Raw genomic sequence first — 56266 nt, forward strand, 5'->3', positions numbered from 1 at the left:
TCTGGCGTTGACTTTTGGCACGCTGTTGAGTTCTCAAGGAACGGACACTTCCTTCAGGCCGCCTTCCAGCGGGCCCTCCGGGCGCTTCGTTCTTTTGTGTCTCCAGCCTATCAGATGTTTTCCGCTCCGTTTACCGAAGCTTTTTCCATCCGAAATCTGGTGTTAACCGCCGTCTCGCGGCGACCTGCCCAACCATAGCGGGTCGGCGGTCGGAGCGCGAATCGGGGCGCGCCGGGGGGTCGCCCGGACGGCGGCATGATTTGTTGCTCTCGCGAGCATATACAGCAATGGCCCTGATTCGCCAAGATGCCTGTAGAGTGCGGCGCATCGACCAAGAGGACTAGACCAGTCGCAGGCCAGTGAGACGCCGACCGGCAGGCGGGCGGGGGCGTGGTTCTTCGCCCGAGAATGTCAGCAGATGTCCGAAGTTGGCATGATTTAGGCTTTAGTTGATCGTGTGCCGCACCTTGCGGCAGCTCGCTTTATTGCGCACTTGGGAGGCACAAACATGACCATTGTGACGTCGCCGCTGACCGGCAAGGTCGTCGGGCTCGCCGGCGTGCCGGACCCGGTGTTCTCGGGTGCCATGGTCGGCCCGGGCACCGCGATCGACCCGGTCCGCCAGCCCACCGAGGCGTTCGCTCCGGTCGACGGCGTCGTCGTCTCCATGCACCCGCACGCCTTCGTCGTCGTGGACGCGGACGGGCACGGTGTGCTGACCCACCTGGGGATCGACACCGTGCAGCTGAACGGCGAGGGCTTCGAACTGCTCGTCAACAAGGGCGACATGGTGACCCGCGGCCAGGCCGTCATCCGGTGGGACCCGGCCGCCGTCGAGGCTGCGGGCAAGTCGCCGATCTCTCCGATCGTGGCGCTGGAGGCCGCTCCCGACTCGCTGGGTGACGTACGCGAGAGCGGCGAGGCCGAGGCGGGCGAGCAGCTGTTCAGCTGGAGCTAGCCAAAGGCGGCGCCGGGCCCGCAACCTGTGAGGCCGTCGGCGGACCGCGATGCCGCGGGCTGAGCCCACCGGCGCTACCTGTCTTGGCTCCCGGTGGAGAACCGGTAGGTGACTCCTCCCCCAACACGGGGGCTTCTCGCTTGGCTTGGTCATGCCTCATGACGGCCAAGCCCTGACCGCTGCCCGAGGACAGGGTCTCAGCGTATGGTGCGGCTCACAGTCGCGGGCCCAGATATCGAACTCCCCGCCGGTCAGCGTCCGGTGGTCCACTCGGAAGAAGGTCTGATGGAGAAGACACTGCGCGGCGTGGGTGTCAGCCACGGGGTCGCGATCGGCCAGGTGCGGCACATGGGCACGGCGGTCCTGGAGCCCCCGGCCACCCAGATCCCGACCAAGGACGCCCCGCGCGAGCAGGCGCGCGCCCAGGCCGCCGTCGAGGCGGTCGCTGCGGACCTGATCGCCCGCGGCAACCTGGCGGGCGGCGAGGCGCAGGCCGTGTTGGAGGCCCAGGCGCTGATGGCGCAGGACCCGGAGCTGATGGCCGACGTGTCCCGCCGGATCGCCGTCGGCAGCAGCGCCGAGCGCGGCGTCTACGACGCCTTCGCCGCCTACCGCGCGCTGCTCGCCTCCGCCGGGGAGTACCTGGCCGGTCGGGTCGCCGACCTGGACGACGTGCGCAACCGCATCGTGGCCCGGCTGCTGGGCGTGCCGATGCCGGGTGTGCCGGACAGCGACGAGCCGTACGTGCTGTTCGCGCGGGACCTGGCGCCGGCCGACACCGCACTGCTGGACCCGACCCTCGTGCTGGGCTTCGTGACCGAGGAGGGCGGGCCGACCAGCCACAGCGCCATCCTGGCGCGGGCGATGGGCGTGCCGGCCGTGGTCGCAATGCCGGGGGCGACGGACGTCGCCGAGGGCACCGTGGTCGCGGTGGACGGCAGCTCGGGCGACGTGCTGCTCGACCCCTCTCAGGAGAAGCAGGACGAGCTGCGGGCGGTCGCCGCCCAGCGCAAGGCCGCGCTGGCCGCCTCCTCCGGCCCGGGCCAGACCTCGGACGGGCACCGGGTGCCGCTGCTGGCCAACGTGGGTGGCCCGGCGGACGTGCCGGCCGCGCTGGAGAACGGCGCCGAGGGCGTCGGCCTGTTCCGTACCGAGTTCCTTTTCCTGGACGACTCGGCGAAGGCTCCCAGCGAGGGGAAGCAGGTCGAGGCGTACCGCAAGGTGCTGGAGGCCTTCCCGGAGGGGCGCGTCGTGGTCCGCGTGCTCGACGCGGGCGCGGACAAGCCGCTGGACTTCCTGACTCCGGCCGACGAGCCGAACCCGGCGCTCGGCGTACGCGGTCTGCGTACGCTCCTTGAGCACCCGGAGGTGCTGAGCACCCAGCTGCGGGCGCTCGCCAAGGCGGCCGAGGGCCTGCCGGTGCACCTTGAGGTGATGGCCCCGATGGTGGCCGACCGCAAGGACGCCAAGGACTTCGCGGCCGCTTGTCGGGAGGCCGGGCTGGACGCCAAGTTCGGTGCGATGGTGGAGATCCCGTCGGCCGCGCTGCGGGCCCGGGCGATCCTGCAGGAGGTCGAGTTCCTGTCGCTGGGCACCAACGACCTCGCCCAGTACGCCTTCGCCGCGGACCGCCAGGTCGGTGCGCTGGCCCGGCTGCAGGACCCGTGGCAGCCGGCGCTGCTGGACCTGATCGCCGCGGCCGCCGACGCGGCGCAGGCGGCGGGCAAGAGCTGCGGCGTCTGCGGTGAGGCGGCCTCGGACCCGCTGCTCGCCGTGGTGCTGACCGGTCTGGGTGTCACCAGTCTCTCCATGGGCGCGGCCTCGATCCCGTACGTGCGGACCACGCTGGCCAAGTACGCCCTGGCGCAGTGCCGTCGCGCCGCCGCGGCGGCCCGGGCTGCGGACAGCGCGGAGGAGGCGCGGGCCGCGGCGCAGCAGGTGCTGTCCGGCGAGTAAGCGGACATGTAGGAGAAGGGGCGCTCCCCACCACGGCGGTGGGGAGCGCCCCTTCGGCGTTTCTCAGGGCCGGTCAGGCCTGGCGGTCGGCCCTGACCTGCTCGAAGAAGCGCAGGTGGTCGATGTTGTCGACGGAGCCGGGGTTGACGGCCTTCTCCAGCGGGGTGCCGGAGAGGATCCGCTTGACCGGGACCTCGATGCGCTTGCCGGTGAGGGTGTGCGGGAGGCCGCGGACGGCGATGACCTCGTCGGGGACGTGGCGCGGGGAGAGTTCGGTGCGCAGCGAGGTGCGGATGCGGCCGATCAGCGCGTCGTCCAGTTCGGCGCCGGGCGCGAGGACGACGAACAGCGGCATCCAGTAGCCGCCGTCGGGCTCCTCCAGGCCGATGACCAGGGATTCGGCGATCTCGGGGAGGCGCTCGACGACCTCGTAGATGTCCGAGGATCCCATCCGGACGCCCTGGCGGTTGAGGGTGGAGTCGGAGCGGCCGTGGATGACGACGGTGCCGCGGGAGGTGACGGTGATCCAGTCGCCGTGGCGCCAGACGCCGGGGTACACGTCAAAGTAGCTGTCGTGGTACCGGGTGCCCTCGGGGTCGTTCCAGAAGCCGGTGGGCATGGACGGGATGGGCTTGGTGACCACGAGTTCGCCGACGGCGTCGGTGAGCGGGTGGCCCTGGACGTCCCAGGACTCGACGGCCGCGCCGAGGCAGGGGGCCTGGATCTCGCCGAGGTACACCGGGAGGGTTGGGACGCCGCCGACGAAGCAGGAGCAGACGTCGGTGCCGCCGCTGACGGAGGCGAGCCAGACGTCCTGCTTGACCTCGTCGTAGATCCAGCGGAAGCCGTCGGGCGGGAGCGGGGAGCCGGTGGTGCCGATGCAGCGGACGGAGGAGAGGTCCAGGTCACGGCCGGGGTGGAGGTCGGCCTTGCGGCTGGCGATCACGTAGGCGGCGGAGGTGCCGAGGACGGTGGCGCCCGTGCGGGCGGCGACGGACCAGAGGGCACCGGTGTCGGGGTGGCCGGGGCTGCCGTCGTAGGTGACGATCGTGGCCCCGACCAGGAGGCCGGCCAGCAGGAAGTTCCACATCATCCAGCCGGTGGAGGTGTACCAGAGGAAGCGGTCCTGGGGGCCGAGGTCGAGGTGGAGTCCGGCCTGCTTGAGGTGTTCGAGCAGGATTCCGCCCTGGCTCTGGACTATGGCCTTGGGCAGGCCGGTGGTGCCGGAGGAATAGAGCACCCAGAGCGGGTGGTCGAAGGGGACGGGTTCGAAGACCGGCTCGACGTCGTCGGCGACCAGGTCGTCCCAGTGCAGGGCGCCCTCGGGGGCGGGGGCGCCGAGCAGCGGGACGTGCACGACGGTGCGCAGGCTGGGCAGTTCGCGACGCAGCTCGGCGACGACGTCGGTGCGGTCGTGGTCCTTGCCGCCGTAGTGGTATCCGTCGATGGAGAAGAGGACGGCGGGTTCGATCTGCTGGAGGCGGTCGAGGACGCTGCGGGCGCCGAAGTCGGGGGCGCAGCTGGTCCAGATCGCGCCGACGGCTGCGGTGGCCAGGAGGGCGACGGCGGCCTGCGGGATGTTGGGCAGGTAGGCGCTGACCCGGTCGCCGGGGCCGATGCCGCGGGCGCGCAGGGCGGCGGCCAGGGAGCCGACCTGGCGGCGGAGCTCGGACCAGGTGAGCTCGACGGGCTGATCGGTGGTCTCGTCGAGGTGGAGGATCGCCGGGCGGTCGGCGTTGGCGGGGTCCTCGGCGGCGCGAAGGGCGTGTTCGGCGTAGTTGAGGCGGGCTCCGGGGAACCAACGGGCGCCGGGCATGGCCGGGTCGGCGAGGACGGCCTCGGGGGCCTGGGTGAAGCGGACGTCGAACCACTGGGTGACCGCGGTCCAGAAGCGGTCGAGGTCGGCGGTGGACCAGGCGTGCAGGTCGGCGTAGCGCTCAGCTGCCTGCTGGTCGTCCTCGGCCGGGGCGAGCGCGTCGGCCGGGGCGCCGTGGTGTTCGGCGGCCCAGGCCTGGAAGGCCACCAGGCTGGTGGCGGCGGCGCGAGCCGGGTTCGGGCGCCAGAGCGGCTGGTCCTGCGGTGGGGTGCTCACGATGGTGGTCTCCCGGCCGGTGGTGGGGACGGGGGAGCTCGTGGCCAACCCGTCCGGTTGGGCTGTCGGTGCAGACCATGCCATGCGATCGCCCGCTGCGCCAGGGTTGGCCGGTGGTGGCCCGGGTGCCTAGCGGTGGGTGAACTCGCCACCGAACCAGCGGCGGAGGATGCCGTTGTGGAAGTCCCAGACGAGCGGGGTATCGGCGGTGGCGAGCTGCCAGCCGTCGGTCTCGTCGGTGGGGCGGGAGTGCGGGAGCTCGCTGAGCGGGCGGGCGGGGAGCAGTCCGCAGAGCATGACGAAGCGGCCGTTGGGGTCGGAGGCCATGTGGATCAGGGTGACGTCGGCGGCGTCGGCCGAGATGCCGGTCTCCTCGCGCAGTTCGCGCACGCAGGCCTGCTGCCAGCTCTCGCCGTAGTCCATGTAGCCGCCGGGGAAGGCGAGTTGGCCGTAGCCGGGCTCGATGGTGCGGCGGATGACGACAAGGGCGGGGTCGGCGTCGGGGCGGGTGACAGGGAGGACGGCGACGGCCACGGGCAGCGGGTTGCGGTAGCTGATCTCGGTGCAGCCGGGGCAGGTGCGGGGCCAGCTGTCGGTGCCGGGCGGGTAGGCGGTGCCGCAGAAGTGGCAGTGGGAGAAGGCCCGGTGGACGGTCTGCGTCGCTTCGTCAGTGGTCATGGCCGGATCGTAGCCCTGTTCGTCAACGGCGTTCCTCGGGTTCCGGGCGGTCAGTGGGCCCGGCCGCCGCGCGGTGCGGTGTCGCCCGGCGCGGCGTCGCCGGGCGGCTCTTCGCGGGTGGGGCGGAGCAGGGCGGGGTGGAGCTGGCGGGCATCGCCAGCGTGGTAGGTACGGGCGCGGGGGCCGCCGCGGGCGCCGCCGCGTTCGGTGGTGGAGCCGGTGCTCTCGACGAAGCCGGGGACGGAGAGGACCTTGCGGTGGAAGTTTCCGGGGTGGAGCTTCTCGTCCCAGACGGCCTCGTAGACGGCGCGCAGCTCGGGGATGGTGAAGTCGTACGGCAGGAAGGCGGTGGCGAGCGGGCTGTACTCCAGCTTGGCGCGCACCCGGTCGAGGCCGTCGGCGAGGATGCGGGCGTGGTCGAAGGCGAGGGTGATCGGGCGGGGGCCGGTGTGCCCGTCGACGCCACCCCCGTGGGTGTCGGCGGGCACACCGGCGGCTCGGGCGGAACCGCAGGACCGCGGGCCCAGGTCAAGGTCGGCGACCGGGTGCCAGGCGGCGGCCGCGGCGTCCGTCCCGGCCTGGGGGTCGGGCAGGTCGGGGGCGAAGGCGAGGTAGGCGACGGAGACGACGTGCATGCGCGGATCGCGCTCGGGGGCGCCGTAGGTGCCGAGCTGTTCCAGGTGCAGGCGGCAGAGCGTGGCCTCGGCCTCGGAGGCGCCCTGGAGGCCGGTCTCCTCGGCGAGCTCGCGGGCCGCGGCTTCGTCCAGGCCCTCCTCCCCCGCGCGCAGGAAGCCGCCGGGCAGCGCCCAGCAGCCCTGGTAGGGCGGGGCGCCGCGTTCGACCAGCAGCACGTGGAGGTTGCCGCGGCGCAGCGTCAGGGCGACCACGTCGACGGTGACAGCGATGGGGGCGTAGGCGCGCGGGTCGTACGCGGCGAGCCACTCCTGCTCGGCCGCGGGCCCGGTGCTGGGCTGGCGGGACGGTTCGTCCGCTGCCATCGCGGGCTCCTCTCCACTCTCCGCGCTCTCCGCGCTCACCGGGGTGTCCGGTGCTGTCGTTCTCGGTCTGAGCACAACGTAACGACTGCCTTCCCCAGCGGCAAATGGCTTTCCCGGTCGGTGAGGGCGTCCAGCTTCTAGGCTGTGACCAGGAACGACCGTGCCCGAGGAGACCGAGATGCCGATTTCTCCCCCGTCGGACTTCGCCGCGGCGCTGGCGGCCGGTCCCCTGGTCCTGGACGGCGGGATGTCGAACCAGCTGGCGGCGGCCGGGCACGACCTGACGGACGAGCTGTGGTCTGCGCGGCTGCTCGCGGACGACCCGGAGGCGGTGGTGGCGGCGCACCGGGCGTACTTCGAGGCCGGGGCCGAGGTCGCCATCACGGCAAGCTACCAGGCGAGTTTCGAGGGCTTCGCCCGGCGCGGGGTGGGTCATACGGAGGCGGCCCGGCTGCTGGCGAGCAGTGTGGAGCTGGCCCGCGAGGCCGCGCGGGCCGAGCCGGGCGGGCGGCGGCGCTGGGTGGCGGCCTCGGTGGGCCCGTACGGGGCGGTGCTGGCGGACGGTTCGGAGTACCGGGGCCGGTACGGGCTGAGCACGGCGGAGCTGGTGGCCTTCCACCGGCCGCGGCTGGAGGTGCTGGCCGCGGCCCGGCCGGACGTGCTCGCGCTGGAGACGGTGCCGGACGCGGACGAGGCGCGAGCGCTGCTGGAGCTGGTGCGCGGGCTGGGGGTGCCGGCCTGGCTGTCGTACAGCGTGGCGGGCGACCGGACCAGGGCCGGGCAGCCCCTGGCGGAGGCGTTCGCGTTGGCCGCGGAGGTGGACGAGGTGCTGGCGGTGGGCGTCAACTGCTGCACTCCGCAGGACGCGGACCGGGCGGTAGCGCTGGCCGCCGGGGTGGCCGGCAAGCCGGTGGTGGTGTACCCGAACAGCGGGGAGGAGTGGGACGCCGACCACCGGAGCTGGCGCGGCGAGCCGACGTTCCGCTCGGCCCGGGTGGTCGGCTGGCTGGCGGACGGGGCGCGGCTGGTCGGCGGCTGCTGCCGGGTCGGGCCGGACGGGATCGCCGCGCTGGCGGCCGAGGTGACGGTACGGCGCGGGGTCGTGAGCGAGCGAACCAGTCGGAGGTGCGTGGGGGCGAATGCCCCTGCCGAGCGGAGCGAGGCGGGCGCATGAGCGAGCGCGGCGAGCGAATCATCAAGAGGTGCGTGTGGGCGAATGCCCCTGCCGAGCGGAGCGAGGCGGGCGCATCAGTGGCGTGGAGGGTTAGGAGTCGAGCCAGGCGCGCGGGAGGTTAACACCCGGCCGAGTGCGGGTTACCGAGGGGGAAGGTGCACGGACGGACGGCGGCCTGGCAGACTCGTCCCGTCACCACTGTGGTCGACATTGTCGACCGCCTGTCAGCGCGGAGGTATCCATGCCCGGCCCGATCCAGTCGCTCTCCCGGGCCGCCGCGATCATGCGCCTGCTGGCCGGCGGCGAGCGCCGCCTGGGGCTTTCCGAGGTCGCGACGGCGCTGGACCTGGCCAAGGGCACCGCGCACGGCATCCTGCGCACCCTCCAGTTGGAGGGGTTCGTCGAGCAGGACCCGGAGAGCGGCAAGTACCAGCTGGGCGCCGAGTTGCTGCGGCTCGGCCAGAGCTATCTGGACGTGCACGAGCTGCGGGCGCGGGCGCTGGTGTGGGCGGACGACCTGGCCCGGGCGGCCGGCGAGACCGTGTACCTGGGGGTGCTGCACCAGCAGGGCGTGCTGATCGTGCACCACGTGTTCCGCCCCGACGACACCCGGCAGGTGCTGGAGGTCGGTTCGATGCAGCCGCTGCACAGCACCGCGCTCGGCAAGGTGCTGGTGGCGTACGACCCGGTCGCGCGTGGGGAGTTGGGCGACGGCCCCTATGAGCCGTACACCCTGCGGACGTTGACCCGGGCGAGCGACCTGGACGAAGAGTGCGCGCTGATCCGGGAGCGCGGCTGGGCGGACTCCATCGAGGAGACCTGGGAGGGCGTGGCCTCGATCGGCGCGCTGATCCAGGACCGGCGGCGCAACCCGGTGGGTGCGGTGTGCATCAGCGGGCCGGTCGAACGGGTCTGCGAGGACGGCTTCGTGAGGCCCTCGCTGGTGGCTTCGGTGCGCAGCGCGGCGCGGGCGATCTCGCGCGACCTGGGCGCCGGAAGGTTCTGAGCACAGCAGTCGAATCGTCACGCTGAGGCGCGGACGGGCGGGAGGCCTGTCCGCGCCTTGGTGTTTTGTCCTGATTCCGGGCGCTCCGCTGGGTAACTTCGGGGAACGGCCCGAAGGAAGGGTCACAGCTGCGTAACCCTGCCTTGACGCGGGGGTGACCCGGGTAGGAAGCTTCCGCATGACGGTCGACATTGTCGAACGACGGCCGGGAAGATCACTCCCACAGTGCGCCCACCCGCACAGCGATCGACCGGCCCACCCCCCCCCCACCCGCACCTCCGGGCCATATGGACAAGGGAGTCTTTGTGTCCGCGTTCTCCAACGGCGACGTCTTCGTCGGCGAAACCCTCGGCACCGCCGCCCTGATACTCCTCGGCGGGGGCGTGTGCGCCGCCGTGACCCTCAAGAAGTCGAAGGCCGTCAACGCCGGCTGGCTGGCGATCACCTTCGGCTGGGGCTTCGCGGTCCTCATCGCCGCCTACATGACCGGTCCCAAGTCCGGCGCCCACCTCAACCCGGCCGTCACCATCGCGCTCGCGGTCAAGAGCGGCGACTGGAGCCAGGTGCCGCTCTACATCGGCTCCCAGATGCTCGGCGCGATGATCGGCGCCACGCTCGTCTGGCTCACCTACCTCGGCCAGTTCCAGGCCAACAAGGAACCCACCCTCGGCGTCTTCGCGACCGGGCCCGAGATCCGGAACCCGATCCAGAACGTGATCACCGAGGTCATCGGCACCTTCGTGCTCTGCATGGCGATCCTCACCCTCGGCGCCAACGACCTCAAGGGCATGGGCACCCTGATCGTCGCGCTCACCGTCGTCGGCATCGGCCTCTCTCTCGGTGGCCCGACCGGCTACGCGATCAACCCGGCCCGTGACCTCGGCCCGCGCATCATGCACGCCATCCTGCCGATCCCGGGCAAGGGCGACTCCGACTGGTCGTACGCCTGGGTTCCGGTGGTCGGCCCGATCCTTGGCGGCCTGGCGGCCGGCGGCGTCTACAACGCCCTCTTCTAAAGGCCCCGTTCCAAGGACAGAGTCGAACCCGCCGAACACGGGGACTGACCGAGCACGTGTCAGGCCCACCCACCCCGTAATCCCCCGAACTTGAGCCGAGGACCCTCCACATGACCTCCACTGGCAACTACATCGCCGCGATCGACCAGGGCACCACCTCCAGCCGCTGCATCATCTTCGGCGCCGACGGCCGGATCGTCGCCGTCGACCAGCAGGAGCACCGGCAGATCTTCCCGCAGCCCGGCTACGTCGAGCACGACGCCGCCGAGATCTGGACCCGGGTGCAGTCGGTCGTCCGCGGTGCGCTGGAGAAGGCCGGCCTGACCAAGGACGACATCCGCGCCATCGGCATCACCAACCAGCGCGAAACCACCGTCCTGTGGGACAAGCACACCGGTGAGCCGGTGCACAACGCGCTGGTGTGGCAGGACACCCGCACCGAGGCGCTCTGCCGCGAGCTGGGCCGCAACGTCGGCCAGGACCGCTTCCGCCGCGAGACCGGCCTCCCGCTGGCCAGCTACTTCGCCGGCCCGAAGATCCGCTGGCTGCTGGACAACGTCGAGGGCCTGCGCGAGCGCGCCGAGGCCGGCGACATCCTGTTCGGCACCATGGACACCTGGGTGATCTGGAACCTCACCGGCGGTGTCGACGGCGGCAAGCACGTCACCGACGTCACCAACGCCAGCCGCACCATGCTGATGAACCTGAAGACGCTGGCCTGGGACGAGAGCATCGCCGAGTCGATGGGCGTGCCGCTGGCCGTCCTGCCGGAGATCCGCTCCTCCGCCGAGGTCTACGGCGAGGCCGTCGGCGACCTGGCCGGCGTCCCGGTCGCCTCCGCGCTCGGCGACCAGCAGGCCGCGCTCTTCGGCCAGACCTGCTTCGACGAGGGCGAGGCCAAGTCCACCTACGGCACCGGCACCTTCCTGCTGCTGAACACCGGCGAGAAGATCGTCAACTCGTACCACGGCCTGCTGACCACCGTCGGCTACCGGATCGGCGACCAGGCCCCGGTGTACGCCCTGGAGGGCTCGATCGCCGTCACCGGCTCGCTCGTCCAGTGGCTGCGCGACCAGCTCGGCATCATCTCCACCGCCGCCGAGATCGAGACCCTCGCCAACACGGTCGAGGACAACGGCGGCGCCTACTTCGTCCCGGCCTTCTCCGGCCTGTTCGCCCCGTACTGGCGCTCCGACGCCCGCGGTGTGATCGCCGGTCTGACCCGGTACGTCACCAAGGGCCACCTGGCCCGGGCCGTCCTGGAGGCCACCGCCTGGCAGACCCGCGAGGTCGTCGACGCCATGCAGAAGGACTCCGGGGTCGAGCTCACCGCCCTCAAGGTCGACGGCGGCATGACCAGCAACAACCTGCTCATGCAGAACATCGCCGACGTCCTGGACGCCCCGGTCGAGCGCCCGTACGTGGCCGAGACCACCGCCCTCGGCGCCGCCTACGCGGCGGGTCTTGCCGTCGGCTTCTGGAACGACCTCGACACCCTGCGGGCCAACTGGCACCGCGCCGCCGAGTGGACCCCGCGCATGGACGAGGCCACCCGGGAGCGTGAGTACAAGAAGTGGCTCAAGGCCGTGGAGCGCACCATGGGCTGGGTGGAGGAGGACGAGAACAACTGACCGATGAGCCGGTCGGGGCCCCACGCCCCGGCCGGCCGCCCGCTGTTCAAGCAACGGGTGTCACCGCGTTTCGCCGGCCCGCCGCACCGGGCCGACCGGCCTCTCCCGCAGGGGCCGCACCGCACACGAGAGGAGTAACGGCGCAGCCCGACCAGCGCGCCGTACACAACCACCATGGCAACCATCCCGACCCTGGGCGCCGAGCGCACCGCCGGCCGCACCGCCTCCCGCGCCGAGACCCGCGAGCTGCTCGGCAAGGCCACCTACGACCTGCTGGTGATCGGGGGCGGCATCCTCGGCACGGCCGTCGCCTGGACCGCGTCCCAGGCCGGCCTGAAGGTCGCCATGGTCGACTCCGGCGACTTCGCCGGCGCCACCTCCAGCGCCTCGTCCAAGCTCGTCCACGGCGGCCTGCGCTACCTGCAGACCGGCGCGGTCAAGCTGGTGGCGGAGAACCACAAGGAGCGCCGCGCGCTCTCCACCGACGTGGCCCCGCACCTGGTCAACCCGCTGACCTTCTTCGTGCCGGTCTACAAGGGCGGCCCGCACGGCGCCGCCAAGCTCGGCGCCGGCGTGTTCCTGTACTCGGCGCTGTCCGCCTTCCGCGACGGCATGGGCCGGGTCTCCACCGCCGCGCACGCCGCCCAGCAGGTGCCCGCGCTGCGCACCGAGGGCCTGCGCTCGGTGGCCGTCTACGGCGACCACCAGATGAACGACTCGCGCGTCGCGGTGATGACCGTGCGCGCCGCGGTCGACGCCGGCGCCGTGGTGCTCAACCACGCCGAGGTCACCGGCCTGCGCTTCACCGGCGGCCGGGTCACCGGCGCCGAGGTGCGCGACCGCCTGGACGGCGCCGAGTTCGGCGTCAACGCCCGCCTGGTGCTCAACGCCACCGGCCCGTGGGTGGACCACCTGCGCAAGATGGAGGACGCCGGCGCCGCGCCGTCGATCCGCCTGTCCAAGGGCGCGCACGTCGTGGTCAAGCGCCGTGCCCCGTGGCGCGCCGCGCTGACCATCCCGATCGACAAGTACCGCGTCTCCTTCGCCATCCCGTGGGAGGACCACGTCCTGCTCGGCACCACCGACGAGGAGTACACCGGCGACCCGAAGGACGTCCGGGCCACCGACGCGGACATCGACCAGATCATGGGCGAGGCCGCGCACGCGATCCGCGACGAGCACCTCGACCGCGACCTGATCACCTACGCCTTCGCCGGCCTGCGCGTGCTGCCCGGCGGCCCGGGCGACACCGCCGCCGCCAAGCGCGAGACGGTCGTCACCGAGGGCCGCGGCGGCATGTTGTCGGTCTCCGGCGGCAAGTGGACCACCTACCGTCACATCGGCCGCACCGTGCTGGAGAAGCTGGCCCACGTACCCGGCACCAGCCTCGGCGAGGACATGTCCCCGATCGCCCCGACCGTGCCGCTGCCGGGCGTCGGCGCGCCGAACGCGGTGGCGCACCGTCTGCTGATCGACCGTGAGCCGGGCTCGCGGATGGAGCCGCTGGTGGCCAAGCACCTGGCCAGCCACTACGGCACCCTCTCCTTCGAGATCGCCCGCCTGATCGACGAGAACCCGGAGCTCGGCCGGCCGATCCACGAGGACGGTCCGGACGTCTGGGCGCAGGTCGCGTACGCGGCGGACAGCGAGTGGGCGTACACGGCGGACGACGTGCTGCGTCGCCGTACCACCATGACGGTGCGCGGGTTGGACACGCCGGAGATCCGGGCCGAGGTCGAGGCCTTTCTCGCGGAGCGTGGAACCAAGTAAGCACAGCCTCGCGGAGCGTGGAACCAAGTAAGCACAGCCTCGCGGAGCACGCTGGTAAGTAACTGCCGCACGGCGGGCGGGCGTTCGGGACTTCCCCGGGCGCCCGCCCGCTGTTTTGCGTCAGATCGGCAGGCCCGCCTTGACCACGTGCTTGAGGTGCCGGTCCGGGCGGGTGAGCACGGTGAGGTCGGCCAGCGGGTCACCGTCGACGACCAGCAGGTCGGCGTGGGCGCCCGGGGCGAGGGTGCCGATCTCCCCCGCCATGCCGAGCAGCCGGGCCGCCGTGGTGGTCGCCGAGCGGAGTACGTCGACGGTCGGCTGGACGGTGGCGCGCAGGGTGAACTCCTCCAGTTGGGCCGGGTGCAGCGGGCCGAGCAGGTCGCTGCCGTAGACCAGGTTGACGCCCGCGCGGTGGGCTCGCTCCAGGGCTGCCAGGCCCTGGTCCCGGACCTCGGCGAGCTTGCCGATGGAGGCCGGCGGCAGGCCCGAGGCGGCGCCGAGCTTGGCGGTCTGCTCGTAGGCGACCAGGGTGGGGACGAGGAAGGCGTCCTTCTCCAGCAGCAGCGCGATCGTCGAGTCGTCCAGCAGGTTGCCGTGCTCGACGCAGCGCACGCCGGCCCGCAGGGCGCGGTCGATCGCGCGCGGGTGGTAGGCGTGCACGGTCACGTAGCGGTTGTGGTTCTCAGCCTCCTCGACGGCCGCCCGGATCTCCTCCTCGCTGTACTGGACGGCGGCGATCTCGTCGTGCGGGGAGGCGACACCGCCGGAGAGCAGCACCTTGAGGTGCCGGGCGCCCTTGCGGAACTCGTCCCGGGCGGCGGCGCGCACGGCGTCCACGCCGTCGGCGATCCGGCCGAAGTTGGGGCGGGCCTCGCAGCACGGCATCGAGTCGGTGCCGAGCGGGCGCAGGTCGCCGTGGCCGCCGGTCTGGGAGAGCGCCTTGCCACCGTGCAGCAGGCGGGGGCCGAGCGCCAGGCCCTCGGCGAGGGCGCGGGTCATGCCGTAGTCAGCGCCGCCGACGTCACGGACGGTGGTGAAGCCGCGGCGCAGCATCCGCTCGGCCTCGCCGAGGGCGCGGACGGTCGCGTAGCCCGGGGTCCAGTTGGCGACGTCGGGCAGGTCGAGCGAGGTGACCAGCAGGTGGACGTGGGCGTCGATCAGGCCGGGCAGGACGGTGCCGCCGCCGGCGTCGAGGACGCGGACGTCCTCGACGGCGGCGGGCGGGCGGCCCGTGCCGGTGGCGGTGATCCGGCCGTCGGCGGCCTCCAGCCAGCCGCGGTCGGTGCGGGTGCCGTCCTCGGGGTGGAGCAGGTGGGCGTTGGTGATCAGCAGTCGGTTCGGTTGGTTCACGGCGGTCGTCCCCTCCGGTTCAGTACGGGCCATATTGAATACGACTCGTACTGAATACACCATGTATCTTTCTCCTGTGAACCCACCCCCGGCCGAAGCCGCCGCTCCCCGACCACCCCGCCGCCGCGTCCACACCCGCGCCCGGCTGCTCGCAGCGGCGAGCGAGCTGTTCCTCACCGTCGGGTTCGCACGGACGAGCATCGAGGACGTCTGCGCCGCCGCCGGCTACACCCGCGGGGCCTTCTACTCGAACTTCGGCAGCAAGGAGGACCTGCTGCTGGCGCTCTTCGACGACCAGGCCGCCAAGCGGATGGCCGAGCTGGAGCAGCTGGCCGCCACCTGCGAGGCGCTGGCGCCGAACGAACGGGCCCGGCTGCTGGCCGAGGCGCTGCTGCGGGTCGAGCCCGCGGAGACCGGGTGGATCCTGCTGTTCCTGGAGTTCCGGTTGGTCGCGGCCCGGTCCGAGGCGCTGGCCGAGCAGGTCGCCGCGCACGACCGGACAGTGGCGCGGGCGGCGGCGGACGTCCTGGAGCGGGCGCTGCCTGAGCTGGTGCCCCCGGGGGCGAGTGCCACGCAGGCGGCGGCGGTGATCCTGGCGGCGCGCGAGGGGCTGCTGGCCCGCACGGCGGCCGGCGGCGCGGTGGCCGAGGAGCTGCTGGCGGCGACGGCGGCGGTGCTGTCGGGGCTGCTGGGGCACTGACGGAACGCCGAAGGGGCGGCACCCGTACGGTACGGGTGCCGCCCCTTCGCGTGCGCGCCTGACGGACTAGATGATCAGGCTCAGCGGCATGATCAGGGCGATGGCGACGACCGAGATCACCGTCTCCATCACCGACCAGGACTTCAGCGTCTGCCCGACGCTCATCCCGAAGTACTCCTTCACCAGCCAGAAGCCAGCGTCGTTGACGTGCGAGAGGAACAACGAACCGGCGCCGACCGCGAGCACCAGCAGGGCCGAGTGGGTCGAGGACATGGTGGCGGCGAGCGGGGAGACGATGCCGGCCGCGGTGATGGTGGCGACCGTCGCCGAGCCGGTGGCCAGGCGGATCAGCACCGCGATCAGCCAGCCCAGCAGCAGCGCGGAGATGTGCCACTTGCTCGACCAGTGACTGACCATGTCGCCGACACCCACGTCGATCAGGGTCTGCTTGAAGCCGCCGCCCGCACCGACGATGAACACGATGCCGGCGATCGGGCCGAGCGACCTGCCGACGGTGTCGGAGATCCGGGCCTTGTCGAAACCGGCCGCCCTGCCGAGGGTCAGCATGCCGAGCAGGGTCGCGGCGAGCAGCGCTATGAGCGGGGAGCCGATGAAGTCGAACACCCGCTGGCCCATCGCCTTCGGATCGTCGATCACCACATCGGCCAGCGCCTTGCCGAGCATCAGCACGACCGGCAGCAGGATGGTCGCCATCACCACGCCGAAGGACGGGGTGCGCTCGCGCTTGACCGCCTCCCCGGAGGCGATGGCGGTCGGGATCTCCAGCGGGCCCACCCAGCGCTCGGCGACCCGGGCGAACAGCGGACCGGCGATGACCAGGGTCGGGATCGCGATCAGCAGGCCGAGCGCCAGGGTGATGCCCAGATCGGCCTTCAGCGCGTCGATGGCGACCAGCGGCCCCGGGTGCGGGGGAACCAGACCGTGCAGCACCGACAGGCCGGCCAGGGCCGGGATGCCGACCCGCACCAGCGGCACGTTGCCGCGGCGGGCGACCAGCAGCACGATCGGGATCAGCAGGACGACGCCGACCTCGAAGAACAGCGGCAGGCCGAGCACGGCGGCGATCAGGGCCATCGCCCACGGCAGCGCCTTGTTGCCGGTCCGAGACAGCACGGTGTCCGCGATGATGTTGGCGCCGCCGGAGTCCGCGAGCAGCTTGCCGAGCATCGCGCCCAGACCGATCAGCAGACCGACGCTGGCCACGGTGGAGCCGAAGCCCGTGGAGAAGCTGTTCAGCAGCTTGTCGAAGGGGACGCCCGCGATGGCGGCCAGCAGGCCGGAGCCGATCGTGAGGGCGAGGAAGGGGTGCAGCTTCAGCTTGGTGATCGCCAGCACGATCGCGCCGATGCTGACCAGCACCGCGATCAGCAGCTGGGTGTTGCTGCTGGTGTGCGGCAGGGCTGGCGAGGCGGCCGCCAGGAGGGTGGGGGCAATACTCATGCGCCCGCCTCGCTTCGCTCGGCAGGGGCATTCGCCCGTACGCGCCTTCTGATGGCTCGCTCGCTTCGCTCGCTCACGTGAGGTCTCCATTGACGGGCCGCAGCAGCACCGCGGCCTTCTCGACGAGTTCTTCGGGGGACGGGCCCACGTCCAGGACGGCGCCGCGCTCGTCCGTGCCCAGGGGTTCCAGGGCGGCGTACTGGGAGCCGAGCAGCGACGCCGGCATGAAGTGGCCGGTGCGGTGGGAGAGCCGGTCCTCGACCAGCTCGTGACCGCCGCTGAGGTGCAGGAAGAAGGCACCCGGGGCGTCCGCGCGCAGGATGTCGCGGTAGCCGTGCTTCAGCGCCGAGCAGGTGACCACGCCGCCACTGCCGTCCTCGGTGCGTTCCTTGAGCCAGGCGCCGATGGCGCGCAGCCAGGGCTCGCGGTCCCGGTCGTCCAGCGGGATGGCGGCGGACATCTTGGCGATGTTGGCCGGCGGGTGGAAGTCGTCCGCCTCGGCGTAGGGGAGATCGAGGCGGTCGGCCAGGAGGCGGGCCAGGGTCGTCTTGCCGACGCCGGAGACGCCCATCACCACGACGGTGAGGGGTGCGGCCGGGTGGTCGTGGTTCTCGACACTGAGAGCCATGGGTGGTGCTCCTTCGTTGCAGGCCGCCACTATCGCCTCAAAGATATGACGTATTAAAGGGGGAGAAGCCAAATCGTCATACTTTTAGTTCCCTGGGGAAGGGGTCGCCACAGGCCGGGTGCCTGCGGCACATGGAGCGGCGGGGCAGGGCGGGGGCCGCGAGATCGAAGGCCCGGGGGCGAGCGGACGCAGGCCGGCGAGGCGGGTCACATGGCGGGTTGCCGGGGTGGCCGGAGGGTGACGTGGGGCTCTGGACGGCGGGCGTCTACGCTGGGCGGATGGAGATCCAGGGGTTGCCCGGTCGAGTGCTCGACGAGCTCGGGCCGGCGATCGCGTCGGGGGAGATTCCCGAGGGCGCGGTACTGCGCGGGGAGGAGCTCGAGGAGCGGTTCGGGGTGTCCCGGACAGTGGTCCGGGAGGCGGTGCGGGTCCTGGAGGGGATGCGCCTGGTGGCCTCCCGGCGACGGGTCGGGATCACCGTGCAGCCCAAGTCGCTCTGGGACGTCTTCGACCCGATGGTGATCCGCTGGCGGCTGGCCGGCTCGGACCGCTCGGCCCAGCTGCGCTCGCTCGGTTCACTGCGGGTCGCCGTCGAGCCCGCCGCGGCCGCGCTCGCCGCCGTCCACGCGACCGACGACGACCGGCGCGAACTCGGCTCGCTGGCCGTGGAGCTGACGGTCACCGCACGGGCGGCCGACCTGGCCACCTTCCTCGAGCACGACATCGCCTTCCACGCCCTGGTGCTGCGCGCCTCCGGCAACGAGATGTTCGCCCACCTCGGGGACACCGTGGGGGCGGTGCTCACGGGCCGGACCGAGTACCATCTGATGCCCCATCAGCCTGAGCCGTACGCGGTCCGGCTGCACCGCGAGGTCGCCGAAGCGATCTGCGCGGGGGACGCCGGCCACGCCGAGGCGGCGATGCGCACGATCGTGACGGGCGCTCTGGAAGAGCTCAACCAGCAGTTGGGCTGAGCGGCACCCGGCGCGCGCCGACGGGGCGCTGCCGCCTGCCCGGATGACATGATTTGGCGGCAATTCGGTGGATTCGGACGCATAGTACGGGTTCGGCGGGGCAGAGTGAGGCGAGGGGGCGCGTAACGCGAGCGCCTGCTCCGTGTCCGCCACCGAATTCGCGCCTGGGGGTCGCCCGATGCCCGTGCCACGCCGCCGTCGCCGCCTGCCCGACGAGGTGCGCGCCGCCGCAGTCCGGGCGGTGCTCTGCCTGGCCTTCACACTGGTGGGCGTGGTGGTCGCGACCCTGGCCTCGTACGCGGGCAGTTGGCTGATGACGCCCGCGCTGATGGCGATGGGGCTCGGGGTGTTCGGCACGATGTGGTGCCTGCTGGAGATCCTGATCTCCCGCCAGGTCGCCGCCCAGCGGATGCGCGGGCCGAACTCCGCGTACCCGATGGCGGGCAGCCGGGTGGCCCCCGAGCCGCTGGCCGCCCGTCCGCTCCCCCGCCCCGGCGGCGCGGCGCCGCAGCAGTACCCGCCCCAGCAGCCGCACGCTCCGCAGCCGCCGTGCCAGCGCCGGGTGCCGAGCACCTAGCCGCACCCAAGTACGACTCCCGGTCCGGCGTCAGGGCACTCCCCTAGAGTCGGGCGCATGAGGTTCTTCCGTTCCAAGACAGCACCCCAGTACGACCCCGATCTCACGGCCCTGACGACCGACCAGGCCGACCACCTGCGCGAGCTGGTGCGCCAGTACCACGCGGGCGTCGGCGTGCAGGCGGCCGTCTCCGGCCAGTCCGTCCACCGGGCCGAGGGCGCCAGCAACCTGTACAACCTCGCCGAGTTCTGCCGCCGCGCCGAGCCGGGCGAGTGGCCCCGGCTCGTGGAGCGCCACTTCCGTGCACTGGCCGGCGCCGCGGAGTCGACGCCGGACGGCCAGGACGATGTCCTCCGCTGCGCCTACCTCCGGCTGATCGCCGACGACGCGATCCCGGCCGAGATGGCGCCCTCCTTCAGCTACCTCCGCCCGGTCGCCACCGGCCTGCTGGAGGCCCTCTGCCTGGACCTGCCGGAGACCGTACGGACGCTGGACGACCGGTTCGTCGCCGAGGTCGGCCCGGAGCGGCTGCGGGCCGCCGGGCGGGCCAACCTGATCGCCGATCCGGTGGAGTTCGACGCCCTGGAGGGCCCGACCGAGGGCTCGACCCTGTACGCGGTGACCGGCGACTCGATGTTCGTCGCCAGCAAGGCGCTGGTGCTGGACGAGCTGGCCCGCGCGGCGACCGGGCGCGAACTCCCCGAGGAGGGCGCCCTGTTCACCGTGCCCAGCCGGGACTACCTGTTCTTCCACCCCCTGACCGAGTCCAAAGTCGCGGGTGCCGTCAACGACTTGGCCTCGATCACGCTGCGCGTCCACTCGGAGAACCCGGGCCCGCTCTCGCCCCGGCTCTACTGGTGGCACCAGGGCACGGTCACCAACCTGACGCAGATCGACGAGGCCCGGCGTTCCTTCTCCATCGTGTTGCCCGCCGAACTCATGGCGATCCTCCGCCGGTTGACGGACAGTTAACCGACCGGGACGGCCCGGTAGTGGGTGGTGGGCCGGCCGTCCCCGTCCAGGACGTGGAAGGCGAGCATCGGCGGGTGGCCGAAGGAGATGCCGCGCCCGCCCTCGCAGGGCAGCGTGGTGGTGGAGACCACACCGGGCGCGACCAGCACCGGCAGTCCGGCGAAGGCGGTCACGGCGGGGGTGTGGGAATGGCCGCAGAGCAGGGCGCTCACGCGGGCGTGCCGGCGCAGCACCCGCGCGAGGCGCACCTCGCCGAACTGACGGATCCCGTCGACCATCGGTATGTGCAGCTCGACCGGCGGGTGGTGGAAGGCCACCAGGGCGGGCATCTCGGTTCGCCCTGAGCCGAGTTGGGCGTCCAGCCAGTCCAGCGTGCCGTCGTCCAGCAGACCGTCGTGCTGGCCGGGGATGGACGAGTCGAGCATCAGCACGTCGGCGCCGGGGAGTTGGTGCAGCCGGTTCACCGGCCCCTCCCCCGGCGCCTCGCCGAGCAGCACCTCGCGGTAGGGCGCCCGGCTGTCGTGGTTGCCGGGGCAGGTGAGCACCGGGTGCCGGGAGGCCAGCACCTTGGCCACCTGCTCGTACTCGGCCGGCAGGCCGTGGTCGGCGAGGTCGCCGGTGACCAGCACCGCGTCCAGTGGGCCGGGCAGGGCGTTGAGGTACGCCATCACCTGCTCGGCCCGCCGCCGGGCCCGCTTGCCGCGGTCCCGGCGGTGCTCCTGGCCGAGGTGGATGTCACTGAGGTGCGCGATCGTCAGCATGCCGATCACGCTAACGACTTCACGACTGCGCGGGAACCTCCGCAGGGCGCTTGAACATCCGGGTGGCGGTGATCTCACCGTGGATGGTCGGGCCGTCCGGGTCCTGCTGGGCCGGCAGGCCCGGGCGCAGGTGCTCCTCCACCGAGATGTACTTCAGGCCGGCCCGCAGGTCGGCGTCGTTGCGCAGGCGGATCACCAGCGGGAACTCGGCGAGCGCGGTGGTGTCGAACAGGCCGGTGGTGTAGATGAGCTGGACGCCGAGCGCGTCGGCCACGGCGCGCTGGAGTTCCAGCAGGTAGGTGGCGTTGGCGCGACCGATCGGGTTGTCCAGGAACAGCGTGCCGGCGTGCCGCAGCTGGGACTGGCCGCGGTCGTTGGCGCGCAGCGCGGCCATCGTGCAGTAGAGCGCGATGGCCGCGGTGAGCAGCTGGCCGCCGGAGAAGACGTCGGACATCTGGCCGACGCCGACCCGCTCGGCGCGCAGCACCGCGTCGGGCTTGAGGATCTCGACGCTGACGCCCTTGGGGCCGATCGCGGCGGCGACACCGCGCAGCAGCAGGGACATGCCGTCGCGGCGCAGGTCGCTGTTCTTCTTGACGGCGGCGCGGGTGGCCTCGTCGATGACCTCGCCGAGGCGCTCGACCAGGGTGGCGTGGTCCGGGTCCTCGAAGCGGATCCGCAGGAACTCCTGGCCGGACCACTCCCCCAGGCCCTCGGGGAGCCTGGACAGCCGCTGGGCGGCGCGCAGGGTGGTGAGCGAGGACTCGACCAGGCCGCGCAGCCGGTCCACGATCGAGCCGCGGTTCTTCTCCAGCTGGGCGAGCTCGTCGGTGAGCACCCGCAGCCGCGGCGCGAAGGCGGCGGCCCAGGCGGCGGCGTGCTCGGGCAGCGCGGAGGCGGGCAGTTCGCGGATCTGCTGGCGGGCGGGGGTGCGCACGGCCTCGTAGCGGGCCGCGTTGGCGTGCCGGACCAGCGCGTCGGCGGCGTCGCGGACGGCGAGTTCGGCGGAGGACAGCTCGCCGGCCGCGGTACGCAGGCTGCGGCGGGCCTCGGTGGAGGTGGTGCGGGCCTCGGCGAGGGAGCCGAGGTACGGCTCCGCCGGGTCGTCCGCGTCGTCCTGGTGGTCGCGCAGGCCGTCGCGCAGCTGGCCGGCCAGTTCGTCGAAGTCGGCGGCGGCGGACTGGGCGGTGTCGAAGGTGCGCTGCAGGTCGGCGTGGGCGGTGCGGGCGTCGTCCACGGCCTCGCGGCACTCGGCGAGCCGGCTGGTGGCGGTGCGCAGCAGGGTCTGGGCGTGCTCGGGGTCGGTGGGGACGAGGTCCTCGGGCAGCTCGGTGTGCGCCTCGCCGTCGACGGGGGCGGAGCGCTCGGCCTCGCCGCGCAGGCGGCCGAGCTGCTCGCTGGCGGCGGCGGAGCGGGCCTCGATGGTGGCGACCAGCTCCTCGGCGCGGGCGGCGGCGGCCTGGCGGGCCGGGCCGTCGGCGCCGTCCGGGCTGCCGAGGAGCTCCTCGGCGCGGGTGCGGACCTTGTTGGTGAGGCGGTCGAGTTCGGCCGCGGCGGCGGCCTCGTCGCCCTCGGCGCGGGCCTGTTCGGCACGCAGGTCGGCACCGACGCCGACCTTCTCGTACAGCTGGGAGGCGGCCCGGTAGGCCTCGCGCAGGGCGGGCAGAGCGGCGGGGGCGGTCTGCTCGGCGGGCTCGTCGGCCTGCTCGGCGGCGGGGATCTCGGCGCGTTCGGCGCGCAGCGCGCGTCCGGTGCGGCGGGCGTCGTCGGCGGCGCGCTGGGCGGCGCGGCGGTCCTCGTCGCAGGTGCGGGCGCGTTCGGCGCGGAGGGCCTGGCGGCGGTCGCACTCGGCGGCGTCCTCGGCCAACTCGCGCTGGCGGCGGGCCCAGTTGGCGCGTTCGCGCAGGCGGAAGGCGAGGCCGGAGAGGGCGTCGGCGCGGCGGCGGGCGCGCTGGGCGGCCTCGCGGTGCTCCTCGTGGGCGGAGGCGGCGGTGGCGTGGTCGGTCTCGGCCTCGTCGTGCTCGGCGCGCAGGGTGGCCAGGGCGGCGGCGGCCTGCTCGGCGTGCTCGCGGGCGGCCTCCGCGGCGGCGGCGAGTTCCGCGAGGGTGCCGGGCGGGCAGCTGGCGTGCCAGGAGGCGAGGCGGGCGGCGAGGGCGCGGTCGGCGCCGAGGCGGCCGGCGAGTTCGCGGATGTGCTCCTCGCGGGCGCTCGCGCGGGCGCGCAGTTCGCGGCGCTCACCGTCGGCGGCGGACTCGTCGTGCATGGCCGGGTTCGGCGGCACCAGGAAGAACGTCGGCTGGTCGGTGATCGGGGCGATCAGCGAGGCGGCGGCGCCGACGGCCACGGTGGAGCGCGGCAGCAGGGCGGCGGCCTGCAGGGCCTCGCGGGCGCGCTCTAGCGAGGACGGGTCGGTGACGACCACGCCGTCGACCAGTTCGGGTCGGGCGGCGAGGATCGCCTCGTGGTCGGCCGGGTCGACGGACTGGGCGAGGTAGCGCCAACCGGGCAGGGCCGGGATGCCGTGCTCGGCGAGGTACTCGACGGTGGCCAGCACGTCGGGCCCGGGCGGCAGCAGGCCGCCGTCGCCGAGCGCGGCAAGGATGCGGGAGTCGTCGGCGGCGGCGGTGCGCAGGTCGAACAGGGTGCGCTCGGCGGTGGCGATGGCTTCGTCGAGGAGTTCGCGCAGGTACTCGGCGTTGCGGTCGAGCACGGCGGGGGTGAGGAAGCCGGCGTCCTCCTCTGCGCCCTCTTGGTAGGGCGTGAGGGAGAGCAGGTCGGCGAGCCGCTGCTCGGTGGCGAGCAGGGCGGCGGTGCGCTGCTCGGCGGCCAGGGCCTGGGCGGCGCCCTTGCGGGCGTCGCCGGCCCGCTCGGCGGCGAGTTCGGCGCGGGAGGTGGCGGCAGCGGCCTCGCGCAGCCGGGCGGCGGAGGCTTCGGCGGCGGCGCGGGCCTGGGCGAGGGACGCGGCGGCGGCCTTCTCGACGTCGGCGGCGTGCAGCGCGGCGCGGGCCGGGTCCACGTCGCCGTCGGCGTCGATGAAGCCGGCCTCGACGGCGGCGGCGGTCTCCTGCTCGACCTCGGCGAGGCGCTGACGCAGGTGCTCGGCCTCACTGCGGGCCTTCTGGGCTGCGGTGGCGGCCTCGGTGGCGTCGGACTGCGCCTTGGCGCCGTCCTCCTGGAGCTCGCTCGCGCGCTGCTCCTCGGTGTCGGCGCGGGACTCGGCGGCCGTGGCCGCGGTTTCCAGGGCGCGGGCGAGCGCGGTGGCGGCGCGGGCGCGGGCCGCGAGCGCGGGGGCGGCGTCCAGCTCGGCCTCGCGGATGGCGGCGCCGACCCGGGCGACCCGGTCGGCGGCGGCGCGGTGGCGCAGCACGGCCTCGGCGGCCTGCCAGGCGGAGTGCAGGGTGCGGGCGTCGATGAGTTCGCGGCGCAGCGCGGCGGCCTCGGCGGTGGCCGCGGCGAGGCTCAACGTGGCGTGCCGGTAGGTGAGTTCGTCCGCGATCAGGCTGTGCCGGGTGCGGTCGGCCTCGGCGGCGGTGACGGCGCTCGCGGCGGCGGCGACCTCGATGGCGAGGTCCTGGGAGCGGTCGCGTTCGGCGGCGGCGCGGGAGGTGAGGGCGTGGGCCAGGCGGCGGGTGCGGCGCTCGGCGGTGCGGTGGGCCTCGCGGACGGCCTCGCGGGCGGTGGTGGCCTCGACGATGCGTTCCAGCAGGTCGAGCGAGCCGGCGGTGAAGTCGCGTTCGGCGGTGAGTTCGGCGCGGCGGCCGAGCTTGGCGGCGAAGCCGTGCACGAGGTCGGCGAGGCCGTCGGTGTCCCGGGTGTCGGTGACGGCGCGCAGCAGCAGGTCGGTGAAGTCGCTGTCGTGCTTGACCGCGAAGAGGCCGGCCGCCTCGCCCTCGTCGGCGTTCATCTCGCGCTGGTAGCGGAAGAGTTCGGGGTCGAGGCCGAGTTCGCCGAGGTGCTCGGTCCAGCGGTCGTGACCGTCCTCGAAGACCAGGTCGAGGTGGGGGTGGGCCTTGCCGGCCTCGGTGAGGGCGTCGCGGAAGCCCTTCATGGTGCGGCGGCGGCCGCGGGCCTTCTGGTCACCGGCCAGGCTGACGCGTTCGGCGACCGGCAGCGAGTCGAGGGTGAGGCCGGGGCCGGGGCGGAAGGAGTACCAGGTCTCGGCGAACTTGCGCGGGTCGGAGGAGACCTGGCGGCCGCGCCACTCGCTGACCTTGCCGACCACGATCAGCTCGCCGGTGACGGTGTGCTGCCACTCCAGGGCGACGTGGCCGCAGTCGTCGGCGAGCAGGAACTTGCGCAGCACGCCGGAGCTGGCGCCGCCGAGGGTGTTGCGGTGGCCGGGGAGCATCACCGAGAAGATCAGCTTGAGCAGGACGGACTTGCCGCCGCCGTTCTCCAGGAAGAGCACGCCGGCCGGGGCGGGGCGGCGGACCGGGCCGTCGGTGTCCTCGCCGAACAGGCCGATCTGCTGCGGGGCCGGGTCGGCGACGGGCTCGCCGACGCCGCGCAGGTCGAGCACCGTGTCGGCGTAGCGGGCGCCGGCCGGTCCGATCGAGTAGAGGCGGACCCGGTTGAGCTCGTACATGTGCGGCGGTTCTCCGTGAGCGTGGTGAGAAGGGGCGTCAGGACTCGGCTGTCAGAGCGAGTGGAACGGCAGGCCGGCGTCGGCGACCAGCTCGTCGGTGGTGTCCGGAGGCAGCAGGCTGGCGGTGCCGTCGGAGACCGGGACGATGCCGAGGTCGAGCAGTTCGGCCATCGCGGCGCTGCCGGCCAGGTCGCGGACCTGGAGCTGGTAGCGGGCGGTGGTGCGGTAGGTGCCGCCGGAGTCATCGGAGACCTTCTGCAGGAAGCCGGAGTCGACCAGGAACATGACGGCCTTGGCGACGATGCCGATGGTGGAGCCGGAGAGCCGGCGGGCGTCCTTGGTGGCGCCGGTGGCGGTGCGCCGGGCCCAGACCCGCCAGGCGGACTCCAGGCCGGGGGCGTCGGAGGCCGGGTCGGTGTTGGCGCCCTCGGCGTCGGCCTGCTCCTCCAGTCGGCGGCAGGCCTGGCGGACGAAGGAGTCGACGCCGTTGACGGTGATCCGGCCGAGGTAGCTGTCGTCGGCGAGGTCCTCGGGGCGGGGGAAGGCCATGGCGGCGACGGCGAGGTGGGCCAGGCCGTGCAGGAAGCGGTCGGTGGTCTCGGAGGCGGCGCGTCGCGAGTAGTCGCCCATCCGGACGGCGAACAGTGAGTCCTCGGCGGCGGCGACGGCCATGCCGGCCCGCGGCGAGACCTCCAGGACGACCAGGCCCATGCCGGTGGCGATGGCGTCGGCGAGACGGGCGAACGGCGGGTCCTCGCGGTGGCGGCGGACGAGTTCGGCGTATTCGACGTCGCGGGTGGGGAGCAGCTTGGCCTGGAGGCCGAAGGAGACCAGCCGGGCTGCGTCGGCGACGTCGGCCGGGGTGATCGGCGCGGGGGCCGCGGGTTCGGTCTCGGCCGCCCAGGACGTGTCGTGGTGGGTCGTCACGGGCGGTGCTCCTCGGGGCTGTTGCTGTTGCGGGTGCTCTGGTGGTGCGTCAAGGTCGTTGCCTGGAGAGTCGGTGCTCGGCCGGTCAGCCGGCGTCCTTGCGGTCGGCCGCCATGCCTGCCGCGTCGAGCAGGGCGCTGCCGACGATCAGGTCGGCGCCCCCGAACTCCGGGTCGTTCAGCGGGGTGCCGTCGTCCACGGCGAACAGCAGCCGTTCCTCGCCCTGGCGGTAGGCGGTGCCGACCGGCGGGCTGGCCGCGTGCACGGCCAGCAGGGCGACCAGGTACGGGAGTTCCGGGTCCCGCTTGCGGGCGTCGGCGAGCAGGCCGGAGAGCCGGCGGGGGGCGTCCGGGGCCAGGTCGAGCAGTTCCAGGGCGGATTCCAGCTGGGCCTCGGAGAAGCGGCTGTCGTCCGGGGTGGCGACCAGGTCCGGGTCGGGCAGTTCGGCGCCGAGGTGCTCGCGCTCGACCGGCGGGGTGAGCAGCAGGTCGACCAGGTCGGCGACCCGGACCGAGACGGGCGTGCGCAGTCCGGCGCCGCGGGCGAAGAAGGCCCCGGTGGGGCGGACGGCCTGCTCTATCGGCAGCCGCAGCACGGGGGCGAGCAGCTGCCCGTACAGGTCGATGCCGCTACGGGCGCCGGGGGTGGCGAAGGCCTGCCGGTCCTGCTCGGCGCGGAACAGCGGGCCGGCCTCCAGCAGGCGGGTCTGCAGCTTCGTGTGGCGCCGGATGCAGTCCTTGACGATGTCGAGCAGTTCGGCGGCGCGGCGCTTGTGCTCCGCCCCTTCGGGAGTGTGGGGCTCGGCCTCGTCGCGGGCCTTGCGGATGTTGGTGAGAATCGCGTTCTCGTGCCGGTAGCGGTCGGCGATGTGGTCCAGCGCCTCGTCGATGAGGTCGGGGATGGCCCGCATCCAGTCGACCGCGCGGACGTTGCGGCGGGTGGCGTCGAGGGCGCGGCGCAGCGTCTCGGCGTACTGGACGGTGCGGTACCGGGCCTGTTCGGCGGCGAGCTGGGCGTCGGCCAGCCGGCCACGGCGGATCAGCACCTCCAGCTTGACCTCGGCGGCGATCTGGGCCGAGGTGACGTCGGTGTCGAGCGCACCGACCAGGACGTTGACCGCCTCGTCGGTGGTGCGCAGGTAGATGCCGCCGTCGGGGCCGGGGACCTCCTCGATCAGCTTGAAGTCGTAGTCGCGCCGGACGTACTCGCCGTCCGCGCCGAAGGTGCCGTAGACGGCGCGGAAGCCCCGGTCCACGCTGCCGACGTTGATCAGCGACTCCAGCACCCAGCGGGCGACCCGCTCGTGCTCGGAGGCGCGGCGGGTCGGGGCCTGGGCGGCGACCCGGGGCAGCAGCCGGGCGAGCACTATGTCGCGGTCGGCCCCGGTGTCGAAGTCCATGTGCAGGGTGACCAGGTCGATCGCGGCGAGGCCGACCTCGGCCATCGCGTAGCCGCCGTACTCGCCGGCCAGGTTGACCTTGCGGTTGTCCAGGTCGTGCAGCGGGGCGGTGCAGGCCAGCGCCTTGAGCCGGCGGGCCAGGCCTTCGTCGGCGGCGGGGCCGGGCGCGGGCCGCACGGGGGCGGCGGGCCCGGCGGGCGGCCGGAGGCCGTGCTCGGTGGGCGGGTCAGCGATGGCGGTCACGGTGGACAAGATTAGAGGTTCGCACCGGCATCAACCGAAACGGACCTTTCGGGCGGGCCGGATGGCAGGTGAGCGGCGGTGTACCGGCCGGATTCAGAACGGGGTTTCGACGGGATTCCGCCATTCCCGAACCGGTATTCGAGAAAACGGTGAGGCTGGCAGAGCGGTTCGGTGATGATCGACCCATGATCACCCGACTGGCCAAAGCGGGCTTCGCCGCCGCGCTGTCCGTGACCACCCTCGCCACCGGTGCCGCCGTCGCCGCGGCCGCGGCCGCGCCGACCGACACACAGTCGACCTCCGCCCAGCACGTGACCGTGTCGCAGAGCGGGAACTACCCCGGCGGATTCTTCACGTCCGGCAACATGTCGGCGAGCTGGGTCTCGTCCGGCACCTCGGATCTGACCGGCCCGACGCACTTCACCGTCGACCTGCCGCCGGGCGTCACCACCGACGGCGCGATGTTCTACTCCACGCCGTACGACTACACGTTCACCGAGACCCTCTCACCCGACGGCCGCCACCTGGAGGCCGTGCTCACCGGCACCCGGGTGGTCGGGAAGAGCGAGTTCATGAAGCTCAACCTCCACACCACGCCCGGAGTGCCGATCGCCGGCGTGATCACGGTGACGGCCGCCAACCCGAACGACACCGACCCGACCGGGCACGTCTCCCGCTACGACCTCGGCAGCCAGGGCTACCTGCCGGCGACAGTCCAGGCCGCCCCGGCCGTCTCCGGCCTCGACACCACCACCGGCCCGGGCGCGGGCGGCACCTCCGTGACCGTCAGCGGCAGCAACCTGTCCAACGGCATGGTGCTGGTCGGCGGCGTCCCTGCGCCGGGCACCTGCACCGACACCGCCTGCACGGTGACCGCGCCCGGCGGCTCGGGCAGCGCCCCCGTCAGCGTGGTGACCCCCGGCGGCACGGCCGCGGCGCCGGTCACCTTCGACTACACCGGCGACCCACCCCCGGCGCCGCCCGCGCCGACGGTCAGCAACCTGACCACCGCCAGCGGACCGGTGGCCGGCGGGACCCAGGTGTACGTCCAGGGCAGCAACCTGACGTACGGCTCGATCGCCTTCGGCGGGGTGCCGGCCGCGCACGTCTCCTGCGGGCCGTCCTTCTGCTCGGCCACTGCTCCGGCGGCCGCCCAGCCCGGGCCGGTGGACGTCACGGTCACCACGGCGGGCGGCACCAGCGCGCCGGTGACATACACGTACACGGCCTAGCCACCGCTCCACGGATGCCCGGGGTGCCGCTTCGGCGCCCGGGCATCCGTGCGTCCGGGGCCGGGCGGGGGCGGAGCGGCCCGGGGCGGGTTCGAAGCCATCTCGGAGGGCTTGTTGAACACGTTCAAATCCAGGGTCTAGAGTCGGTTCCGCGCAGACGGGACAAGGCCCGCCTGCCCCTTCGGCACGTCCGGCGCGGCTTCCGCGCGACGTGCCCGCTTCGGAGGTGTGCGAGATGGACGGTGACCCCGCGGTCATCCTGCGGCGGGTCCGGCGGTGGCTCCGGCTGTTCCTGGTCTGCCTGGTGCTGAGCGGCCTGACCGCATTCCCGCTGGAGACCGAGACCCGCCTGCTGGTCGACTTCGCCTCCGGCCCGGCCGCTCCGCTGACCGGCCACTTCCCGGCCGTCCTCGCCTGGTTCGAACGGGTCCACCAGGGCCTCGCCGAGACCAACGAGCGCTACCCCTTCCTGGCCTACGGCACCGACTGGCTGGCCTTCGCCCACCTGGCGATCGCCGCCGCCTTCTGGGGCCCGCTCAAGGACCCGGTCCGCAACATCTGGGTGATCCGCTGGGCGGTGCTCGCCTGCGGCGCCGTGATCCCGCTGGCGCTGATCTGCGGACCGCTGCGGGGCATTCCGGTGGTGTGGCGGTTTATCGATATGTCGTTCGGGATCTTCGGCGTCATTCCGCTGCTGATCGTGTTGCGGGCGCTGCGTCCGCTGGAACGTTCCTTCCAGGAACGCCTGGCCGCGAACTGAGTCGGCGGCCCCCGCCCCCGCCCGGGGCGCGCGGGCGGGGGCCGCGCGCCGGTGGGCCCTGAGGGTGTCCGGGTCCCGGACACCGGGCTTCATCCGCAGGCCCTACCATCTGGCTCAACAGCTGCTGGGAGGCGGACGGGCGTGGCCGATGCGGTGATCGATCTCAATGCGGACCTCGGCGAGGGGTTCGGGCGTTGGAGCCTGACCGACGACGAGGCACTGCTGTCCGTGGTGACCAGCGCCAACGTCGCCTGCGGCTTCCACGCCGGAGACCCGTCGACCATGCGCCGGGTCTGCGCGCTGGCCGCCGAGCGCGGCGTCCGGATCGGTGCCCAGGTCTCCTACCGCGACCTGGCCGGCTTCGGCCGCCGCGCGATGGACGTCCCCCCGGAGGAACTCGCCGACGAGATCGCCTACCAGATCGGCGCCCTCCAGGTCTTCGCCCGCGCCGCCGGCTCCCGGGTCTCCTACGTCAAGCCGCACGGCGCCCTGTACAACCGGGTGGTCGCCGACTCCGAGCAGGCCGAGGCCGTGGTGGCCGGGGTGCTGCGGGCCGGCGCGGTCTGCGACGGGCCACTGCCCGTCCTCGGGCCGCCCGGCTCCCGGCTGCTCGCGGTCGCCGAGGGCGTTGGGCTACCGGTGGTCACCGAGGCCTTCGCCGACCGCGCCTACACCTGGGCCGGCACCCTCGTCCCGCGCCGCGAGCCCGACGCGGTGGTGCACGACCCCGAGTCGGTGATCACCCGCGCCGTCGGCATCGCCCGGGACGGCACGGTGGAGGCCGTCGGCGGCGAGCGGATCGGCGTCGAGGCCCGCTCGCTGTGCGTCCACGGCGACACCCCCGGCGCCGCCCAGCTCGCCTGGCGGATCCGCGGCGCCCTCGCCTCCGCCGGGGTCCGGGTCGAGGCGTTCACATGACGGTCGGCGCGGTCCGGCGGGTCGGCGATCGGGCGCTGCTGGTCGAGCTCCCGGGGGCGGCCGAGGTCGCCGCCTTGTACGGCTGGCTGCGCGAGCGGCAGGCGGCCGGGGAACTCGGCGAGGTCGAGGAACTCGTGCCCGCCGCGCACACGGTGCTGCTGGACGGCGTCGCGGACGTCCCGGCGGTGGCGGCGCTGCTGCGCACCGCCCGGCCGTGGGCGGCCGCCGCGTCGAGCGGCCCCCTCGTGGATGTCCCGACCGTGTACGACGGCGCCGACCTGACCGAGGTCGCGGCGCTGTGGGGGGTCTCCGAGGAGGCGGCCGTGCGGATCCACACCGAGCCGGAGTACGTGGTCGCCTTCTGCGGCTTCGCTCCCGGCTTCGGCTACCTCACCGGGCTGCCGGCGCGGTACGAGGTGCCGCGCCGGGACACCCCGCGCAGCTCTGTCCCGGCCGGCTCGGTCGCCCTGGCCGGCCCGTACACCGGCGTCTACCCGAGCCCCTCCCCCGGCGGCTGGCAGCTGATCGGGCGCACCGCGCTGGCGCTCTGGGACCCGGAGCGCGAGCCGGCGGCGCTGCTGGCGCCGGGGGTGCGGGTACGGTTCACGGTGGAACGGGCTTAGGGGCTGGCTGAGTTGGGCGAACTGCAGGTGGTGCGGCCCGGGCCGCTGACCACCGTCCAGGACTTCGGGCGGCGCGGCGTCGCCCACCTCGGGGTGCCCCGAGCCGGCGCGCTGGACGAGCCGGCGCTGCGGGCGGCGAACCGGCTGGTCGGCAATGAACCGGGGGCCGCCGGGTTGGAGACCACCCTCGGCGGGGTCGCACTGCGCGCCGTCCGGCCCGCGCTGGTCGCGGTCACGGGCGCGCCCTCCCCGGTGACGGTGGCCGGACGGGCGGCCGCCTGGGGTGCTCCGATCGCGGTACCGGCCGGGGCGGTGGTCGAAGTGGGCGCGGCGACCGCCGGGGTGCGCGGCTATCTGGCGGTGGCGGGCGGGATCGCCGTTCCACCGGTACTCGGCAGCCGCTCCGCTGACCTGCTCTCCGGCCTGGGCCCCGCCCCGCTGGCCGAGGGCGACCGGCTGCCGGTCGGCGCTCCCCCGCCGCACCGGGACCGGGCCGACCTGATACCGCTGCCCGCTCCCCCGGCCGAACTGGTGCTGCGGTTGCGGCTCGGCCCGCGCGCGGACTGGTTCGCGCCCTCGGCGGTGGCCCGGCTGGCCCGGGACGGGTACCGGGTCTCCCCCGCGAGCAACCGGATCGGGCTGCGCACCGAGGGCCCTGCGGTCGCCCGCACACGGAAGGGTGAACTGCCCAGCGAGGGCATGGTGTTGGGCGCGGTGCAGATCCCCCCGGACGGGCAGCCGGTGGTCTTCCTGGCCGACCATCCGACCACCGGCGGCTACCCGGTGGTCGGCGTCGTACCGGCCGCCGACCTCGCGGCCGCCGCCCAGGCCCGGCCGGGGACGCCGGTGCGCTTCGAACTGCTGCGGGAGCGCTGAGGCCGGGAGCGTTGGGCCGGGCGCGTTGGGCCGGGAGCGCCGAGGGGTTCAGGAACGCATTGCGGGCTCGCCGCGCGCTGAGCTCATTCCACGCCGAGCGCTTCCGCGGCCGCCGCCGCGAAGCCCTCCAGGTTGTCGAGCATGATGTTGTGCCCGCAGTCCGGCACCGCCACCACCCGCACGCCCGCCGTGCGCAGCCCGTCGACACCCTCCGGCTCACCGTCCGCCGCCGGGTGGAGGAAGGTGCGCGGGAGGTCCAGCCCGAGCAGCAGTTCGCGCATGGCCGGCTCGCTGCCCCGGGCGAGGTGCAGGGCGCTGCGGTACAGGCCCTCCGGTCCGGCCAGCCGCATCGTGGACCACCAGAACGGGCCAACCCGCTCGGCGACCTCTCCCCGCCCTTCGGCCAGGAACTCCTCCTCGGTGTAGCTCGCGATCCCGCTGCTGCCGATCCGCTGCCGGCCAGGGGTGATCGGGTCCAGATTGGCGTCCACCAGGAGCAACCGCGCGACCAGTTCGGGATGTCGGTGCGCCAGGACGATCGCGATGGCGCCGCCCATGCTGTGGCCGACCACCTCGACCCGGTCCAGCCCGGCCGCCGCTACGGCCCCAGCGACCGCGTCTGCGTGCGCCTCCAGGGTGTAGCCGAAGTCTCCGGGCCGGTCGCTGATGCCGAACCCGAGCAGGTCGAGCAGCAGCGAGCGGCGCCCGGCGAGCAGTGGGTGGGCGGCGGCCGCGGCGAAGTAGACCGGCGAGCTGGCGCCCAGCCCGTGCAGGTAGACCCGGGCGGGCTCGGCGCCGGGCAGTTCGACCCAGCGGATCCGGTCGCCGTTCGGGGTGACGGTGGCTTCGCGCATGCGCACACACTCCTGGTTCAAAGGGGTCGAAGAGTTCGAAGGGCTCGAAGGGGTCGGTGGAATCGCGAAGACAATACCTCGACACCGAGGTATCACGAAAGAGATATACCCACGCCCCGAGACACGGATCTGAGAGAGTGGCCCCATGCTGAAGCTCGCCATCCTCGGATTCCTGTACGACCGGCCATTGCACGGCTACGAGCTGCGCCGCCACCTCGCCGGGCTCACCGGCCACATCCGCCCGATCAGCGACGGCACGCTCTACCCCGCGATCAAGCGACTGGAGGCCGACGGCCTGCTGGTCCGCGAGACCGAGCCCGGCAGCGCCGCCGCACCCCGGCACACCCTGCACCTCACCGAGGCCGGCCGCACCGCGCTGCTCGACACCCTGCGCGAGCCCGAGCCGCTGGACATCAGCGACGGCAACCGCTGGACCACCCTGCTCTCCTTCCTGCGCCACCTCGACGACCCGGCCGCCCAGGCCGCCGCGCTCCGCCGCCGACTGGCGTTCCTCTCCGAGCCCGCCAGCTTCTACTACGAAGGCGACCGTCCGCTCAGCGCCGAGGAGTTCACCGACCCGTTCCGGCGCGGCCTGCTGCTCACCGCCCGCGCCACGACCGAGGCCGAACTCTCCTGGCTGCGCGCCACCGTGGCCGAGCTGGAGGGTGCCGCACGAACCGGTGGACCGGCGGAGCCGACAGACTGACCGAAAGCCGCCGAACCGTCCTTCCCAGCCCGCCCCTCCCGTGTTCCGATGGCACCCATGGGCAACGACACGAACATGAGCAACGACACGAACATGAGCGACGGGCGACGCCGGGGCTACGACGGCACGGGCGCGGGCGCGATCACCCCGGACGGCTGCGCGGTCGAGGTGTGGACCCGACTGCCGGTGGGCAACGCACCGGACGTGATCGAGTCCGCCGTGCCGCCCGGCGCGAGCATTCTCGAACTAGGCTGCGGCGTCGGCCGGATGACCCACCCGCTGGTCGACCGCGGCTTCACCGTCACGGCCGTGGACGAGTCCGCCGAGATGGTGGCCCGGGTCCGCGCGGGCGTCCGCACCGTACGCAGCCCGATCGAGAAGCTGGACCTCGGCGAGCGCTTCGACGTCGTCATGCTCGCCTCCTTCTTGGTGCACGCCGGCGATGTGGCCGTCCGCCAGGGCCTGCTGGAGACCTGTCGCCGCCATGTCGCCGAGGACGGCTGTGTGCTGGTGCAGCGCGAGGGCGAGGACTGGCACCTCAACGTGCCGCGCGAGAGCCGGATCGGGACGGACGGAACGGCCCGGATCCTCTCCGCTACACCGGTGGGTGATGGGGTGAACTCCGTCCACGCGCAGTACGAGTTCCCGGACGGCACCTGGACGCAGACCTTCCTGTCCCGTCCGCTCACCACGGAAGCCTTCGAACAGGCCCTGGCGGACGCCGGCCTGCGGGTCGAGACGTATCTGACGGAAGACCGCACCTGGGTCAGGGCCCGGCCACTCGGCTGAGCCGTGGAGGCCTGATCCAGGGGCTCACCGAGTTCCGCCCATCCCCTCCAGCGCCCGTCTGCGGGTGCTCTCCGCCCTGTTGGGCCGGGACGACCCGGGCGCGGCCTTCACCGCCGTCACCCCAGCCGGGCACCGAGGCGGCAGAGCTGATCCACTTCCGCAAGGACATCGCCGCGATCGTCCGGGCCTGGGCGCTTTCGCTGTTCCGCCCGGCGCTGCACTCCGTTCGTGGTCTACCGGGTGCTGCCCGGCATACTGATCACCGGCCTGGTCGCGGGCGGCGCACTGGCCTCGGACGCGGGTTCGACCAAGTAGAACGCCGTTCCACAAAAGCCATCCGAGACGGATCGGCCGGAAAAGCAGTGGGCCGGGACACCTTCGCGGTGTCCCGGCCCACTGAACGTTGAGGGCCAGGGCCCGTCTGCAAACTCCCGTCATCCGCCCGGAGGGCGGGCGGGGCGGCGTTGGGGTGCGTGCATCGCAAGGCGGAGGAGGGAGCCACTGCGGTGGGGGCACCTCAAGGCCGAAGGCTGGGGGCCATTGGCGACCAGCGACAACGCGGCAAGGTGCGTGCCCCCGTCGCCCCGCAGGCGGGAGTTTGCGGACGGGACCTAACGCCCGGAATCCCGGGCGGCGGTCAATCGGCCGCGGACGGCGGCGTGGACCTCGGCCTCCTCAGCCGGGTCGGCGGCGAGCCGTCGCAACCGCTCCAGCACACGCGCGTCGCCCGTGGTGGCGACATGGCGCGCGGCGAGCTCGCGCGTGGACTCCTCGCAGTCCCAGAGACACTCGACGGCGGGCCCCTCGGGGAAGTGCACATCGGTGACGGCGAGCGCCCGGGCGGCGCGGCCGCGCAGTTCGGAGGAAGCGGCCTCCCCGTAGATGTGGCGCAGGACCGGTACGGCGTCGGCGGCGGCCAGCCGCCCCGCACCGTCGACCAGCGAACCGAGCCCGGTACCGCTGACCCCGCGCACGGACATCCAGCGGCGCAGCCCGGCGACCACCAACGGCGCGTCGACCGGCTCCCCGGCGTCGGCGAGCAGGCGGACGGCGGCCTCGCCGAGAGCGCTGTCGGCGCCCCCGCTGGCCGGGTCGGCCCAGCGGCGGGCCTGCGCCAGCACCTCGGGGCCGCGCATCCGACCGAACAGCTCCAGCGCGGCCCGCACGATCCGGTCGTCCACGTCAGCTGCGGCAGCCTCGATCAGTTCGAGCGCGGCCGGGTCGCGCTGGTCGACCAGGTAGCGCAGGGCGGCCCGCCGGGCGCCGGTCAGGCCGCCGCGGGCGGCTTCCAGCAGCACGGGACGATCCTCGGGGCGGACCACGGCGGTCAGGCAGCGGGCGGCCGCGGCGGCGCGGCGGTCCACGGCGTCGGGCGCGGACGGGTCGTCCTCGACCCGGACGGGCTCCGGGCGCGACAGGAAGGCGCCGGCGCCGAGGTCGCCCAGCTCGCCCTGGTCGGCCCAGACCAGCACGTCGGTGGTGGACCAGCCCGGGGTGACGCCGCTGCGGTTCATCTGGCGCTGCCAGAGGTCGAAGGGTGACTGCTCGCTCGCCGCGGCGACTCTCGGGTGGTAGGCCGCCCACAGCCGCCAGGGCCGGGGCTCGTACGCGTTGCGGATGAACTCGCGCAGCTCGGCGTCGCCCTCGGGGCCCGGCGGGAAGCGGTCCAGCACGGCCGTACCGAGCAGCAGCAGGCCACGGTCGTCGTCGCGCAGGGCGAGCTCGTCCAGAGCCCAGGCCCAGTTGGCGCCCGTGGCGGCGTACTCGCGCAGCATCAGCAGCGCGTCGCGCCGGCCGTAGGCGGCGAGGTGGCCCAGGACGGAGAGGGCTAGACCGGTGCGGTTCTCGTCGTCGCTGACGAGGTCCTCGGCGGAGTGGAGGTGGTCCTCGATCCCGTCGAGGGAGGCCTCCAGCTCCATGTAGAGGCGGGCGTAGTAGAGGGAGCGGCTCTCGACCTGCCAGTCAGCCCGCGGATCCCTGGTGACGCACTCCTCCAGCGCGGCGATGGCCTCGGCACGGTCGGCGGCCAGCGCATGGAGCTGCCCGTCACCACGGCCTCGCTGCAGGAGGCCTAGGAGGCTGGCACTGGGTGCTATCACTGGCTCGAACATGAGGTCAGCATCCGTTGCGGCGGTCGTAGTGGCAACGGGATTTCCGTCGCCGGGGTCTCTGGTCGGTACTGCGGTGGGCGCCCGGGCGCCGGAATCACCGAAGGTTACCGCCTCGAGCCCCCTTCCGCACACAGGGCGACGAAGGCCGCTGCCACAGTGGCATATGCCAGGGGAATTTTGCCTGCGATCTGTCCAAATCGCCCACAGCGGCGAGAACGCTGTGCGACAGTCTTCTCACTACCCCACGACCCGCACACGGCTGGTCGCACCGAGCGATGGACCCGTCATGAACATGCCCTTAGGCGCCGCCCGCCCGCCGGACACCGCCACGGTGGACGGCGCCCCGGCGGGCGCCGACGGCCCGGGCGCCGCGGGTAGCACCGACCGCGCCCGCGACGAGACGGACGGCAGCACCGACAGCGGAACGGACGGCAGAGTGGACGGCACGGCACAGGAGCCGTCCGGCCCCCACCTCGGCAACGGCGGCGCCGACGACCGGCTCGTCGGCTCGGCGGAGTGGGACCTGCTGACCGACGGCATTCGCTGGAACGCGGGAACCTACCTCCTCCTCGGCTGCGACCCGGGCCGCGGCCCGCTCAGCCTCGACCGGCTGCCCGACCGCCTCCCCGAGGCGGACCGGCCGCTGCTTCGCCGGATGATGACCGACGCCCTGGTGCACGGCCGCCCGGCCGTCGGCACCCTGCGGATCCGCCGGACCGACGGACGGCACGACAGCGTCCAGTGCGCGGGCGAACCCGTGCTCGGCGCGGACGGCACCGTCACCGCACTGCGGATGCTGCTCCGGCCGACCCCGCCGCTCTGAGCCGTACCCCGGATCCTCCCGGGCGAGCAAGCACACCACCCACCGGGTCTTGACGACGGCCGAGGGCGCGCCCGGCCCGTCACCACCCACCTCACGACAGCCGCGGCCGGTTCTTGGCGTCCACCGCCCGCAGCTCCCGCCCGAGCTCCGCCCGCAGCTCGTCCACCACCGGCAGCCCCCGGTACCGCGCGGTCAGCCGGTACATCTCGCGCAGCCGGTCCCAGGTCCGGTGCGAGGAGTTCTGGCCGATCAGGTTCATCACCATCTTGGCCTGGAACTCCGCCGCGTCCGGCTCCCCGGTGATCCAGTGCACCGAGGCCAGGGTGATCCGGTCGAACAGCGCCGAGCGCAGCTGCCCGGTGCCCTCCCGCAGGGTGATCACGCGCTCCGCGTGCCGCTGGGCCAGGGGAGCCGCCGCCTGGTCGTGCTCGGACAGCGTGCGCAGCACCAGCGCCTGCATGCCGCGCAGCTCCGCCTCGTCGAAGACCTGCATCCAGTTCGGCGGCGGCTCCGGCGCCTCCTCGGTGAACAGCTCCTCGGCCTCGCCGAGGAGCCGGTAGGTGTCCTGGGAGTGCCCGATCGAGGCGTGCGCCCAGGCCTCGACGGTGTTGAACATCGCGCGTGTTCTGGGCAGCAGCCGGCCGCCGGAGGCCTTGGCCGCCGACATCAGGTCGATCGCGTCGTCGGCCCGGCCCAGGTGCACCATCTGCCGCGCGGCCCGGGAGATCGCCTCACCGGCCCGCGGCCGGTCGCCGGCCTCCTTGGCCGCCTCGGCCGCGATCATGAAGTACCGCTGGGCGGTGGGCTCCAGCCCCACGTCGTGCGACATCCAGCCCGCGAGCACCGCGAGGTTGGCCGCGACCAGCCACAACCGCTGCTCCACGACCGAATTGTGGCGGTGGGTCAGAAGGCCACCCACCTCGTTGAGTTGACCGACCACGGCCTTGCGCTGGAGCCCGCCGCCGCGCGCCGCGTCCCAGGCGCGGAACACCTGCACCGAGCGCTCCAGCGACTCCACCTCGTCGAGCCCGACCGGGCCCGCGTCGTACACGTCCACCACCGGGCGCGCGCCGCCCCCGGTGACCACCTGGCGGGGCCCGGGCACCGAGGCCGCGTACGCGACCGCGTCCCCGCCCAGCCAGCCCTTCAGCGAGTCGGCGATGACCGCCCCGGCCGTGAGCGCGGCGCCCGCACCCACCAATCCACGTCGGTTCAGCATGAGGTCCATTCCCGTGAACTCGGTGAGGACCGCGGCTGTTCGCTCCGGCGACCATGGCGCTGCTGCGGACGGCTCCGCTCCGGACCTGGTGGGCCGGTGTCGTTCCAGACCGAGGTCCTCAGTGGTGACGACACGTCCGAGCCGCTCCGTGAACACGGCTGCCAGCACCCTCGGCACCGGATCGCGCGGGATCTCCCCCTGCTCGATCCAACGCCGTACCCTCGACGTGTCGGTGGACAGCTGCTGCTGCCCCATCGCGGCACCCCGACGGTTGACCAGCCGCGCCAACTCGCCCTTGGACCATCCGGTCAGGACGAACAGATCGGCGAGTCGGGTGTTGGGTCCCCTGCTCAATGAAGCCCCCAGGTTCCTCGGCTTCCTCCGAGGCTAGAGGCTCCGGCAAGTGCCAGGCGAGCATTCGCCACCGTTCGCCAGGGCCCGCCAGACTACAAAGCCAGTGCCCGACGGGTGTGTTGTAGGGGTGCGCCACCTCGCCCCCCGGGTCGGGCGGCGTCCCACCTGGGTCGGGGCAGTCCCCCGACCGTGGCACGGGACGCTCCCGGTCATCACCCGAGGGGGTGGCGCGGCCGGGTGGCGCGGGGGCGCCGGGCACGGCCACGGCAATCCGGCCGACCGCATTCCCCAGGGTGCGGATGGTCGGAGCACTGCCGAACAGGGGTTCCGACCCCGCGTCCGTGCCCGGCGCCCGCGCACCACCCACCGACCGAAGCAGGGCCGCCGTCGCACCAGGAAACACACGGCACCGGCCCTCCCCCGCCCCGCGGGGTAACCCGCCGACGGACCGGAAGGGACCACCCTCAGCCCATGTACTCCTCAGCGACGACCCCCACGCCGACCGCGACCCGCACCGCGCTGCGCCCCCCCACCGCAGCCGCCGGCCGTCCCGGCCCGAAGCAGGTGCCCCCGGCGAGCCGCCCGGTGGCTCCGCGGGGCACCGAGGGCCGGTCCACGGACGCCCGGGTCCCGGCCGGCCGTACGGCGCTGGGACTGAGCGGCCCGGTGGCCGCCCCGCCGACCGGCCACCGCCTCCCGCTCGCCCGCCAGGCCGACGGCCAGGTGCTGCGGGCCCGCAGGCCCGGCCAGCCCGCCGGGCCCGACCGGATCGACCCGTCGGCGCTGCAGACCCCGGCGGTACGGGCCGCGCTGGCGAGCGTCGCGCGGATATGTCCGGCGTTCACACCGCGCCAGGTCCTGCGCGAGGGCAGCCGCCACATCCTGGTGGCGGGCACCATCGGGCGGGCCCCGGTGGTCGCCAAGTGCCTGGCGCCGCAGGCGGTGCGGAGTGAGTACTTCGAGCAGCTGGTGGCCGACTTCCACCACGAGGTCGCGGTCTACCGGGCGTTCGTCCGGCACCGCCCGCCGGTGCGGCTGCCCCGGCTGGTCGCGGCCGACCACGACCGCTGCGTGCTGGTCATGGAGCGCGTTCCCGGCCGGCCCGCCGCGCGGGAGCGGCACCCGGTCAACGCGCCCACCCCGGGCGAGGTGCGGGCGCTGCTCGGCGCGGTCCGGACGCTGAACCTCTGGCGGCCGCCGAGCGACGTGTTCCAGCCGCGCCTGGACTACCAGTTGGAGATCGCCCGCTACCACTCGGTGGGCCAGCTCACCGACCGGGACGCCGGTGACCTGCGCGGCCTGCTGCACGGCCTCAGCCACACCCCGCTGCAGCTGTGCCACGGCGACGCCCTGCTCAGCAACATGCTGCTGGCGCCGTCCGGCCCGGTGCTGGTCGACTGGGAGCAGGCCGGCTGGTACCTGCCGGGCTACGACCTGGCGGTGCTGTGGAGCGTGCTCTCCGGCGACACGGCCGCCCGCCGCCAGATCAGCCAACTCGCCCAGAGCGGCGGCACGCTGGCCCGGGACGCGTTCCTGGTGAACCTGGTGCTGGTGCTGATGCGGGAGATCCGGCTGTACGACGTGCCGGGCGCCGGCGAGGAGCAGCGGATCATGATCCGCCGGCTCTACGACGACGCCGCACTGGCCCGTCGGGCCGTCCGGGCCGCAGTCGGGACCCGCTGAACCGGCTTGCTACGGCTCGGGCTGGTCAGGGCCGGGCGTCCTGCTCCAGGGCGGCCCGGCCGGCGGCCTCCAGGACGGCCTCCTCCGGTGCCAGGTGCACCCGGCTGCTGAGCACGTCCCGCAGGTAGCGCTCCAGCGGGTGACGCCGGCTCAGCCCCGGGGTGCCGGTGAGCGCGACGGCCTGCTGGACCACCGCGGTGGCGGCCCGGGTGGCCAGCACGTGGGCCGGACCGGTCCGGGCCACGGCGTCCGGCTCGCCGCGGTCCACCCGGAGGGCCAGGCCCTCGACCAGTTCCTCGGCGCCGATCAGTTGGGCCTCGATCTCGCCGAGGGCGCAGCGGTAACGGGGCAGAGTGCCGAGCGGTTCGGTCAGATTGGCCGGAGTCCGCTGGTTGAGGAAGCGAACCAGCCAGGATTCGGCGGCCCGGGCGACCCCGATCGCCACCGCGGCGAGGGCCAGATCCTGCCAGGCGCGGGAGAGTGCGGCCTCCGGGCCGTCCTCCTGCCCGGGGCCGGGGGCACCGAGGCCGAGCGCCAGTTCGGCCGGCACCCGCACCTGGTCGAGCACCACGTCGTGGCTGGCGCTGGCCCGCAGGCCGAGCTGGTCCCAGGTCGGGTCGATCTCCAGGCCCTCGCTCTCGCCGCGGACCAGGAAGGTGCCGATCCTCAGCTCGGGCTCGTCGGTCCGCGCGGTGACCGCCATCCAGGCCAGTGCCTCGGCGCCGGTACAGTAGGTCTTCCGGCCGGTCAGCAGCCAGCTGCCGCCGTCCCGTCGGGCCACCGTCTGCGGCAGTCCACCCGGCTGGCCCCCGGGCTCCGCCCGGAGGGTGTTGACCAGGGCGGGCCCACGCCGGGACTCGGTGAGCAGCCGCCGGTAGCCGGCCGTCGGCCAGGTCGCGCGGCGGGCCTGCTCGGCGTGCCGGAGCAGGGTGAAGGCGGTGACCACGGCCACCGAGGCATCGCCGCGGCCGAGTTGGGCCAGCACCCGGACGGTGTCGGCGAGCATGCCGCCCGGTCCGCCGTACCGCTGGGAGACGGTCAGGGTGAGCAGCCCGGCCTCGTGGACGGCCTCGATGCCCTGGTACGGGAAGGTGGCGTCGCGGTCGTGCTCCTCGGCGCGGGCGGCGAGCAGGTCGACCACCCGGGGCAGTCCGGCCAGGGCTCCCTCGACCGCGGTGCGGTCGGGCGCGGGCGGCGCGGAGTGGCTTGAACCGGGGTGGTTCGGAACCGGGTGGCCGGAGGTGGGCTGGCCGGACACCGGCGATCCGGTTCGGGAACGATCGTTTGAAGAACGATCGGTGGCAGAGCTGGTCGTCATGATGCTGGTGCCTCCGGGCGGCAGCGTGGGCTCAGCGGGTGCGAACGGCACGCCGTACGGGCGTGCGGAACCGGCTGGCGGCCCCGGAGGTCGACGCACGGCCCGCCCCCGGGTTCGGCGCCGACCGGATCAGGCCGACTGCCCGGCGCCACGGGGACGAATCCCCCTCAGCGCCCCGGACACACCGCCCTGGCGGTCCGCGGCAGGTCGAGATGCCTGCGACGGTTCAGCAGCGGGAGGCGGCACGGCACGTCCGCGACTGTACGAACCGGTGATCGAGGCCGTCAAGCAGCGCCCGGGCCTCGGGCGCGAGCCCGGTCAGCCCTGCTGGAACATGTCGGCCGGAAGCGGCTTCAGCAGCTGATACAGGTCGTCCGAAATCGGTCGGTCCCAGGACGCGATGGTGACCAGGACACCGTCACTGCGGCCGAACTGGGCGCAGAACACGCGCTCCTCGCTGACCTTGACCTTCTTCACGATCAACAGGTCGTCCCCGAGCATGACCGGGAAGTCCTCAGCCGAGACGAACTCGACCGGCTCGTCGTTCTCCAGCGCCGCGAGCAGCTGCCGCACCTCGAAGGGCACGTTGTCGCCGGTCTCCCGGGCGGGCGAGCCCTCGGGGAGATTGCCGATGAACATCGCCGGGCCTCTGCCGCCGAACAGGTCGTAGCGCAGGAAAATCCCCTGGCAGGAGCCGTCCGGGCCGGTCATCATGGCCGCACCGAAGTCGCCGGGCCAGTCACCCGGGTCCATCGCGAGCACGTCGAAGTCCGGGCCGGCGGGCTGTCCGGAGCGACGGCGGAGAAAAGACATGGGAACATCGTACGTGCCCGGCACACCGCGCTCGCGAGGTGGGTGGGGCACCGACTCGGGACCGGCGGGAGATCGACGCTCAGAGACCAATGTTGACTCTGAGCAACCGTCCGGGCTACGTTCGGTTCAGCACGACAGCCGTTCTGGGTTTCACCCTCCGGGGGGACGGCATGTCGCAACGCGGCCCTACACGCGTATCCCTCACTGTGCACTTGTCGTGTCGAAAAGCCGAGCACCCAGCTTCGTCATCGCACACAGCACAACACACAAGCCAACAGTTCCATGCAACAAGAGCCAGATCCGCGGGGCCCCGGCCCGTCGCTCCCGTGGATCTGCTCGGGACGCCGCCGCGTGGGGGCGTGCGGGTCCCGAGCAAAAGGTGCCGTCACCCGAGTCGCTCTCGGCTTCGGCGCCAGCCTCCCGGCGACTGCCGGCCCCTTGTGGGCCGGGACCGGCCGACGCACCCCGGTGCGCAGGGGATGACTGGGAGGATGGCCTGGCAACGCTGCCGGGCCGCACAGCAGGCGCCGTGTCTGGCCGCGTGGGGGCGGTGGGCACGGCGTCTGCCTGTGCTCATACTCTGAGCTGCGTTTGTCTAACAGTCAACAGAAATTCTGACGGGGCACGCTCAAAGGATCATCAGTTGTGATGTCCGGTGCCGAAATCAGCTGCAGAACCACCCGCGGAGCGGGCCCGTTCACCGCGCACTTCCGTGCCGGAGGGGTCCGCTCCGCAGGTACGTGTCGGCGCCTCAGGTGTACACCGGCGGCTCGGTGAGAGGTCGGGCCTCAGGTGAGGTCGAACTCGCCGTCCCGGGCACCGAGCACGAAGGCCCGCCACTCGGCCGGGGTGAAGACCAGGATCGGACCGTCCTCCTGGCGGCCGTCCCGCATCCCGATGTACCCGTCCACGAAGGCGATCTGGACGTCCCCGACGCCCTGGCTGCTGTACAGCCACTCGGCCCCGGTGAAGTCCACCTTCGGCTTCCCGTTCGGCGCCAGCTCCGGCTGGGCGCCGGCTTCCTCGATGTCCGTCCCGCTGTTCACTGCCACTGACCGATCTCCTCCCGACGACATTCCATGGCCAGCCTAGCCACACCGCCCCGGCCCGGTCAGCGGGTTGACGAGGACTCCACCGGGCGGGGAGGGGGCCCGGAGGAGCGCCGCTGGAGGAGCGGTCGAGGCGCCGCGGGGCCCGTCGCCTTCCTCGCGGCCAGGTCGGCTCCCGTTGCGGCTCGTCCGGGCGCGCCGGAGGCGTGTCCCGGGCGACGGGGGCCGGGGGCAGCTGCCAGAGTGCTGCCAGGGCGCGTACGGCCCCGAATCCACCACCCAGCCCACGACCCCGCCTTAGGGAGCAGCCGATGAGCCGCCGGGACGGCACCCGCGCAGACGTCATCCCCATCTCCGACGCCCCCTCGGCCCATCCCCCGGCGCCCCGCACCCCACCCGTGCCCACCCCGCGGCCCCGACCGGCCCCCGCCCGGCCGGCCGCGCACGGCCGGGTCGGGATCGTCCTGGTCTCGCACAGCCAGGAACTGGCCACCGCCGTACGCAACCTGGCGCTCGCTTTGACCGGATCCGACTCCCCCGCGCCGGTCGCCGCGACCGGCGGCAATCCGACCGACGGGCCGGGCATCAGCGCGGTACTGGTGGCCGCCGCCACCCGGCGGGTCGACCAGGGGCACGGTGTGGTGGTGCTCGCCGACCTGGGCGGGGCGGTCACCACCGTCCGGGCCCTGCTCTCGGACGCCGACGAGCACGGCCTGCCCTTCCCGGTCCGCTTCGCCAACGCCCCGTTCGTGGAGGGCGCGGTGGCCGCCACGGCGACCGCCACGGCGGGCGGGGACCTGGCGGCGGTGCTGGACGCGGCGGAGGAGGCCTACCGGCAGGGGAAGATCTGACGGGGCCACGGGCTGACGGGCTTCACGGGCGCTCCTTGCCGTCCCAGCTGAAGATCGCCGGCCCCTGGCACTCCAGGGCGTGGCGCAGCCGCTCGTGCTCGGTGTCGAGCATCGGCGGCAGCTCGTCCAGCCCGAACCAGCCGACCTCCAGCGACTCGTCGTCGTTCACCCGCGCCTCGCCGCCAACCGCCCGGCAGCGGAAGGTCAGCACCAGGTACTGCGTCACATCGCCGTTCGGGTAGGTGACCTGGGGCGAGACGGTGACCGAGGCGAGCAGCTCGGGCACGACCACCACTCCGGTCTCCTCCAGACACTCGCGCACCACCCCGTCGGCGGGCTGCTCGCCGGGGTCGAGGATGCCGCCGACCGGTGCCCAGCGCCCGTCGTCGGCCCGGCGGGCGAGCAGCACCCGGCCCCGGTCGTCCACGGCGACGGCGACGACGGCGCTCAGCCAGAGCGGGCGGGTGCCGACCATGGAGCGGAGTTCGGCGAGGAAGGGGGGAATGGCCACGCCCCCAGACTATCCAGCTACCCCGGGGGGTCGCCGTCAAGGATGATCAGGTCGAGGCGGAGCGAGCGGTGCTCGACGCACCAGGGACGAGTTCGGAGCGGGCCGGCGGCGGACCGCGGCCACACCCGGTCTGCCGCTCGTCGCTCCCCATCCACGGCGCTCCGAGCCGCAAGAACGTATTCACAGTAAGGGGAGAATGAAGTCGTTGTCCGGGAATGGTGAAAGAGGGAGTGGCGGATTGTCGGACAAGATGAAATTCGGTCGATCTGACCAATTTCACTCGATCTGTTGATCTATCGCTCAACGGTTCCCGTCGGGTTACGGCTCGGGTCCGGTTCCGTTCCCGCTAGAGCGTGGCGCGCCGCCGGTCACGGAACACCCCGAAGGCGATCCGGCCGAGCAACAGGACCCCCGTCGCCAGGCAGCCGGCCACCGCCATCGCCCAGGCCGGTCCGTCACTGTCCGGAACGATCACGGCCACGACGATGCCCAGCGCCAGGCAGGCCAGGCCGACCACCGCCAGCGGGATCTGGTGGGTGACCAGGGCTCCACCGCTGCACGCCCGGGCCATCCGGCTCGCGCCGTGCAGGTGCAAGGGATCACGGTCCGCATCTGCCATGAACCCAAGGTACCCGGGGCGCGCGCCCGAGGCAGCCCGCGAGGAGTGAGGGATCCGGCACCCGGGTAACCGGCCGTACGGGGTTCTCCCGGCCTGCGGAGCCGTGTTCGTGCTCCACAATCAGTCCACGAAAAATCCTCGTCCCCCCGGTACAACCATCCATGCGGGACAGCGGTCTCAATGGCATCGAATGATCCAGGAGCCGTTCACGGGACGGGTGAGAACCCCCCACCAAGAACCGGAATACCCAGGGAGCGGAGCCGCCGCCTCCTGGAGTCGGAGGCCGGGCTCCGTCCTCCGGCGGGACCGCCACGCCGCTCGGCGACCGAGGGGGAACCGTTGCCGCAAACCCAGTCCACCACACCGATCTCCATCGCCCGCGCCAGGCCCGTGCCCGGCGTGCGGGCGCTGCCGCCGCCCACCGGGTGCGCGGCCGACCACTACGGCGCCGGCCTGCACCGGACGCCCGTCACCACGGAACACGCCGAGACGGAACAACAGGACGCGCGGGGCGAATGGCTGCGGTTCGCCCCCGTGCAACCCCTGTTCCGGGCCCGGGCCGCCCAGCGGCTCGCCGTCCTCGCGTACCACGGGGTGACCGACCACCGCTCCTTTGGCGCCCAGCTCGACCGGCTGCGAAGGCTGGCCACCCCGGTCTCGCTCGAAGCCGTGCTCCAAGCCGTCACCGAGCGGCGGCCGCTGCCGCCGCGCAGCGTCCTGGTCACTTTCGACGACGCCGACCGAAGCGTCCTCACCCACGCCCTGCCCGCCCTCGACGCGCGGGGCATCCCCGCGACCGCCTTCGTCATCTCCGAGCTCATCGGCACCGAGCGCCCCTTCTGGTGGCACGAGGCCGACTTCCTCGCCCGTCACGGCGGCCGCGCCCGCTCGCTCGACTGCGGCCGCCCGTCCCAGCTGCTCCTCCGGCTCAAGGCCATGCCCGACCCGGACCGGCGCCGCAGCCTGCACGAACTGCGGGCCAGCGCGGACCGCCGACCGCCCCGCCAGGAACAACTCACCCCCGCCGACCTGCTCGCCCTACGGGACGGCGGCGTCGCCATCGGCAACCACACCCAGGGGCACCCGTGCCTCGGCCGCTGCGACGACGCCACCGTCCGAGCCGAGATCACCGGCGCCCACGAAGCCCTCACCCGCTGGCTCGGCGAACCCCCGACCGCCTTCGCCTACCCCGACGGCGGCCACGACCCCCGTGCCGAAACCGTCCTGCAGGAACTGGGCTACCGCCTCGGCTTCCTCTCCGACCACCGCCTCGGCCCCCGCCTCCCCACCCATCCCCTCCAGATCAGCCGCCTCCAGGTCGACTCCACCACCAGCACCCGCCGCTTCGACACCATCCTCTCCGGCCTCGAACCCGCCTACCGCCGCTGGCGCCGCCAAGCGGTCGCCTGACACCACCCCGCCGTGCGGGAAGCCACCCGGGACTTGGCTTCCCCCACGGTGGCGGACTCGCTCCGGCACATGCCTCGCCGCGCTGGCACAGGGCAGTTCACGCCCGACCAGCCGCTCGGTTCCTTCATGCGACAGGCTGCGTGCCTCTCAGGCACGCAGCCTGTCCGGACGGCCCACGGGCTTCTGCGCCGACACCGGTAGAAGCGGACACCGGTAGGAAGTCGGCACCGGCGCGAGACACCGCACCGGGAGGCCGTCTTCCACTCCGACACCGGCCGCGCCAGAGCAGCACCCGCTTACCAGCAGGCCCGGTTCGGCCCTGGGTGGCCGGCATGCCGGCCCCAGCCGGGGTGCTCGCTGGGGACAGGAGCGACCGAGCGACTCCCACCAAAGGCATCAGGCCCGGAAGCATGTGCCCCTCAGGCGCGCACCGCGCCGAGCGGTCGAGCCCGAGAGATGGCTGATTCCGCTCGGTCTCAAGCTTCGGGAAGGCCCACGCCGCACAGGAAGTCGACCTGGCGCCGACTTCCTGTGCAAACGGCCGAGAAGCTGCTGGCCGGGCGACCGGTTTGAGCCGGTCGGGGGAGCCACAGCGTGAGAAGTCGGCCGGGCCGGCGCTCCCGTCAGGGGATGAGGGTGGCCAGGGAACGGCCCTGGGGGTAGAGGGTGGCGGCCTCGGGGAGGGTGGCGGGGGCGCCCGCGTGGAGGACGGTGAGGGTGCCGGTGCCGGTACGGGTGGGGTCGGCGGTGCGGCGGAGGGCCTGGGCTGCGACGGCGTCGGCGGAGCCGTGGAAGGTGAGGGCCTGGGAGGCGGTGGGGGCGACGGCGGCGCGGATGCGGTCCTCGACGAGTTCGTAGTGGGTGCAGCCGAGCACGATCGTGTCGGTGCCCACCGGCGTACGCGCGGCGGCGTTGGCGATGGCGGCGGTGATGGCGTCGTCGTCGCCGTGCTCGACGGCGTCCGCGAGGCCCGGGCAGGCGACCTCGGTGACCTCGGCGGTGCCGCCGAAGTCGCGGATCAGGCCGCGCTGGTAGGCGCTGCCGGTGGTGGCCGGGGTGGCCCAGATGGCGACGCGGCCGCCGAGTGCGGCGGCGGGCTTGATCGCCGGGACGGTGCCGATGACGGGCAGTCCGGGCTCCAGTTCGGCGCGCAGGGTGGCGAGCGCGTGGACCGAGGCGGTGTTGCAGGCGATCACCAGCGCGTCGGGTTCGTACGCGGCGGCCGCCCGGCAACAGCCGAGGGCCAGCTCAGTGATCCTTTCGGGGGTGCGCGGCCCCCACGGCATCGAGGCCGGGTTGGAAGAGAGCACCAGATCGGCGTCCGGGCGCAGCTTCCGAACGGCGGCGGCGGCGGCCAGCAGGCCGATTCCGGAGTCCATCAGTGCGATCTTCACGGGGCAAGACTTTAGTCGATCCTCCCGCCGGAGCCCGTTCTGCGGCAGACTTCCGGGGTGACCGTCCTGCTGTGGATCGCCGCGTCCTCCCTGCTGGTCTGGCTCTGGCTGGCGTGCTGCCACGGCTCGTTCTGGCGCACCGACGTGCGGCTGCCGCCGCGTCGCCGGCCGGTGCGCTGGCCACAGGTGGCGGTCGTGGTGCCGGCCCGGGACGAGGCGGCGGTGTTGCCGCTGAGTCTGCCGACACTGCTGGCGCAGAAGTACCCGGGGCGGGCGCGGGTGATCCTGGTGGACGACCACAGCTCGGACAACACCGGCGCGCTGGCCGCGGAGCTGCGGACGATGGACGGGCTGGAGCTGACCGTGACCACCCCTCCCCCGCTGCCGTCCGGCTGGACGGGCAAGCTGTGGGCGCTGCGGCACGGGGTGGAGCTGGCCGGTCCGGACGTCGAGTACCTGCTGCTGACGGACGCGGACATCGCGCACGGCCCGGATTCGCTGGCCGACCTGGTGGCCGCCGCCGAGAGCAACGGGCTCGGCCTGGTGTCGCAGATGGCCCGGCTGCGGGTGGAGACCGGCTGGGAGCGGCTGATCGTCCCGGCCTTCGTCTACTTCTTCGCCCAGCTCTACCCGTTCCGCCGGAGCAACCGGCCAGGCGCCCGGACGGCGGCCGCGGCGGGCGGCTGTTCCCTGGTGCGGCGGGAGACGCTGGAGCGCGCGGGCGGGGTGGCGGCGATCCGGGGGGCGGTGATCGACGATGTGTCGCTGGCCCGGGCGGTGAAGTCCTCGGGCGGGCGGATCTGGCTGGGCCTGGCCGAGGAGGTGGACAGCGTCCGTCCGTACCTGCGGTTGGAGCAGTTGTGGCGGATGGTGTCACGCAGCGCGTACGCCCAGTTGAGGCATTCGCCACTGCTGCTGCTCGGGACGGTGCTGGGGCTGGCGCTGGTGTACCTGGTGCCGCCGGTGGCGACGGTGGCCGGGCTGGTGGCGGGGGCTCCGGCGGTGGCGGCGGCCGGCGGGGCGGCCTGGGTGCTGATGGCGGGCACCTATCTGCCGATGGTCCGGTACTACGGCCAGCCGGCCGCTGCCGTGCTGCTGCTGCCGTTCACGGCCTCGCTGTACCTGCTGATGACGGTGGACTCGGCGGTGCAGCACTGGCGCGGCCGGGGCGCGGCCTGGAAGGGCCGGACGTACTCACGGGCATGAGAAAAGCCCGGCGCTCCGGGCCGGGCGGATTCATACTGCTCGGATGGACCGTCAGCAGATCTCCCGCCTCGCCCACGCCCACCACCCGATCGCGGCGCCGCTGGCGGACGGGTCGGTGGCCCGTCTGCTGGACCGCGCGCTCGCCGGGCAGGAGTCCGGCCGGGCGCTGGACCTCGGCTGCGGCGAGGGCGCCTGGCTGCTGCGGACGCTGGCCGCCCGACCGGGCTGGCGGGCGGTGGGGGTGGACCTGGACGCTGAGGCGCTGACCCGGGCCCGGGAGACAGCGACCGCGCTCGGTGTGGTGCGCCGGATCGGCCTGCACCATCTGGACGCCCGGGAGTTCACCGCCAAGGAGCCCTTCGACCTGGTGCTGTGCGTGGGCGCCACCCACGCCTTCGACGGGCTGCTGCCGACGCTCGCGGCCGCCCGTGAACTGCTGGCCCCGGGCGGCCGGTTGCTGGTCGGCGAGGGCTTCTGGGAGCGCGAGCCGTCCCGGGCCGCGCTGGACGGGCTGGGCGCGGTCCAGGAGGACTTCGCGGACCTGGCGACCACCACCGACCGGGTGCTCGCGGAGGGCTGGACCCTGGTGTACGCGCATGTCACCACCGCGCGGGAGTGGGACGACTACGAGTTCTCCTGGACCGGTTCGCTGGCCGAGTGGGTGCTGGACCACCCGGAGCACCCGGGCGCGGCGGCCGCCCGCGAGGCTGCGGACCGCCACCGCACCGAATGGCTGCACGGCTACCGGGGGACGCTCGGCTTCGTCACCTATCTTCTGCGCCGCGACTGAACCGTACGGAGCACGCTACTTCTGCGTACGCGCGAGGAAGTCGTCGATCAGCGGGGCGATTTCGGGCAGCTTCTCCTCCAGCGCGAAGTGCCCGGTGTCGAAAACGTGCAACTCCGCCTCGGGCAGGTCGCGCAGGTAGGCGCGGGCGCCGGCCTCGGTGAAGAACGGGTCGCCCAGCCCCCAGACCACCAGCGTGGGCGGCTGTTCGGCACGCAGCCACTCCTGCCAGGCCGGGTAGAGCTCGACGTTGGTGAAGTAGTCGAGGGCCAGTTCGACCTGGATTTCCTTGCGGCCGGGCAGGTCGAGGAAGTGCTGGTCGAGCGTCCAGCCGTCGGGGGCGACCAGGCTCGGGTCGCCGGTACCGCCCTCGTACTGACTGCGGGTGATCTCCAGGGTGAGGATCGACCGGGCTGCGTCCTCGGCGCCCGGGACGCCGCGCTTGTTGGCGATGAACTCCCTCGCCTGGTCGGAGAGTCCCTCCTCGTAGGCATTGCCGTTCTGGACCACCAGGCCGGTGATCCACTCGGGCCGGCGGGTGGCCAGGCGCAGGCCGACGGGTGCGCCGAAGTCGAAGACGTACAGCGCGAAACGATCCAGGCCGAGCGCGAGGCAGAAGCGTTCGACCACGTCGGCGAGGGTGTCGAAGCGGTAGCGGAAGGCATCGGGCGCGGGACTGTCGCTGTGGCCGAAGCCCGGGTAGTCGGGGGCTATCAGGCGGTAGCGGGTGCCGAGCGCGTCGAGCAGCCGGGCGTACTGGTGCGAGGCCGAGGGGAAGCCGTGCAGCAGCAGAAGGGCGGGGGCGTCGGCCGGGCCGGTTTCGCGGTAGAAGACGCGCAGGCCGTCGAGGTCGACGTAGCGGTGGTGGACGTGCGGGATCGTCAGCTCGCTCATACTAACCATTAAACAGCATCTGAATGGTTAGGCAAGGGGTGAGCTGACCGCACGTCACCGGTCGGGCCACGCTCAGCGCTTCTGCAGCTGCTCCTGCTGCACCAGGTAGTTCAGCACCTCGGGCATCGCGTCGACGCCGCCCGCCTTGGTCGGCGAGGTGCGGTACTCGCCCTGGACTACCACGGTCGGCAGCTCGTTGATGCCGTAGCGGACGAACTCGGCGGCCGCGCCGTCCACCGACTTGCGCACCTCGGTGGAGCGGTAGGCCCGTCGGAAGAGCTGGGCGTCGACGCCGTGGCGCACCGCCCAGCCGACGGCGGCGGCCTCGGTGGTGAGGCCGGCCTTGTCGTTGTGGATCGAGCGGAAGGCGCCGGTCTGCAGACGCTCGACCAGGCCGAGGCGCTCCAGCGTGTAGTACAGGCGCGCGTGGGCGCGCTGGGTGCCCTCCTCCACGCCGCCCGGCCAGATCGCCGGGACCCGGCGCAGCGCGACGTCCGCGCGGTGCTTCTCCGCCCAGGCCTGCAGCGGCTCTTCGAGCTGCTGGGAGTGGTCGCAGTCGTACCAGAAGAACTCGACCACCTCGGTGCGGGCCCTCTCGCGCACCGGCTGCGGGTGGTCGAGCTTGACGAACTGGACGCCCTCGGAGGGGGGTTGGCGGGACACCGCACCGGCCTGGACGGGGGATGCGGCGATCCCGGCGGCGACGGCGAGCAGGACGAACGACCGCAGCAGCGACTTCGAGTTCACATCGGGAAGTCTGCTGATGACGTTTCGTTACCGGTGAGTCGGTACGGAGCGGCGGGCCCGGATTCGCCCGAACGGCGCAGCTTGGCCCGCGGACGAGCCGCCCGTCAGTGCGAGTCGGGAGCGCCCGTCCACACCTCGGCGACCAGCCGCTGCCAGTCGTCCACCACCGCGCCGAGCTCGAAGTGCTCCAGCGCGTGTGCCCGGGCGGCCGCGCCGAGGCCCGCCCGGTTGCAGGCGAGTACCTTGGCGAGTGCCTCGGCCAGGGCGAGCGGGTCCCCCGGGGCGACCAGCGCGCCGGTGGCGCCGTCCCGGACCACCTCGCGCACCCAGCCGACGTCGGTGGCGACGGCGGGAACCCCGGCCAGCGCAGCCTCGATGAGCGCACCGGGCACGCCCTCGCTGTCGCTGGTGAGCAGCAGTGCGTCGGCAGCCCGGTAGAGCGGGACGGGGTCGGGCAGGGGGCCGAGGAAGTGGGCGCGGGCGGCGGCCGGGTGGCGGGCCAGGGTCTCGCGCAGCGGGCCGTCCCCGGCGACGGCCAGCCGGACGTCGGGCAGCCGGTCGAGCACGTCGAGGGCGAGGTCAAGTCGCTTCTCCGGCGCTATCGCACCGATCCAGGCGACCAGCAGGACGTCCGCCGGCAGGCCCAGGGCGCGCCGGGCGGCGCGCCGCTCGGCGCGGCCGTCGGCGGGCGGATAGCTCTCGGCGGCACGGGAGTTGGGGATCACCCGGACCTTGCCCCCAGGGAGCTGGAACTGCCCCTCCAGAACCTCGCGCGCCTCGTCGGTGAGCGTGGTGACCGCGGCGGCGCGGTACATCAGCGCACCGCCGCGCAGTCTGCGCAGCCGGCTGGCGGTCCAGTAGCGGGGGTGGCCGACCGAGACGTAGACGAAGGGGGTGCGGGTGCCGACCAGGGCGAGGGCGCAAGTGGCCAGGGTGTCGGAGCCGTGGGCGAGCACCACGTCGGCGGAGCGGGCGGCGGAGCGCAGCGCGCGCAGGGTGCTCGGGCGCAGCCGGCCGGGGCCGAGGACCGCGGCGGCGCGCAGGCCGGCGGTGTCTGGGCACTCCTCGGCGCAGGTGCCCGGAACGACCGTCCCAGCGGTGCACGCCCCCGAAGCGGCCGCACCCGACCGGGCGGGCGGCACGGCAGGGTGCGGGGCGAGGGCGCACAGCGCGGAGGCCTGGCCTCGGCGGCGCAGTTCCCGGTGGAGGTCACGGGCGAAGTTCTGGGCGCCGCCCCGGCGCGAGTCACTGATCAGATGCAGGACGCGCGGGCGGGCTCCGGCCGAATCGGCCGCCGTATGGTCGGGCATGGACAGACCTTGGCACAGCACCACGCCCGGTACAGCCCCTTCGCGCAACCTGATGGTGGCCAGTGCGCCCGCGCCCGTACACCCGATGTGCGCTGAAGACCCGCCGTCGTGCGCCGGTTGCGACCGCTGTGCGCCCCGTCTCGCCCCGGGCCGCTCCGGACGGCCGCCCCTCCGCTCCGCCGCGCTCCGCCTCAAGCGCCGGCCGGATCAAGTCGCGGGCTGTTCCGCCCAATTGTTCGGCCGCGACGCTGCCGACAGGCCGGTACGCGGAGCGCCCGCGCGTCGCCCGGGAAGGCCGGGAAGGCCGGGAAGGCCGGGCACCGGCGATCGGCCGGTTACGCGGATCGGGTGAACGCGGTTGGACCTCGGCCCTGGCCGCTCGGCAGGATGTCCGGCCGGGGCGCCCCCGCGCCATCCCATCTCCTCCTTCCCCGTTCGGATTCGGAGTCACCCGGTGTTCAAGGGATTCCGCAGCTTCCTGCTGCGCGGCAACGTGGTGGACCTCGCGGTCGGCATCGTGATCGGCGCGGCCTTCACCGCCGTCGTCACCGGGTTCGTCAGTGCCTTCCTCACTCCGCTGGTCGGGGTCGCCACCGGCGCGGTCGGCGACTTCAGCCAGAAGACCTTCGAAGTGGGCGGCACCAAGTTCCCGTACGGCCTCTTCGTCAATGCGCTGATCGCGTTCGTACTGGTCAGCGCGGTGATCTACTTCGTCGTGGTGGTGCCGGTCGGCAAGCTGCAGGCCCGCTTCGAGTCGACCAAGCCGACGCCGGTCGCCAAGGTGGACTGCCCGGAGTGTCTGAGCTCGATCCCGGCCGCCGCGACCCGCTGCTCCTTCTGCACCTCCGAGATCGCCGCCCGGCCCGCCCTGCCCGCGCAGAGCCAGGCGTTGCAGTCGCACTGACGGCCCCGCAGGCGGCCCCCACCACTCGGATCGCCGTCCCGACCGGCGTCCGGATCGCCCGCTGTGGGCACTGACGGGAAATTTATTCCCCAAACATTCACGAGGCCCCGTCGCACCGCTGGCGGGGGCTCGAATGCGCCAGCGCACGCCCTGTCCGCAAAGGTTTCTCCGCGGCACCCACAGCCGTCCACCGGCCGGTCGCCGCAAGGTCTTGCGGCGGCCTCGTCCAGGTGCTGTTCGATCACTGACGGGGCGCCAGGGTTGTCCGGAACTGAGCGCCGTTTTGTCCGTTCTCCCCGCTTTCGAAACCTTTGTGCGAGCGAAGACTGTGTAAACACTCGAACTGCTCCCCCTCTCACTCTCCTCAGCAGGCGCATTGTGGGCTTACCGTATGCCCCATGACCTCGCCCCGCTCCTACGACGGAGTCGGCTACCCCTCTCCGTCCTTCTCCTCCGGCACGCCGATTTACGACAGCCTCGTGGCTGAGCGCGGCGTCCCCCAGATCGCACCCATCAATGTGCCGGCCGCCCTGCCGCCGGCGCTGTCGTCCGGATACGGATCAGGCCTCGCCCCGTCCTACGAGAACCGGTACGGCAACGGGTACGAGAGTGCCGGCAGCAACCTCCCCGCGCTGCCGCCCGCCCGCCTCGCCCTGGGCCCCGGCCCGAGCAGCGGCCCCTCCGCCGGCCCCGCCACGGCGTACATCCCCGCGCAGCCCGCGCCGGCGTACGCCGCCGCCGCTCCGCAGCCGCCCGTCCCCGGTTACGGCGCCCCCCAGCCGTACCAGCGGCCGCAGCCCGCCGCCCCGGCGTTCGCGCAGACCGCCAGTGGTGGCTACCAGCCGACCAGCGGCCAGAGCTTCGGCGGCCAGAACACCTTCATCGGCCAGGGCGGCCCGCAGACCTTCGGCGCTCAGCCGAACGGCGGCCCGGCCGGTTTCGGCCACGGCCAGCCCGGCGGCCAGCCGCAGAGCTTCGGCGGCCAGCAGTCCTTCGGCGGCCCGAACCCAGCCGCCCCCGGCTTCCAGGGTCAGGGCGGCGACTTCGGCGGCGCCCAGCTGCGCCCGGCCATGGCTCCGGTCGCGCCGGTCCGCCCGATGCAGCCGCAGCGCCCGGGCCCGTACGGCGAGCCCGGCAACTTCCAGGGCGGCTACCAGTCGCAGGCCCAGGGCTACTGAGCCCCTGGCACCACGGGGCCGAACCCCACCCGGCCCGCACCCGCACCACCTGAGCACCACCCGGCGACCCCTGAACGCCGGGCGAACGGAGAAACGGGTCATCCACGGACCGCCCGGAACGCCCCCCACGGCGTCCCGGGCGGTCCGTGCGCGTACGGGGAGGGCCGAGGACCGTGCGGGTGGCCGCAGCGCTGCTGGCAGGATGGGGGAATGCGCCTCATCGGACTCCACGTCTACCCCGTCAAATCGATGTACCGCCTGAGCCCGGACACCGCCGCGGTCCAGCCCTGGGGTCTGGCCGGAGACCGGCGCTGGATGCTCGCCGATCCCACCGGACGCTTCGTCAGCCAGCGCGAGAACGCCGCCCTCGGACAGATCCGGGTCGCCCTGCTGCCCGACGGCTCGCTGTCGCTGACCGCCCCCGACGGCTCCCGGATCGAGGTCGCCGCCCCCGCCGTCGCAGCCGGCGAC

49 protein-coding genes and 1 pseudogene (1 of these 50 cut by a window edge) are annotated in these 56266 nt (G+C 73.4%); 28 read left to right on the top strand and 22 right to left on the bottom strand.

The window, feature by feature from the left end; genetic code table 11:
* Positions 1-508 precede the first annotated feature (508 nt).
* Positions 509-958 carry a PTS sugar transporter subunit IIA gene (locus tag ACWC9T_RS21890; protein WP_449822714.1) on the top strand — a complete coding sequence of 150 codons (450 nt, stop codon included), beginning with the start codon at positions 509-511 and terminating at the stop codon, positions 956-958.
* 285 nt (positions 959-1243) lie between these two features.
* Positions 1244-2914: a phosphoenolpyruvate--protein phosphotransferase gene (gene ptsP, locus ACWC9T_RS21895; RefSeq protein WP_449822715.1), complete on the top strand. Its 1671-nt coding sequence runs from the start codon at positions 1244-1246 to the stop codon at positions 2912-2914.
* A gap of 73 nt (positions 2915-2987) precedes the next feature.
* Here the strand turns inward: ptsP and ACWC9T_RS21900 are convergent, their stop codons facing one another.
* The 3 genes from ACWC9T_RS21900 to ACWC9T_RS21910 form a co-directional block, all read right to left on the bottom strand.
* Positions 2988-5006, bottom strand: a complete 2019-nt coding sequence (locus tag ACWC9T_RS21900) for an acetoacetate--CoA ligase (RefSeq protein WP_449822716.1) — start codon at positions 5004-5006, stop codon at positions 2988-2990.
* A gap of 129 nt (positions 5007-5135) precedes the next feature.
* A complete protein-coding gene (locus ACWC9T_RS21905; protein WP_449822717.1) occupies positions 5136-5684 on the bottom strand; it encodes an NUDIX domain-containing protein in 549 nt (182 codons plus the stop codon).
* 50 nt (positions 5685-5734) lie between these two features.
* Positions 5735-6682, bottom strand: coding sequence for an NUDIX hydrolase (locus ACWC9T_RS21910; RefSeq protein ID WP_449822718.1), 948 nt, complete (start codon positions 6680-6682; stop codon positions 5735-5737).
* A 178-nt stretch (positions 6683-6860) separates the two neighbouring features.
* On the opposite strand from ACWC9T_RS21910, the gene mmuM reads away from it, so the two are divergent.
* The 5 genes from mmuM to ACWC9T_RS21935 all read left to right on the top strand — a co-directional run bounded on the left by mmuM (position 6861) and on the right by ACWC9T_RS21935 (position 13279).
* A complete protein-coding gene (mmuM, locus tag ACWC9T_RS21915; RefSeq protein ID WP_449822719.1) occupies positions 6861-7856 on the top strand; it encodes a homocysteine S-methyltransferase in 996 nt (331 codons plus the stop codon).
* Between the two features lie 241 nt (positions 7857-8097).
* Positions 8098-8862: an IclR family transcriptional regulator gene (locus ACWC9T_RS21920; protein ID WP_449822720.1), complete on the top strand. Its 765-nt coding sequence runs from the start codon at positions 8098-8100 to the stop codon at positions 8860-8862.
* Between the two features lie 287 nt (positions 8863-9149).
* Positions 9150-9878, top strand: coding sequence for an MIP/aquaporin family protein (locus ACWC9T_RS21925; RefSeq protein ID WP_449822721.1), 729 nt, complete (start codon positions 9150-9152; stop codon positions 9876-9878).
* Between the two features lie 110 nt (positions 9879-9988).
* Positions 9989-11509, top strand: coding sequence for a glycerol kinase GlpK (gene glpK, locus ACWC9T_RS21930; RefSeq protein WP_449822722.1), 1521 nt, complete (start codon positions 9989-9991; stop codon positions 11507-11509).
* Positions 11510-11683: 174 nt separating this feature from the next.
* Complete coding sequence (locus ACWC9T_RS21935; RefSeq protein ID WP_449822723.1) at positions 11684-13279, top strand: FAD-dependent oxidoreductase; 1596 nt, start codon at positions 11684-11686, stop codon at positions 13277-13279.
* Positions 13280-13399: 120 nt separating this feature from the next.
* Here the strand turns inward: ACWC9T_RS21935 and ACWC9T_RS21940 are convergent, their stop codons facing one another.
* Complete coding sequence (locus ACWC9T_RS21940; RefSeq protein ID WP_449822724.1) at positions 13400-14629, bottom strand: amidohydrolase family protein; 1230 nt, start codon at positions 14627-14629, stop codon at positions 13400-13402.
* A 76-nt stretch (positions 14630-14705) separates the two neighbouring features.
* On the opposite strand from ACWC9T_RS21940, the gene ACWC9T_RS21945 reads away from it, so the two are divergent.
* Entirely contained in the window at positions 14706-15329 is a 624-nt protein-coding gene (locus ACWC9T_RS21945; RefSeq protein ID WP_449822725.1) for a TetR/AcrR family transcriptional regulator, read from the top strand.
* A gap of 66 nt (positions 15330-15395) precedes the next feature.
* On the opposite strand, the gene ACWC9T_RS21950 is transcribed toward ACWC9T_RS21945, so the two are convergent.
* Both ACWC9T_RS21950 and ACWC9T_RS21955 read right to left on the bottom strand, forming a co-directional pair.
* Positions 15396-16790 carry a GntT/GntP/DsdX family permease gene (locus ACWC9T_RS21950; protein ID WP_449822726.1) on the bottom strand — a complete coding sequence of 465 codons (1395 nt, stop codon included), beginning with the start codon at positions 16788-16790 and terminating at the stop codon, positions 15396-15398.
* 73 nt (positions 16791-16863) lie between these two features.
* Positions 16864-17418 carry a gluconokinase gene (locus ACWC9T_RS21955; protein ID WP_449822727.1) on the bottom strand — a complete coding sequence of 185 codons (555 nt, stop codon included), beginning with the start codon at positions 17416-17418 and terminating at the stop codon, positions 16864-16866.
* A gap of 278 nt (positions 17419-17696) precedes the next feature.
* On the opposite strand from ACWC9T_RS21955, the gene ACWC9T_RS21960 reads away from it, so the two are divergent.
* The 3 genes from ACWC9T_RS21960 (at position 17697) to ACWC9T_RS21970 (ending at position 19941) form a co-directional block, all read left to right on the top strand.
* Positions 17697-18392 (top strand): FadR/GntR family transcriptional regulator, encoded by a 696-nt coding sequence (locus tag ACWC9T_RS21960; RefSeq protein WP_449822728.1) that lies wholly within the window; start codon positions 17697-17699, stop codon positions 18390-18392.
* Between the two features lie 178 nt (positions 18393-18570).
* A complete protein-coding gene (locus ACWC9T_RS21965) occupies positions 18571-18969 on the top strand; it encodes a hypothetical protein (protein ID WP_449822729.1) in 399 nt (132 codons plus the stop codon).
* A 57-nt stretch (positions 18970-19026) separates the two neighbouring features.
* Positions 19027-19941, top strand: a complete 915-nt coding sequence (locus ACWC9T_RS21970) for a hypothetical protein (RefSeq protein WP_449822730.1) — start codon at positions 19027-19029, stop codon at positions 19939-19941.
* Here the strand turns inward: ACWC9T_RS21970 and ACWC9T_RS21975 are convergent.
* The 4 genes from ACWC9T_RS21975 to ACWC9T_RS21990 form a co-directional block, all read right to left on the bottom strand.
* A complete protein-coding gene (locus ACWC9T_RS21975) occupies positions 19938-20702 on the bottom strand; it encodes a metallophosphoesterase (protein WP_449822731.1) in 765 nt (254 codons plus the stop codon). The genes ACWC9T_RS21970 and ACWC9T_RS21975 overlap by 4 nt on opposite strands.
* Positions 20703-20721: 19 nt before the next feature.
* The gene (locus ACWC9T_RS21980; RefSeq protein ID WP_449822732.1) at positions 20722-25287 is read right to left on the bottom strand and encodes a hypothetical protein; all 4566 of its coding nucleotides are present in this window, start codon (positions 25285-25287) and stop codon (positions 20722-20724) included.
* Between the two features lie 51 nt (positions 25288-25338).
* Positions 25339-26214: a hypothetical protein gene (locus tag ACWC9T_RS21985; protein WP_449822733.1), complete on the bottom strand. Its 876-nt coding sequence runs from the start codon at positions 26212-26214 to the stop codon at positions 25339-25341.
* Between the two features lie 85 nt (positions 26215-26299).
* Positions 26300-27856, bottom strand: a complete 1557-nt coding sequence (locus tag ACWC9T_RS21990; protein WP_449822734.1) for a hypothetical protein — start codon at positions 27854-27856, stop codon at positions 26300-26302.
* Between the two features lie 185 nt (positions 27857-28041).
* Here ACWC9T_RS21990 and ACWC9T_RS21995 point away from each other — a divergent pair, with 185 nt between their 5' ends.
* The 5 genes from ACWC9T_RS21995 to ACWC9T_RS22015 all read left to right on the top strand — a co-directional run bounded on the left by ACWC9T_RS21995 (position 28042) and on the right by ACWC9T_RS22015 (position 32265).
* The gene (locus tag ACWC9T_RS21995; RefSeq protein WP_449822735.1) at positions 28042-29088 is read left to right on the top strand and encodes an IPT/TIG domain-containing protein; all 1047 of its coding nucleotides are present in this window, start codon (positions 28042-28044) and stop codon (positions 29086-29088) included.
* Between the two features lie 235 nt (positions 29089-29323).
* Positions 29324-29848, top strand: a complete 525-nt coding sequence (locus tag ACWC9T_RS22000; RefSeq protein WP_449822736.1) for a hypothetical protein — start codon at positions 29324-29326, stop codon at positions 29846-29848.
* Positions 29849-29989: 141 nt separating this feature from the next.
* Positions 29990-30766: a LamB/YcsF family protein gene (locus ACWC9T_RS22005; protein WP_449822737.1), complete on the top strand. Its 777-nt coding sequence runs from the start codon at positions 29990-29992 to the stop codon at positions 30764-30766.
* Complete coding sequence (pxpB, locus tag ACWC9T_RS22010) at positions 30763-31389, top strand: 5-oxoprolinase subunit PxpB (protein ID WP_449822738.1); 627 nt, start codon at positions 30763-30765, stop codon at positions 31387-31389. Before ACWC9T_RS22005 ends, pxpB begins: the two co-directional genes overlap by 4 nt.
* A 12-nt stretch (positions 31390-31401) precedes the next feature.
* Positions 31402-32265, top strand: a complete 864-nt coding sequence (locus tag ACWC9T_RS22015; RefSeq protein WP_449822739.1) for a 5-oxoprolinase subunit C family protein — start codon at positions 31402-31404, stop codon at positions 32263-32265.
* Between the two features lie 83 nt (positions 32266-32348).
* Here the strand turns inward: ACWC9T_RS22015 and ACWC9T_RS22020 are convergent, their stop codons facing one another.
* Positions 32349-33119, bottom strand: coding sequence for an alpha/beta fold hydrolase (locus ACWC9T_RS22020; protein ID WP_449822740.1), 771 nt, complete (start codon positions 33117-33119; stop codon positions 32349-32351).
* A 145-nt stretch (positions 33120-33264) separates the two neighbouring features.
* Here ACWC9T_RS22020 and ACWC9T_RS22025 point away from each other — a divergent pair, with 145 nt between their 5' ends.
* The 3 genes and pseudogenes from ACWC9T_RS22025 to ACWC9T_RS22035 all read left to right on the top strand — a co-directional run.
* Positions 33265-33825: a PadR family transcriptional regulator gene (locus ACWC9T_RS22025; RefSeq protein ID WP_449822741.1), complete on the top strand. Its 561-nt coding sequence runs from the start codon at positions 33265-33267 to the stop codon at positions 33823-33825.
* A gap of 57 nt (positions 33826-33882) precedes the next feature.
* Positions 33883-34614 (top strand): class I SAM-dependent methyltransferase, encoded by a 732-nt coding sequence (locus tag ACWC9T_RS22030; RefSeq protein ID WP_449822742.1) that lies wholly within the window; start codon positions 33883-33885, stop codon positions 34612-34614.
* A pseudogene (locus tag ACWC9T_RS22035) lies at positions 34611-34832 on the top strand (undecaprenyl-diphosphate phosphatase); the annotation flags it as partial. The gene ACWC9T_RS22030 and the pseudogene ACWC9T_RS22035, both read left to right, overlap by 4 nt.
* A 393-nt stretch (positions 34833-35225) precedes the next feature.
* Here the strand turns inward: ACWC9T_RS22035 and ACWC9T_RS22040 are convergent.
* On the bottom strand, positions 35226-36725 hold the full coding sequence (locus ACWC9T_RS22040) for a HEAT repeat domain-containing protein (RefSeq protein WP_449822743.1): 1500 nt from the start codon (positions 36723-36725) through the stop codon (positions 35226-35228).
* Between the two features lie 286 nt (positions 36726-37011).
* Here ACWC9T_RS22040 and ACWC9T_RS22045 point away from each other — a divergent pair, with 286 nt between their 5' ends.
* A complete protein-coding gene (locus ACWC9T_RS22045; RefSeq protein WP_449822744.1) occupies positions 37012-37548 on the top strand; it encodes a hypothetical protein in 537 nt (178 codons plus the stop codon).
* A 91-nt stretch (positions 37549-37639) separates the two neighbouring features.
* Here the strand turns inward: ACWC9T_RS22045 and ACWC9T_RS22050 are convergent, their stop codons facing one another.
* On the bottom strand, positions 37640-39121 hold the full coding sequence (locus ACWC9T_RS22050) for a DNA-binding protein NsdB (protein WP_449822745.1): 1482 nt from the start codon (positions 39119-39121) through the stop codon (positions 37640-37642).
* Positions 39122-39592: 471 nt separating this feature from the next.
* Between ACWC9T_RS22050 and ACWC9T_RS22055 the strand changes: the two genes are divergently transcribed.
* Positions 39593-40804 carry a phosphotransferase gene (locus tag ACWC9T_RS22055; RefSeq protein ID WP_449822746.1) on the top strand — a complete coding sequence of 404 codons (1212 nt, stop codon included), beginning with the start codon at positions 39593-39595 and terminating at the stop codon, positions 40802-40804.
* 25 nt (positions 40805-40829) lie between these two features.
* Here the strand turns inward: ACWC9T_RS22055 and ACWC9T_RS22060 are convergent, their stop codons facing one another.
* The 3 genes from ACWC9T_RS22060 to ACWC9T_RS22070 form a co-directional block, all read right to left on the bottom strand.
* A complete protein-coding gene (locus tag ACWC9T_RS22060) occupies positions 40830-42062 on the bottom strand; it encodes an acyl-CoA dehydrogenase family protein (RefSeq protein WP_449822747.1) in 1233 nt (410 codons plus the stop codon).
* Between the two features lie 378 nt (positions 42063-42440).
* Positions 42441-42935 (bottom strand): hypothetical protein, encoded by a 495-nt coding sequence (locus ACWC9T_RS22065; protein ID WP_449822748.1) that lies wholly within the window; start codon positions 42933-42935, stop codon positions 42441-42443.
* Between the two features lie 788 nt (positions 42936-43723).
* The gene (locus ACWC9T_RS22070; RefSeq protein WP_449822768.1) at positions 43724-43981 is read right to left on the bottom strand and encodes a DUF397 domain-containing protein; all 258 of its coding nucleotides are present in this window, start codon (positions 43979-43981) and stop codon (positions 43724-43726) included.
* 314 nt (positions 43982-44295) lie between these two features.
* On the opposite strand from ACWC9T_RS22070, the gene ACWC9T_RS22075 reads away from it, so the two are divergent.
* Entirely contained in the window at positions 44296-44835 is a 540-nt protein-coding gene (locus ACWC9T_RS22075) for a PTS-dependent dihydroxyacetone kinase phosphotransferase subunit DhaM (protein ID WP_449822749.1), read from the top strand.
* A 22-nt stretch (positions 44836-44857) separates the two neighbouring features.
* On the opposite strand, the gene ACWC9T_RS22080 is transcribed toward ACWC9T_RS22075, so the two are convergent.
* Both ACWC9T_RS22080 and ACWC9T_RS22085 read right to left on the bottom strand, forming a co-directional pair.
* Positions 44858-45346 carry an NUDIX hydrolase gene (locus ACWC9T_RS22080; protein ID WP_449822750.1) on the bottom strand — a complete coding sequence of 163 codons (489 nt, stop codon included), beginning with the start codon at positions 45344-45346 and terminating at the stop codon, positions 44858-44860.
* Positions 45347-45692: 346 nt separating this feature from the next.
* Positions 45693-45965, bottom strand: a complete 273-nt coding sequence (locus tag ACWC9T_RS22085; protein WP_449822751.1) for a hypothetical protein — start codon at positions 45963-45965, stop codon at positions 45693-45695.
* Between the two features lie 339 nt (positions 45966-46304).
* On the opposite strand from ACWC9T_RS22085, the gene ACWC9T_RS22090 reads away from it, so the two are divergent.
* The gene (locus tag ACWC9T_RS22090; protein ID WP_449822752.1) at positions 46305-47375 is read left to right on the top strand and encodes a polysaccharide deacetylase family protein; all 1071 of its coding nucleotides are present in this window, start codon (positions 46305-46307) and stop codon (positions 47373-47375) included.
* A 623-nt stretch (positions 47376-47998) separates the two neighbouring features.
* Here the strand turns inward: ACWC9T_RS22090 and ACWC9T_RS22095 are convergent.
* The gene (locus tag ACWC9T_RS22095) at positions 47999-48769 is read right to left on the bottom strand and encodes a glutamate racemase (protein ID WP_449822753.1); all 771 of its coding nucleotides are present in this window, start codon (positions 48767-48769) and stop codon (positions 47999-48001) included.
* Positions 48770-48835: 66 nt separating this feature from the next.
* On the opposite strand from ACWC9T_RS22095, the gene ACWC9T_RS22100 reads away from it, so the two are divergent.
* Together ACWC9T_RS22100 and ACWC9T_RS22105 are read left to right on the top strand one after the other, a co-directional pair.
* Entirely contained in the window at positions 48836-49975 is a 1140-nt protein-coding gene (locus ACWC9T_RS22100; RefSeq protein WP_449822769.1) for a glycosyltransferase, read from the top strand.
* 43 nt (positions 49976-50018) lie between these two features.
* Positions 50019-50765 (top strand): SAM-dependent methyltransferase, encoded by a 747-nt coding sequence (locus tag ACWC9T_RS22105; protein ID WP_449822754.1) that lies wholly within the window; start codon positions 50019-50021, stop codon positions 50763-50765.
* 15 nt (positions 50766-50780) lie between these two features.
* Here ACWC9T_RS22105 and ACWC9T_RS22110 read toward each other — a convergent pair whose 3' ends face one another.
* The 3 genes from ACWC9T_RS22110 to ACWC9T_RS22120 all read right to left on the bottom strand — a co-directional run bounded on the left by ACWC9T_RS22110 (position 50781) and on the right by ACWC9T_RS22120 (position 53713).
* Positions 50781-51656, bottom strand: coding sequence for an alpha/beta fold hydrolase (locus tag ACWC9T_RS22110; protein ID WP_449822755.1), 876 nt, complete (start codon positions 51654-51656; stop codon positions 50781-50783).
* A 72-nt stretch (positions 51657-51728) separates the two neighbouring features.
* Positions 51729-52403 carry a thiol:disulfide interchange protein DsbA/DsbL gene (locus ACWC9T_RS22115; protein WP_449822756.1) on the bottom strand — a complete coding sequence of 225 codons (675 nt, stop codon included), beginning with the start codon at positions 52401-52403 and terminating at the stop codon, positions 51729-51731.
* A 104-nt stretch (positions 52404-52507) separates the two neighbouring features.
* Positions 52508-53713 carry a glycosyltransferase family 4 protein gene (locus ACWC9T_RS22120; protein WP_449822757.1) on the bottom strand — a complete coding sequence of 402 codons (1206 nt, stop codon included), beginning with the start codon at positions 53711-53713 and terminating at the stop codon, positions 52508-52510.
* A 454-nt stretch (positions 53714-54167) separates the two neighbouring features.
* On the opposite strand from ACWC9T_RS22120, the gene mscL reads away from it, so the two are divergent.
* The 3 genes from mscL to ACWC9T_RS22135 all read left to right on the top strand — a co-directional run.
* Complete coding sequence (gene mscL, locus ACWC9T_RS22125) at positions 54168-54617, top strand: large conductance mechanosensitive channel protein MscL (RefSeq protein WP_449822758.1); 450 nt, start codon at positions 54168-54170, stop codon at positions 54615-54617.
* A 398-nt stretch (positions 54618-55015) separates the two neighbouring features.
* The gene (locus tag ACWC9T_RS22130) at positions 55016-55795 is read left to right on the top strand and encodes a DUF6643 family protein (RefSeq protein WP_449822759.1); all 780 of its coding nucleotides are present in this window, start codon (positions 55016-55018) and stop codon (positions 55793-55795) included.
* Positions 55796-56005: 210 nt separating this feature from the next.
* Positions 56006-56266 carry the start of an MOSC domain-containing protein gene (locus ACWC9T_RS22135; RefSeq protein ID WP_449822760.1) on the top strand. It continues 615 nt past the right edge of the window, so 261 of the gene's 876 nt are visible here — the first part of the coding sequence; its start codon is at positions 56006-56008; the stop codon falls past the right edge of the window.

Source organism: Kitasatospora sp. NPDC001159 (assembly GCF_053598235.1).

Excerpts from the sequence above, each read along its gene's own strand:
- ACWC9T_RS21890 (WP_449822714.1), top strand. The coding sequence starts at position 509 with ATGACCATTGTGACGTCGCCGCTGACCGGCAAGGTCGTCGGGCTCGCC.
- ptsP (WP_449822715.1), top strand. The coding sequence starts at position 1,244 with ATGGAGAAGACACTGCGCGGCGTGGGTGTCAGCCACGGGGTCGCGATC.
- ACWC9T_RS21905 (WP_449822717.1), bottom strand. The coding sequence starts at position 5,684 with ATGACCACTGACGAAGCGACGCAGACCGTCCACCGGGCCTTCTCCCAC.
- ACWC9T_RS21910 (WP_449822718.1), bottom strand. The coding sequence starts at position 6,682 with ATGGCAGCGGACGAACCGTCCCGCCAGCCCAGCACCGGGCCCGCGGCC.
- mmuM (WP_449822719.1), top strand. The coding sequence starts at position 6,861 with ATGCCGATTTCTCCCCCGTCGGACTTCGCCGCGGCGCTGGCGGCCGGT.
- ACWC9T_RS21920 (WP_449822720.1), top strand. The coding sequence starts at position 8,098 with ATGCCCGGCCCGATCCAGTCGCTCTCCCGGGCCGCCGCGATCATGCGC.
- ACWC9T_RS21925 (WP_449822721.1), top strand. The coding sequence starts at position 9,150 with ATGGACAAGGGAGTCTTTGTGTCCGCGTTCTCCAACGGCGACGTCTTC.
- glpK (WP_449822722.1), top strand. The coding sequence starts at position 9,989 with ATGACCTCCACTGGCAACTACATCGCCGCGATCGACCAGGGCACCACC.
- ACWC9T_RS21935 (WP_449822723.1), top strand. The coding sequence starts at position 11,684 with ATGGCAACCATCCCGACCCTGGGCGCCGAGCGCACCGCCGGCCGCACC.
- ACWC9T_RS21950 (WP_449822726.1), bottom strand. The coding sequence starts at position 16,790 with ATGAGTATTGCCCCCACCCTCCTGGCGGCCGCCTCGCCAGCCCTGCCG.
- ACWC9T_RS21955 (WP_449822727.1), bottom strand. The coding sequence starts at position 17,418 with ATGGCTCTCAGTGTCGAGAACCACGACCACCCGGCCGCACCCCTCACC.
- ACWC9T_RS21960 (WP_449822728.1), top strand. The coding sequence starts at position 17,697 with ATGGAGATCCAGGGGTTGCCCGGTCGAGTGCTCGACGAGCTCGGGCCG.
- ACWC9T_RS21965 (WP_449822729.1), top strand. The coding sequence starts at position 18,571 with ATGCCCGTGCCACGCCGCCGTCGCCGCCTGCCCGACGAGGTGCGCGCC.
- ACWC9T_RS21970 (WP_449822730.1), top strand. The coding sequence starts at position 19,027 with ATGAGGTTCTTCCGTTCCAAGACAGCACCCCAGTACGACCCCGATCTC.
- ACWC9T_RS21975 (WP_449822731.1), bottom strand. The coding sequence starts at position 20,702 with ATGCTGACGATCGCGCACCTCAGTGACATCCACCTCGGCCAGGAGCAC.
- ACWC9T_RS21980 (WP_449822732.1), bottom strand. The coding sequence starts at position 25,287 with ATGTACGAGCTCAACCGGGTCCGCCTCTACTCGATCGGACCGGCCGGC.
- ACWC9T_RS21995 (WP_449822735.1), top strand. The coding sequence starts at position 28,042 with ATGATCACCCGACTGGCCAAAGCGGGCTTCGCCGCCGCGCTGTCCGTG.
- ACWC9T_RS22000 (WP_449822736.1), top strand. The coding sequence starts at position 29,324 with ATGGACGGTGACCCCGCGGTCATCCTGCGGCGGGTCCGGCGGTGGCTC.
- pxpB (WP_449822738.1), top strand. The coding sequence starts at position 30,763 with ATGACGGTCGGCGCGGTCCGGCGGGTCGGCGATCGGGCGCTGCTGGTC.
- ACWC9T_RS22020 (WP_449822740.1), bottom strand. The coding sequence starts at position 33,119 with ATGCGCGAAGCCACCGTCACCCCGAACGGCGACCGGATCCGCTGGGTC.
- ACWC9T_RS22025 (WP_449822741.1), top strand. The coding sequence starts at position 33,265 with ATGCTGAAGCTCGCCATCCTCGGATTCCTGTACGACCGGCCATTGCAC.
- ACWC9T_RS22030 (WP_449822742.1), top strand. The coding sequence starts at position 33,883 with ATGGGCAACGACACGAACATGAGCAACGACACGAACATGAGCGACGGG.
- ACWC9T_RS22040 (WP_449822743.1), bottom strand. The coding sequence starts at position 36,725 with ATGTTCGAGCCAGTGATAGCACCCAGTGCCAGCCTCCTAGGCCTCCTG.
- ACWC9T_RS22045 (WP_449822744.1), top strand. The coding sequence starts at position 37,012 with ATGAACATGCCCTTAGGCGCCGCCCGCCCGCCGGACACCGCCACGGTG.
- ACWC9T_RS22055 (WP_449822746.1), top strand. The coding sequence starts at position 39,593 with ATGTACTCCTCAGCGACGACCCCCACGCCGACCGCGACCCGCACCGCG.
- ACWC9T_RS22065 (WP_449822748.1), bottom strand. The coding sequence starts at position 42,935 with ATGTCTTTTCTCCGCCGTCGCTCCGGACAGCCCGCCGGCCCGGACTTC.
- ACWC9T_RS22075 (WP_449822749.1), top strand. The coding sequence starts at position 44,296 with ATGAGCCGCCGGGACGGCACCCGCGCAGACGTCATCCCCATCTCCGAC.
- ACWC9T_RS22085 (WP_449822751.1), bottom strand. The coding sequence starts at position 45,965 with ATGGCAGATGCGGACCGTGATCCCTTGCACCTGCACGGCGCGAGCCGG.
- ACWC9T_RS22105 (WP_449822754.1), top strand. The coding sequence starts at position 50,019 with ATGGACCGTCAGCAGATCTCCCGCCTCGCCCACGCCCACCACCCGATC.
- ACWC9T_RS22110 (WP_449822755.1), bottom strand. The coding sequence starts at position 51,656 with ATGAGCGAGCTGACGATCCCGCACGTCCACCACCGCTACGTCGACCTC.
- ACWC9T_RS22120 (WP_449822757.1), bottom strand. The coding sequence starts at position 53,713 with ATGCCCGACCATACGGCGGCCGATTCGGCCGGAGCCCGCCCGCGCGTC.
- ACWC9T_RS22130 (WP_449822759.1), top strand. The coding sequence starts at position 55,016 with ATGACCTCGCCCCGCTCCTACGACGGAGTCGGCTACCCCTCTCCGTCC.